Genomic DNA, 57,671 nt, shown 5'->3' with positions numbered 1-57,671 from the left:
GTCGGCGAGCGTATCCATCATGTCCGAAAAATCCTTTTTACCGAGCGCGGTGAGTCCAGAGTTGGAAAGAAGCCGGAGGGCCGGAAGGAGCAGGTATCCCACGGCGCAGCGGGGCTGGAGTCCGCCGGGTACGAGGACGACGGTGCCGGCCTGCGAGGCGATCGCACCGCCGGAGGTGATGGCGACGGTCGTCGCGCCGCGCGCTTTTACCTTTTCGAGCGCCGAAAGCGTCTCCTCGGTGTTCCCCGAGTAGCTCACCGCAAGCGTGAGCGTGTCGGCGCCGATGAAGCCGGGGACGTCGTAGTCCTTCGAGGTTAAAACGGGGACCGTGCCGTCGCGAAGGAGCGCCTGTATGATCGCGCCGCCGATGCCGGAGCCGCCCATGCCGAGGACGAGGATTTTCGAGAAGGTTCCTTGTGCCGATAGGGCTTCGGAAAGCGTGAGCGCTTCGGCGCACTGCTTTGGGAAATCGACGAGCACCTGGCGCATGTTGGACGTGTCGACGGTCATTGGTGTTCCTCCGCGTGTTCGGCCGCGCGGCCGTGATGTGGGTTATGTACGCGCAGGCGCGGCGTTTTTCAAGAGATTAATGCGGGCGGATAATGGCAATGACCGCGGGTAGTTCTAATCATGTTGACAGCGATGGATCGTTCGATACTATCGGCCGGGCGTACGGTCCGGATCGCAACGGACGTCCGCGCGAAAACGATATTCCGGAGGCAATGCAATCCTAAAGAAGTTTCGAAGCATACCACGACACGCGGTCATCCGCTACGCGCTACTGCAGATACCGTCGATCGTTATGGTGGTTGTGGTGCTCTATTATCTTGACCGGATAGTGCCGATACCGGCGCAGGTGAAAGCCGTCATCATCGCGCTTGTCGTTCTGTCGGACATCGCCATGCTGCCGCTTTTGTGGCGCGCCTACGACACGCGACCCGAGGCCGATTCGCTTTCGATGATCGGCGAGCGCGGCGTCGCGCTTCGCGAGCTCGCCCCGGAGGGGCTGGTCCTGGTGCGCGGGGAGATGTGGCGGGCGCGCGTTGGCGATGGCCATGCGCCTGTCGCGAAGGGAGAGGCGGTGACGGTCGCCGATCGCGAGGGGCTCGTTCTGAAGGTCGAGACCGATACGGTAAGCCGGCTGTAAACTGGCGTGGCATGCACCCGGTCGGCCGAAGAGTAAAAGGAGGTGTGGCGTGCGCATAATCATGAGGGCGCTCGGCGTATGGTTGATCATTATCGCGGCGGAGACGCTGCATGGGATTCTCCGGGCCTTTTTCCTGGTGCCCGTGCTGGGCGAGATGCGGTCGGCCCGGGTCGGCATGCCGGTGGGGGCGCTCATCATACTGCTCATCACCCTGCTCCTGGCAAAGTGGATGCGGGCCAGACGCGTGGGGGAACTCCTCGGCGTCGGTGCGCTGTGGACGGTGCTCACTTTCATCTTCGAGGCGGTCATCGGTCTGTACGGCAGGGGGTATTCGTGGGAGCGTATTCTCGCCGAGTACGACCCGTTCGACGGCGGCCTGATGTCGATAGGGCTCGCGTTCATGTTTGTCTGCCCGCTGATCGCGGCGCGGCTCAGGGGGATGGTAAAGGAATGACGATTCCCGGGCGGCAACGACCGTTCATTCCCCTCCGTCGGCGGAGGTCGTATGGACGGACACACGGGCCGCGATGATCTCCTCCATGTGCGGCGGTGAACGTGGAGCCTCACGTGGCGAACGAGCGCACCTGGTCGTTCAGACTGTCGGCCATTCCCTTCACCCGGTTTGAGTGCGAAAGCAGGTTGTCTGACTCGATCGAGTTCTTCTGGGTGATCTCGTTGACCGACGCGATGGAGCGCACGATCTCGAAGACCGCTGTCTTCTGCTCCCCGGTGGATACCCTGATCTCGTCGGAGCGCGCCCTCACGCGCCCGGCGTCGGCGTTGACCTCGCCGTTGATGCCTTCCTGCACCTCCATGAAGCGGGCGATATCATCGATCATGCCGTCAATATCGTTCACGCCACGAATGATTTCGCTGATCACCTTCACCGAGGTTCCCATGTTTTGCGTGCCCTTGCCGATCTCGTCGGTGTTCAGCTTGATCAGGGTGCCGATCTCCTTGAGGCTGGACGCGGTCTGGTCGGCGAGCTTGGATATCTCGTCGGCCACGACCGCGAATCCCCGGCCGGCTTCGCCGGCGCGCGCCGCTTCGATGGCCGCGTTGAGTGAGAGCAGGTTTATCTTGTCCGAGATGTCGTTGATGATTCCGATGATGTCGGTCATCTTGCCCGAGCTTTCGCCGATCTTGCCCATTCCCTCGCTCATCGAGTTGATCGTCGACTCGCCGGATTTCGCGAGGGAGGAGATGTTCTCGGCGGTTCCGCGGGTCTTTTTGACTTTTTCGCTCATCTCTCTCATTGTTCCCGAAAGCTTTCCGAGCTTGGCGACGAGCTCGTCCAGGTTCTGAACCTGCCTGTCGGCTCCATCGGCGATCGTGTCGCTGCTGGACGATACCTCCTCGATGGTCGCCATGATTTCCTCGGCGGCCGAGGCCTGGCTCTGGGAGTTTTCCGAAAAGCTCATCGAGGCCGATGAGAGTTCCCGCGAGGCGCCGACGAGCTCTCCGGCCGAATCGTTGACCGAGGCGAGAAGGCCGGATATCTGACGGTATTGCTCCTCTTTTTCGTTTTTCTCATCCTCGGATTTTTTCAGCGCTCCTTCGGTTAGGGAGAGAATGAGCTGGGACAGAATGATTATAAACACCAGCGAGAAGCTGCTGTTAATTACGCCCACATTCGCCGCCCCCAGGCTTATCGGATCGAGCCGGTCCCGGACCAGGAAGAAGAAGACGATATCCGCCGCGAGGAAGAGCAGGGACACCGTCCAGACGATCCTTCGCGTGCAGAATGCCGTTGCCATGACCATGGCGGCCGTCATGAAATAGATGTAGGACGTGTAGCCGTTCTGCGGGGAGTGTATCAGCTTCGACATGAGGCCGACGGTCAGGGTTATTGAGATGACAAAAATCAGGATATTGGCCGCGAAGTGATACCTGCCGCTTTTCAGGAACGCGAGTGCCACGAGCACCGAGGTGAATATAATGGTAATGACGATAAGGGCCTGGAGGTACTGCACCATCCCCAGGAATATCACAATCAGGAGAATCATCAACGGTAGCAGGAAAACCAGGGAGAGGAGCATGTACAGGAGCGTCTGGGACTTTCTCTGTATAAGGTATGAGGATGAAAAATACCGACGGAGAAAAAAGGAATTGATGGGGTGCAGTATGCTCATGGCGTCTCCCTTGGATAACGTATAATATCTTTCTCACATTTGAGTAAAAAAAGTCCTCGATCTGATAAATAAAGAGTTCCCACACACTTTAAAATCAGAGGGGGACTTTGTATTACTGGTAAGATAATAGAGATCAACGAGGAAAAGATCAAGGCTCATTTGGGGTAATATGTAAAAATACCATCGAAGAGACATTGAATTCGATGCTGGACGCGGAAGCGGACGAACTCTGCAACGCACAGAGGCATTCTTTATTGAAATAACGACACGCCGGCCGAGTTACAACCGGCGTCTTTTTTTGTATAATTCAACAGATCTTAAAATCAGCAGCTTTGTAAAAGCCTATTCCAGTCTTCATCAATCTTTTTCTGAAGCTGATCGATCAGATGAATATTATTCTCTTTAAATAAATGAGAAAATCTCCCCTGAGGCTTTAAAAAATCCCTAAGAGGTTTTTTCTCTTTTGGAATATGATTTACTGTGGTTTTCCCATTTTCAATCTCATAGAGGGGCCAATAACAGCTGTCAACGGCAATTTTTGAAAGTTCAATCGCGTCATTTGAATTTGATCTCCAGCCCCTGTTGCAGGGTGATAAGATATTTATGAATTTAGGCCCTTTTATCTCCAGAGCCTTTCTGATCTTTTTCATAAGATCATTATAATGAGATGGAGAGGCCTGTGCGGCATAGGGTATATTATGTTCTGCCATTATTCGTGTCATATTTTTCCTGTGCTGGGTTTTCCCGGGTATTACATCTCCCGCCGGCGATGTCGATGTATCAGCGCCAAGGGGTGACGCACTCGAACGCTGAGTCCCGGTATTCATATAAGCCTCATTGTCATAACATATATATAATATATCATGACCTCTTTCCATCGCGCCTGAGAGACTCTGAAAACCGATGTCGTATGTTCCGCCGTCGCCCGCGAATACAATAAATTTAATATCCTCACGGGCTTTTCCTTTCTTAACCAGTACCCTGTGCATTGTTTCAACGCCTGCTATTGTGGCAGCCGCATTTTCAAAGGCGGAGTGAATCCATGGTATTTTCCATGATGTGTAGTCTGATATGCAGGTTGTTACCTCAAGACATCCTGTTGGAGAACATGCTACTATCGGGTAATCACTGGCAAGCAGAACCATTTTTACAACTATGGCCGCCCCGCAACCCGAGCACATTCTATGGCCGGATGCCAGTAATATTTCTTTTTCCGATATATCTTTCAATTTAATCGATCCTCTCATCTCTTTCTCCTGATCATAGTAATTAATGAATCATTCATACATTTTATTCTCTTAAACCGATGTATTCTTTATAATGGTTTACAATCCCGGTTTCGGCTATTTCAGACAGCTCGTCGATAACCATTTCCGCGTGTACCGGCAGATAGTCCCTTCCGCCTAAACCATAAATTTTATTGATTAAAACCGGTTTATTTTTCATGTGAAACATGCTCGAGGCGATTTCTGTATATAATGGTCCAAAGGCGCCGAATGAGTCAGATCTGTCCATTACACAAATAACCTTTAATCCGCTTAGAGCTTCAGCTATTTCATTATAGAAAAACGGTCTGAAAAATCTCGGTTTGAGAAGGCCGGCTTTTATGCCTTTTTTGCGTGCCTCATCAATAACATCTTTGGTGGTACCGGCAGCCGAGTTAAGAATAACTATCCCGATTTCAGCATCATCAAGCCTGTAACTGTCGAATAAACTATACTTTCTTCCCGATACTTTTTCGAATTCATCTGCCACTTTAAGAACGATTTCACCTATTGAAGATATTACGTCATTCTGCACCTTTTTGTATTCATGGTATTGATCAGTCAGAACGAGGGGTCCATAACTTACAACTTTTTCAATATCAAGAAGTGAATTAGTAGGTGTAAAGTCACCGATGAATTTTTGTACGGTCTCATCCGATAGAAATTCAACTCTGCTTATTGAGTGACTGATAATAAAACCATCATAGCAAACCATTGCGGGAAGGCGTATATCCATATGTTCAGCGATTCTGAAAGCCTGGATCATGTTATCATAGGCCTCCTGGGCGTTTTCCGACCAGATCTGTATCCATCCTGAATCTCTCGCGCCCATCGCGTCTGAATGATCTCCATGAATATTTAAAGGAGCTGACAGGGCCCGATTAACAACAGGCATCACTATAGGCAGACGCATTCCTGAAGCGACAAAAAGCATCTCCCACATTAAAGCGAGCCCGGGGCCGCTTGTGGCAGTGACAACCCGGCCTCCGGCGCACGCGGCGCCTATGCATGCGCTCATAGCGCTATGCTCACTCTCTACCAGTACAACTTCTGTTGAAACGTAACCGTCAGCATGGAAGGAAGAGAATTTCTGCATCAGATCGGTTTGAGGCGTTATCGGATAAACAGCACTAAAGTCAGGATTTATCTGCCGCATTGCCTCGGCAATGGCTTCATTTCCCGTTACAGCCGAGATTGTTTTCATTATTTTCCCTCCTGCTCCATTACAATCGCTTTCTGCCGTTTTTTTCCAGGGCATTCGTTTGCGCATATCCCGCAGCCCTTGCAATAATCATAATTAAAACCCCGCATCTGTCCGTTTTCAACTACCACTGACATATCAGGACAGTACAGCCAGCAAAGGAGGCAGTCAGTGCAGTTTTCTTTCAGAAATACAGGTTTGAAGCTGCGCCATGATCCTGTTTTATAAAGAATTGAATTTCCGGGATTTTTAATCACCGGACCCTCGTTTAAATCTTTCCATCCCCGTATTTTCATACCTCTTTTACCTCCTCCCATCCTCTTTTCGCAGCACTAAGGTTACCGTCTATAACAGCTCTCGAAAATTTTTTACCAAAACTGCGTTCTACTCCGTCGACAGCTTTGTCTAGTGAAAGCATTGATGAAATTTTCGCAAGTGCGCCGACCATTGTTGAATTAGGCAGCGCCCTTCCGATTGAATCAATCGCGATCTGTGTTCCGTCAAGACAGAATAGTTTCTGATTGTCTTTCAAACCTATTTTCTGCTTTGTTTCATCGGCAGATTTATTGGTATTAACAAGGTAAACCGTATCGGCATGGGTTCCTTCCGCGACATTTATTCCATCGAGAAGTGTTGAATCAACAACGACTACAATATCAGGATTTAAAACAGGACAGTGTTTTCTGAGCGCCTCCGAGCTTATCCGGTTGTAGGCTTTAAGAGGGGCGCCTGATCTTTCAGGCCCGTATTCAGGAAACGCCTGAATATGACGTCCACCGCTCAAACACGCATCAGCAAAAACCTTTGCTGCCGTAACAGTGCCCTGTCCTCCTCTTCCATGCCACCTTATTTCAATTAAATTTTTCATATTTTCACCTGTCAGAATATTATAGTGAGTCAAACATTTTCGACAATGTGTGCCATCAAAAACTAGTATCATTCATTGTCAACAAAATATTAAGTGTGATCACAAAAGCCTCTAATTTTTAAGTCAATATTTTGCCATATTCTAAATTTTCCGATGCGAAAAACATCATAGAGTATCGTGATAGTATTTACGTAAGCGTCAATTTCCCCGCGAGAAACCCACCCTTGGCCATTTTCTCTAAAATTCGGAACATGTTTCAATTCGCCGCCGTTTTACGCGCCAATCTTTAAGCTTGATATCATCCGGAGAGACAAAAAACGGAAGGATCCCGGCAAGCTTATCCCTGTCGCCGCGGACGTAAGGAAATTTCTCGAATAAGAAACGCAGATATAAATACGGATCGAGCCTGTTCGCTTTCGCGCTTTCAATCAGCGAGTACATCCCGGCGCCGGCATGGGCCCCGCGTGGCGTGTTTGAAAACATCCAGTTTTTTCTGCCGATGACGAAAGACTTGATCGAACGCTCAATCTCATTGTTGTCCGGAGTCATACACGCAAGGTCGAGATACCGAATGAGCTTTTTCCATTCGTTCGGCGTGTAATTCACGGCCCCTCCGGCAAGGCTCGACGGGGTTGCGATTTCTTTTACCCGAACGAGAAACTCATGAAGTTCTTCCAACACCGGCGTTACGGCCGATCTTATTTTTTCAACGAAGACATCGTTGGATCATAGACTCTATGAAATTCCCTTCTCGCGTGCGCAAAGCATCCGACATGAACGATCCCGTATTTCGCCGCCGGTGAATTATACGCCGGGTATCCGTCGGTCTGCAGGTATCCCTTGAATCCTTCGAGAAATTTCATCGGAACATGTCCCGCCCGACTCGGATGATATTCGTATGGCGACGGGGGACGTCCCCTCGCCGGACACCCTGTCGCGACCCGCATATACGACTTAGACTCAGGCGTCCGGTTGTCTTCATGAATAACCTGATAAAAGCATCTCGAATGAGTGATTTTACTTAACGGTTTTAGGGGGTCACTCCAATATGTCCATTGCATCAGTTTCGGGATGGACGGACGCGTCGACGTTCAGACCATTCGCGACCAGTGCGCACAGTTCCCCCGGCTTCGCTACCAGCGCCTCTTTTTCCGCTCGACTCATGGCTTTTATAAACGCCTCCACCCGGAGCGCGTCGGAGCGGGTTCCTGAAAGTCTCCAGCACGCGGCCACGCGCACGGGCCTGAAGCCCGCCGTAAACTTTGCGCGGCGGCTGCCTCCGCGGTGTTCGCGAATGCGGCGATCGATGTCGGTGGTGTATCCGGTGTAGAGTGCGCCGTTTTCGCAATCGAGCATGTATACATAGTAGTCCTTTTCCATGGGCCTATGAGCGCAGCGCGCGGAATCCGGAAATTTCGATGGCTATCATACGGATATGAATGATTTCCGATAAATTCCCATATTCGCTAATGATACGTCCCGGAAAACGCTCCCGGGAGTAAAAAAATTACCATGATATTCAAATTTACGGTTTTCCCAATATTTTCAGCATTATGGGCAACTCAATTTTTGTACTGCATGATATCTTTTAACGCGTAAACGTAATATTGTAAATCCGGATCAGATTCAACGTGTGATCCGAAATTTTTTGCATATTCCCCATTATTCCGTAAAACAGCATGGACAGCCTTGTTTTGGATTCATTATTCTGGATGCGCTTGATCTGGTTTTTATCAAACTCCTTAAACAAGGCCTTTAACTTCCGCTGAATGTCGGAATACGCGTTTTCATCCGTATGATGCTTTTTTATGAGCATCTCCGAAACAGATTCCAGCAGATTGGATAATATATCCTTCAACTGATTCAGTTCCGCGATCTGTTCATCAAGCAAGGGTTTATGATGGTTTCTTACGTGGGTATAACTGCGCATTACGATGTCGCGGTGAGCCTCCGCGATGTCCTGAAGCATGGTTATAATCTGAGCGTAGTTGAGGGATTTCAGCGTTTCTTCCTTGTTAAGAAACCTGAGGGTCTTGAACACATTGGCCGTGATGACATTGGCCCAGAGTTGAAATTTTTTCTTGTCCCTTGTCAGCGAACGCAGTTTTGCAAGATCCTGTCTGCTCAGCGAGTCAATACATTCAGTGACACTGGCGCCAATCTGGCCGAGAAAAATGCCGTTGTGGTCAAATGTGCAGCCTATAGCGTAATTGCTGTCCGTTATTTTTTTCAGGTTGAATACATCAACGCCTTCCTTTTCTTTAACCCTTTCGGAATGTTTTTGATGGTTTTTCCAGATTATAAAAAGGGAAAGAAGGAGTATTATAATAAAACCTGGAATCAGCGAGTAAAACATAATGGCTGCGAAGACCATGGAAACGGTGAATGCGGCAAATGCGGTAAAAAACCAACCCGCGATTACCGTATAAACGCCGGTCACACGGAATACGGCGCTGTCGAGCCCCCACGCCCGATCTGACAGTGACGATCCCATCGCGACCATAAAAGTTACGTAGGTGGTTGAAAGGGGCAGCTTGTATGCGGTACCAAGAGAGATGAGTGCGCTTGCGACCATCAGATTAACCGAAGCCCGTATCAGGTCGAAGGGCGGTGCAACAGGATTTTTTTCGACAGTATCGGCTTCGATGGTTTCGAGCCGCGCGGAAATTTTTTTTCTAAAGGACGGCGGGATTGTCAATTTAACGATATCAATAAGACCTGAAAAGAAACGGACTGTTATGCGCGAAATCCCCGTAGACTCAAAGCGCTCAAAACCTTCGTCCTGACGGCTGAGGCTCACTTCGGTCTCGGTGACCGTTCTCGATTTGCGGGAAATCCAGAGGGTTGCCACCATGACGATGCCTGCGGCAAGAAGAATGAGGGTGTTTGTATTTATTGGAGCGAGGAGCGCTTCCATTGATGCGTTGAGCGGATCGGCGCTTTCGCTGGCGATCCGGTATGAGTAGAATCCCGCGAGAGGCACGCCGATGAAATTTACAAGGTCGTTTGCGGCAAAAGCCATAGCCAGGGCGAAAGTACCGGACAAAACGATGATTTTCAGTATATCAATTCGGGTAAAACTGATGATAATCTGCAATATCGCTGTTGTCGCGATTAAACATGAAAGCATAATCGTTGCCGTATGCGTTTGTATCCACGCCGCTGTTTCCGGATTTATGATTGAGGACCCCTTCGCCCCTTTTATCAGGACAAAATACAAAATCATTGTCAAAGCAAGCCCCCCCCAGACAGAACCGAAATATTTCATCCGTTTCTGGTATTTGAACGTGAAAAGGAGCCTGCTGAACAGCTGGATCACTGAACCGCATATAAACGCCACGGCGACCGACAGCAGGATGCCGGAAATAATGGCCAGCACCTTGCCGGTATTGATGTACTGCCCCAGGCCTGATATATCCTGGCCTGCCTGGGTCAATTTAAGAAAGGAAACAGCTACCGCGGCCCCCAGCAGTTCGAATATTATGGATACCGTTGTCGACGTGGGCATGCCGTATGTATTGAAATGATCAAGGAGCAGGATGTCGGTGATCATGACAGCAAGAAATATCACCATCAGTTCGGGCATTGTAAAAAAATTCGGATGAAAGATCCCTTTCCTTGCGACTTCCATCATCCCGCTTGAAAAGGTGACCCCGACAATTATACCCAGGCTGGCAATAGTCATGATCACAAAACGCGGTGCGACCCGCGATCCGATTGATGAATTTAGGAAATTTACGGCATCATTGCTAACCCCAACTACCAGGTCTGCCACGGCGAGGATAATAAGAACCACCACGGCGAAATAAAAGAAATCCATTATAACCTCTCGTAATATATCTAATAATATAATCGCCTTGCTGCTGAACTATTGTGACAATCCGAAACCCTGATTGCAGGGTGAAGAATCTTGATGAAAGAGAAATAATAATCTTTGCCCCGCCAAAGCGACGGCCCTCTCCGATTGCAACGGTATATCCTCCCATGATTTTTTTCATAATATTTTATTGCGGAGAATTTAAATTTTATGGCCCCCCGTGAGGAACGGAATTTCCCTGATATTCATGGAAATTCCCAGCCCGGGGAAGTGTATTGGATCACCGCACCTTCCCGCGTGCCAGCGACATGAAAATTCCCGCAAAGCACAGGGCCGAGAAAATGGTGAAGGCGATTCGTGCGCTCGCAAGGAATTGTCCGTAATGCTCCGGAGTAATGGGTACCCTGCCCATCACCAGGGCGAAGATGAGCATGGCGATACCCATGCTGAACATCTGTCCTGTAAGGCGCATGGTGCCAAGGGTGCCCGAGGCGACGCCGTAGTGGCGGCTTTCGACCGAACTCATGACGGCGTTGGTGTTGGGCGAGGAGAAGAGCGCGAAACCGAGGCCGAGTACGACAAGGCCAAAGACGACGAGGCCAAGCGGCGTGTCGGCGTCGAGGAAAATGAAGGATGAAATCCCAACGGTCGTCAGCGCCATGCCGATGGAGGCGACGATGCGCGGCTCGATGCGGTCGGAGAGGCTTCCGGCGAGCGGCGACAGGAGGGCCATGACGACCGGCTGGGCGACGAGGACGATCCCTGCGCTGTCGGGGGTCATGGCCTTGATGTATTGCAGATAGAGGCTGAGCAGAAAGCCCGAAGCGAAAGTGGCGCTGTAATTGATGAGCGCGGCGAAATTCGACAGCGCGAATACGACGTTGTCCCTGAAGAGCGCCATGTTCATGACGGGCGAGGCGACGGTGACCTCGATCCGGTAAAAGGCGAAGAGCGCCGCCGCGCCCGCGAGCGAAAGGACGATCCCCGGCGTCGACGGCAGGCGCGAAAAGCCGTATATGAGCGCGACAAGGCCCGCGCCGTAGACGAGGGACCCGGCCAGGTCGAAGCGCTCGCCCTTCGCTTCCGCCCATTCTCCTTCCAGGTAAACGGGCACGAGTACCAGGATTGCGATGCCCATCGGTACCGTGGCGAGAAAGATGAAGCGCCAGCCCAGGTGTTGTGTGATGAGCCCGCCGAGGAAGGGTCCCATCGAAAGCCCCAGATACACGGCCGCGACATTGATGCCGAGTACGCGGCCGCGCCGCTCGGGCGGGAAGACCGAGATGAGGATGGGAAGCCCCGTTCCGAAGGTCATGGCGCTGCCGATCCCCTGAGTTATGCGGCAGGCGATGAGCGCTGAGGCCGAGCCGGCGCACAAAGCCAGAATCGATGCAACGGTATAGATGCCCATGCCGGCCATGAAGACGCGCTTCCTGCCGCGCAGATCGGCCAACCGCCCCATGGGAACGAGAAACATCGCCGAGGCCAGGATGAACGCCGTAGAAACCCAGTTGAGGAGCACCGCATCGATCGCGAATTCGGCCCCTATGGCGGGAAGAGCGATGTTGACGGCCGAACCCATGAAGGGAGTGATAAAGGCGGCGAGGGTCGCGATGACGAGAGCGGCGCGCTGTTGTGCGGTGGATTTCATGCCGGTGTCTCCGGGGGGCGGGGGTGATGGCGCCGAGCAATGCTACCACGGCCGGGCGTTATGGCAAGGATTTTTCACCACGACATGCGCGCCTTATTCCCAGCGTTCCTCGAGCGCCGCGCGCACGTCGTGGAAATCGCTCCAGACGAAGTAGGGCTTATTGATGTGGTCGAGAAAGCGCGCAAGGCCGTCGCGAGCGAAGACGAGGTCCGCGGCCTGCGCCATGGTAAGGTCCGTGGGACCGTCGCCGATGCAGACGGATTCCACCGGGGCGTAGCGCGCGATGACGTCGGCCTTGGCCATGAGCTCGCCGCCCCGCTCGAAATCTGAAAAAACGCGTAGCCGCTCGCCGGATATATCCACGTCGGGGGCGTGGACGGCGTGGACACGAGCGGAGAGTTCACCAAGGCGCGACTCGACCATGCCGCGCAGTCCGCCTGAGATGATGACGAAGGGCACGCGCACTTTGTCGAGGTAGTCGAGCAGTTCCGTAAAGCCGGGACGGATGGGGATGGTGCGGACGTACTCGAGTATTTCCGCATAGAGCGCGGAGGGGATCGAATCGACAATGCGTCGTACGCCCTCGCGGATGGTCAAACGCAAGGCATGCATCTCCGGCCCCACTTCGCGGTACACCTCCGGAGCGAAGCGCCGGAACATGCCGAGAAAGCTTTCCTCGGAGGTTACGGTCCCGTCGAAATCGCAGAAGACGGCGCGGCTAAAAAGGGGCACTTCGTGCGGCGGCATCGTTACCTCCATGTGATCGTCGCAGGATTGCGCAGCGGCAGACGGTGGTAGCGATGGCGCGGGTGCCCCAGCATTACGGCGCCGAAGCCGGCGTGGCCTCCGGGAAGACCGATCGCCTCCGCGAGCGGCGGGTAAAAGCCGAGCGCCGCGTCGAAGAATCCCGCCCAGCAGGTGCCCAGTCCCATCGTCGGCGCGGCGAGCTCAAGGTAGGCGAGCGCGATCGCGCCGGCGGAGCGCGCCATCATATTGTCCTTCGGCGCGTGGCATACGACGAGGTGGGGCGCTCCTCGGAGCACCGCGTCCACGCCCATCTCCCAGCCGGCGATGATAAGGTCCATGTGGACGGCACGGGCCTGCTCGGGGAAATCGCGCAGGATGATCCGCATCCACTCGATGACGAGTCCGACAATCCGGTGCGTTTCGCCCCCGGTATGCACCACCAGCCACTCGAGCGGCTGCGAGTTATGGCCCGAGGGTGCGTGGCGGGCCATGTCGACGAGCCGCCCGATCGTCGCGCGGTCTACCGGCTGCTTTTTATACGCGCGGATGGAGCGTCGCGCGCGGAGGAACAGTTCGGCCTGATCCGGGTTGAAGGGGTCGGCTGTTATTACCGGGCAGTTTTCCACGGGCATGGCGGCCAGCGAAAGCGCCCCGTGCGGGCATACGGCGACGCAGTGTCCGCAGGTGATGCAGCGCTCCTCGCCGCCGGGGACTGTTTCGGGAAGCGAGCGCCGGTCGGCGAGCGTTATGATGCGGGCGGGGCATTCCTCGACGCAGGCCCCGCAGCGCGTGCATCGGACGTCATCAACGACGAATAGCTTCATTCTCAGTCTCCAGTATGAATTTCCACGCAGTGTTGACCCGGGGAAGGGGGGAATCAAGCAGAAAAACGCTGTTGGAAATCTCTTGACGCATACGCGCACACTGCTATCATGCAAGGTGTGCGTTCGCGGTAGTTATACGGGAGGGTCGGTTGATGGACGATGAATTGATGGACATCGGGGACGAGCCGGCCCTTGACGCTGGGGAGGTGATCGAGGCCGCCGACGCGGCGGTGCGCTCGATCGAGGAGCTGATCGGCAGGATATTCGAGTACAAACACCGCCTGATGGAGCGGCTGCTTGCGGACGGCATAGGGCACTCGCGGTTCAAGGAGGGCCCGGCGGGCCGCATTCCCGAATCGTGGCGGGTGGTGCCGCTTCAGGAAGTGCTTGCCGGGCGGAAGATCGTGGAAGGACCGGCCTCCCTTCCGGAACCGGTTGAGGGGGCGGCGACGGTTCCGGTCATCATCCCCGAGAGCATCGGGTCGCTTCGCCTGCATGAGAAGCGCTGCGGCGCGGTCGCGAAGGACAGGGCAAAAAAGCTTGGCGGGTATGCCGTCGCCGGGTCCGAAATCGTCATGGCGGTGAAGGGCGAATACGCGGGGGCGTGCGCCATCATGCCTGTTTTCTTTCCGGGCGGCATACTGGGGCCCGGATGCGTTCGGCTTTCAGCGGACCCGGCGCAGTGCGAACCGTTCTTTCTGAATACCGTGCTGCACTCCTACTTCCAGTCGGGTGTCCTCTACACGCTCAACGCGGGAAGCGGCGAGATGGCGATCGACCTCGACATGCTGCGGCGCCTCATCATAAAGCTTCCGCCCCTTCCGGAACAGAAGCGGATCGCAGATATTTTGCTCTCCCTCTCCGGCGAGATCGTGGCCGGCGAGGACGCGCTCACAAAGGTTCGGTCGGTCCGGGGCAACTTTATCAGCGCCGAAGACGAATAAATAATAGACATTTTTACGGTTATTTGCGTACACCCATTGCAGTATCGGTGGAGGAATTGTCATGCGCACCCTGGGCATTAATATAGGCTCGTCGAACGTCAAGGCGGTCATGTTTGACGGCGACACGCTCCTGTGGAGCGACGTCGTGCCGCACGAGGGAAATTTTGTTGAAACATTGAGGAAGATTATCGCTTCCAGAACGATACCGGAGGGCGTGCGCGCACTCGCGACCGGGACCGAGGGACGCTATCTACTGAACGTCGCCACCGTCATCGAGCCGCTCTGCGTGGAGGCGGCGCTTCGCGACATCGACGAAAACGTCGACGCGGTCGTCTCCCTCGGCGGGGAGGACCTGGTCGTCTACACCATCAACGACGAGAAGCGGATCATCACGAGCTTTTCCGGAAACAAGTGCGCATCCGGCACGGGTGAGTTCTTCAAGCAGCAGCTGGGGCGCATGGACCTGGGGCTCGACGCGGTCGACCGCGTCGGGCCCGACTGTAAGGTTTACAAGCTTTCTGCGCGCTGTTCGGTATTCATGAAGAGCGACTGCACCCATCGCCTCAACAAGGGCGAGGCCACCAAGGGTGACATCATCCTCTCCCTCAGCAACGTCATGGCGATCAAGGTGGCCGATTTCCTTAAAAGGGCCCGCATGGAGCGAGGCCGGGTGATGCTCACCGGCGGCGTAACGCGAAATCCCTACATACTGGCCTTCCTGTCCGAAAAGCTTCCCGACGTGGAATTCGTCGTCCCCGGAACGGCGCCCTTCTTCGAGGCGTACGGCGCGGCGCTCCTGGCGCGCGAGACCGGCAGCCTCCTTCCACCGTCCGACGGGCTCATCCGCGAGCACAGCGTGCAGTTCGCCCGTTTTACGAGCCTCAAATCCGCCGAGGGGAGGGTGACCCTCATTCCGTCGCGCAAGACGAAGGTGCGCGCCGGGCGCGAATACATACTCGGCGTCGACGGCGGCTCGACGACGACGAAGGCCTGCCTCATCGACATCGAGACCGATGAAATAACGGCATCGTATTACGGTCGCACTCACGGAGATCCCGTCAAGGCGCTCAAACAGTGTATCGAGGAGATCAAGAAACAGATCCGCGAGGACATCGGAGAAGCGCCGGTCCGGATAAGCCTCGCGGCGACCACCGGCTCCTCGCGCGAGATACTGGGCGTGTTTCTGGAGACGCCGGCGGTGTACAACGAGATCATCGCCCACGCAGTGGGGACCACCTACTACCAGCCGGACATCGACACCATCTTCGAGATCGGCGGCCAGGACGCCAAATACGTACTGCTGAAAAACAGGGTGCCCATCGACTATGCCATGAACGAGGCCTGCTCGGCGGGCACCGGCTCGTTCCTCGAGGAATCGTGCAGGGGGGACCTGAATATCGAGCACGCGCACGAGATCGCGCCGGTCGCGCTGACGGCCGAGCGGCCCCTCAAGTTCGGCGAGCACTGCTCGGCCTTCATCAACTCGGATATCCGAAAGGCGATACAGCAGGGGGCCTCGCGCGAGGACATAACGGCCGGGCTCGTGACCTCGATCGTATCGAATTATCTCAACCGGGTGGTGGGCAACCGCACCATCGGAAACAGCATCGTGCTGCAGGGCGGTGTGGCCAAGAACGAGGCTGTGCCGCTGGCCTTCGCGATGCTCCTGGGTAAAAACATCCTCGTGCCGCCGGACCCCGAGCTCATGGGGTGCTTCGGCGTGGGACTGCTCGCGGCGCAGAAGCTTTCAGATGGCTTCCTCGAAAAGGGGAGCTACGATCTGGACGCGATCCTCGCCACCGAGATCGTGAACGAGCGGGAATTCCAGTGCAAGGCGTGCGACAATTACTGTCCCATCAGGGTGCTCGTCGTCAACGGCCATCGACACATGTTCGGCGGGCGGTGCAACAAGTACGCAAACATCCGAAAGAAGAAGACCTTCGACGAATCCGCGGTGACCGACTACATCGAGCGCCGAAACGACCTCATGTTCGTGGAATGCGCGCCCGATCCGGCAACGCTTCGAAAGCGCAGCGAGTACACCGTTGGCATCCCGCGCTGCCTCTCTGTCTATACCCTGTGGCCGTTCTACTCGCACTTCTTCCACGAACTCGGCGCGCGCTCGGTGCTCTCGAGCGAGATCTCAGCGTGCGGAGTGGCGAGGGTTGAGAGCGGATACTGCTACCCGGCCGAAATCGCCCACGGCGCCGTGCAGGCCGCGTTCGACGCGCGGCCCGACTTCCTGTTCCTGCCGCACTTCCGGGACATGGAGAGCTACGAAAGCGACGTCCACGCCAACTTCTGCCCCATCACGCAGGGACTGCCGTATTATATCCGCCAGGCCTTTCCGGAGATTTCCGACGCGCGCGTCCTCTCCCCGGTGGTGAGTTTCAAATACGGAGAGGAGAAGGCGATCGAGCCGTTCATCCCGCTTGGAGAAGCGCTCGGTTTCGATGAAAAAGAGGTGCGCGCGGCGTTCGCAGCGGCGCTGGGGAAACAGCGTGAATACGCGGAGAAGGCGGCATCCCTCGGACGCGAGGCGCTTGACGAGGCGCGACGCTCGAAGCGGCCGGTCATCGCGCTTCTCGGCAGGCCTTACAACGCGTTCACCCCCGACGCGAACATGGGGATCCCGCGCAAGTTCACCTCGCGCGGCTGTACCATCATCCCCTTCGACATCCTGCCCTTCGAGAGCGAGGACATCTTCGCGAACATGTACTGGTATTACGGCCAGCAGAATATGAAGGCGAGCAAGCTCGTTAAAAACGAGGACAACATCTTCGTCACGTATATCACGAACTTTTCGTGCGCGCCCGATTCGTTCATGCTGCATTACCTCAGGTGGAACATGGGCACCAAGCCCTTCCTGGTGCTCGAGCTCGATTCGCACACGGCCGATGCGGGCGTCGATACGCGCGTCGAGGCTTTCCTCGATATCATCGAGGGCTATCGCAGCAAGTTTACTGAGATAGCCTCCGAGCGCTTCGACAACGGACTGCGCTTCATCGTGGAGAGGGACGGCCTCTACGTGAAGCGTCTTTCGACCGGTGAGAGGATGCCGCTGAGGGGCAACCCGCGCATAAGACTTCTCCTGGCCAACATGGGCCGTCTCTCCACGGAGCTCCTGGCCGCGTCGCTCCGCTCGACGGGAATAAGCGCCGAGGCCATGCCGCTCGCCGACACGCCGACGCTGCAGCTGGCGCGCAATCACGCCTCGGGCAAGGAGTGTCTGCCCTCCCACCTGGTGCTCGGCGAGGCGCTGCGCTTTTTCGGCTCGGAAAGCTACCGCAAGGACGAGATCTACCTGCTTTTCGTCCCGACGACCACGGGCCCCTGCCGTACCGGGCAGTATTTCGTCTTCTACGAGAACCTCTTCAAGGACCTTCGTCTGGACAACGTGGTGGTCATCACGCTCGATTCCGACAACTCGTACAACGATCTGGGTCCGGACTTCTCGAAGCACGCGTGGTGGGGGCTTGTCATCAGCGACTACATGAAGGACGTGGAGACCTCTCTACGGGCCTGCGCGGAGGATCCCGTGGAGGCGATGCGGAAATACGACGAGCTGTGGCACCGGCTCATCTCGGTCGCCGAGAATGACGTTGCCCGGGTGCTTCCCGCACTTGACGCGATCGCCGCGGAGATCGCGCGCATCCCGCTCAAACGCACGATCGACGAGTGCCCGCGGGTGTTGATCGTGGGCGAGATATTTGTTCGGCGCGACGACTTCGCGGTGGACGAGCTCATCCAGCATTTCAGCTCGCGCGGAATCATCGGCAAGGTTTCCGGGATTACGGAGTGGGTCTATTATTGCGACTACACGCGCCGCCACGAGATCAGGAAGCGATACGGGCTCCTGCCGTGGTACCGGCGGCCGTTCTCGAAGGAACTGCGCGAGCTCGTCGCCTGGAAGCTCGAGGAGATGTACAAGCACCGCGTGGAGCACAAGGTGGGGTCCGTGCTCAAAAAAACGGGCCTTGTGCCCGAGACGCCGCACGACATGGATCGAATAATGGAAAACGCCGAAAAATACTTCGTCAGCGACGAGCTCCATTCCGAGATAAGCGTCTCGAGCGGCGTGGCGGCGACGGCAATGATGGACGGGTACTCGGGGGTCGTGAACATAGCGCCCTTCGCCTGCCTGATCGGGCGCGTGATCGAGGGGATACTCACCCCGTGGGCCCGGGAGCGGCACTATCCCATGATGTCGGTCGAGATCGACGGAAACCTGTTGCCGCCTTCCATCGTCAACAAGCTCGACATCTTCATGCTGAACGTCCTTCGCCTCAGGGAAGACCCGGCGGTGTCGTCGCTCGTGGAGCCCGAATCCGGGAGGCGCTCGCTTCTGAGCAGGATGGAAAACGGGAGCTGAGGCGACACCGCACCGCCAATTTTTACTTGCCATTGAGGCTTTTCCCCTTTACGCTTTCACCCTTCCAGGCCTTAAAGTAACCGTTTTTCCGAGGGGCCTCCATGGCGTGGCATCGGCTGTGATCGGCATGATAAAAAAGAAAATAAACGCGAAGCGGCCCGCTGACGACGGACTAAATCCGATGGCGGGCGGGACAGCGAATAACGAGAGTCCTCCCCGCGCGCCTGCCGGCGGGACCGGCGCGGTAAAGACGGCGGCGAAAATAATTGTAATCTGGGTTCCCCTGGCGGTCGCGGGGCTGGTGGTCGTGATCATGGCGGCCCTTCCGCTGGTCCTCTCGCCGAAGCGCGTCGAAACCATCGCCGCCGAGGCGTTCCGCTTGGCCTCGTACGGCGAGCTATCCATGAAGGTTAAACGGTTTAACCCTTACCGTGGTTTTGAAATCGAGAACCTCGTCATCTACAACGGAGAGGAATTCGGCCGGTCGAAGTTCGTGGAGATCGAACGCCTTGTGTTCGATTACGGATTTTTCGGCATGCTTGTCGGCAGGGTGCGCTTCAACGAGATCGGCATCTACCGCCCCCGCATTCACCTTATCGAGAAAAACGGCGTCTGGAACGCCGAACGCCTGATGAAGGCTTCGGCCGAAAAACCGGGGAAAGAACAAAAAGAGGAGAAGAAAGAGGAAGGGGTCGGCCCCTCGAAGGAGATCGGCCTTCCGATTTCCCTCGACTTTCTCTTTAAATTCGTGATCGAGGATTTTCGGCTCTATGCCCGCGGCACCGGACTGAACGCCTCGGTCGAGGGGCTCGGCTTTACCGCCGATATCCTTGTGCCGCCGTTCAGAAAGGTGCCGAAATCCCCTGAGGCGGTCGCGCTCCTGGAGCGGATGTCGATTGCGCTCAATCCGAAAGGCGAGCTCGATGTTTCCGTGTATACGCCCGACGTCGAGGTGAATCCGCCGCTGGTGTTGTCTTGGAAGTTCGACTTTAACAAGGGGAAGGCAGGCAATAATTCGTTCGCGAGTGCATTCCGGTTCGGCACCAACAGGACCCCCGTGCGCTTCAAGCGCTCCCGGCTCGCGCCGCTCTCCCTGATGATCGGTTATGACATGGTATACGATCCGGCGGTCGACAATCTCAGGCTCGACCACTTCAGCGTCCGCTTTGCAGGCAGTACCTGGCTGAATCTTGCGGGGACTGTGCGCAACGTCACCACCCGGCAGGAGATCGACATCAGGATGACGCACAGCGCGATCGCTCTCGACGAGCTGTATCCGTACTATGCGGCGATAACCGGCGACCGGCTGACGCGCTTCGGCGGTGTCATTTCGCTCTATCCGCTGACGATAAAAGGGAATCCCTCGTCCATGGACGTAAACGGCGAACTCGCTCTGCGGGAAATTACGTATAAAATGCCGGGGATCGAGGCCGCGCTGCCCCACGCGCGGCTGGGTTTTACGGCCCTGCGGCGCGCCGACGATATAAAGCTGCTTGCCAGGCTCGCCGTCCCGCGCTTTTCCTACGCGCTCGAGAGGAGCAAATCGGGCGACAACGGCGTTGAGATGGCAATGGACGCGTCAGCGCCGGGTAACTTCGGCCGGGTGAAACTCCAGTCATTCTCTTTCAGGTTTTTCAATCCGGCCGACGGGCAGAACGCCCTGGAAGTCGGCGCGACGGCCGAGGCCTCGCTGGGCGCCGCACCGGCCGGGAAGCTCAATGTCGACAGGTTCCGATTCCGGAAGGCGCCGCTTATGGCTATGCTTCCGGCCTCTCTCAGGAAATCGCTCGACGGGCTTCCGCTTACAAAACCGCTCGACCTCTCGCTTGACGCGTCGTTCGGCATAAAGGGGGAGAAGACGAACGCGGCTGCCGTTATGAAGCTCATCGCGCCCGATTTTGATCTTACCGACCTGCGGCTCGATGTGGACCTCGCGCAGGACGGCACGCGAAAGCGCCTGACGCTCTCCAGGTTTCATCTCGGAAGCGAGGCGAAGGGTCTCGACATCGATGCGCGCGGAACCGTCGATATCGAGACGCCGCCGTTCTCGGATTCCGACCTGAGGCTGGGCATAAAACTGAAAGCACCGGAACTCGCGGCGGTGTATGGCCCATGGAAGATCAAAGGGCTGGTTGATATCGGCGCCGCCGTCAGAGGCGATTTAAAGAACGGCAGGGCCTTCGGGTCGATTAAGATTGGCCGGTTTTTTGTGCAAAACGACGAGGAGCGCATCGCTGTCGACGACCTGAACATGGACTTCCCCTTCGACTATTATTTTACGCCGCGCTACCGTGGCGAATCGCGCATAGCGACCGACAAAAGCCTTCTCATCTCCAACGAATATTTCAGGGAGAAGGCGAACTTCACGATAAAATCGATACGCGCAAAACATCCGGCCAGGGACGTTTCATTCGAGTATCTGAAGGATTTTTCCGCCACAATGGCCTTCCGGGAAAACACCTTCGAGATACCGGCGATGCGCGCATACGTGCTGGACGGTTCGCTGTACGGGCGTGACATCCTGTTCAACCTCGCCGATATGAAACCGCGGAACATGGAGTTCCGCGTGGCCCTCGACGTCACCAACGTGGACATCGGCAGGCTCGACGATCCCGATTCGCGGGAAAAAAGGCGCGACGCCGAGCTATCGCTTAACGCGAATTTCGTCGGCAGGGGCGTCGATATAGAGCGGGAACTTTCGGCGCAGGGCTACGTCAACATTCACAAGATCGGCGAGAAGTTCGCCAGGGGCCTGCTCAAGGGGCTGTCGACGGAAAAGGGCACTTCAAAGCTCGGGGGTGTCGCTCAGTTCGCGGTGGACAACTCGATGAACGTGAAGGGCTTCAATTTCAACCTCGACAGGGGGCTGGTATACGCCACGGTGACGTTCTCCCGCAGGGCGATCGGATATCTCTTCGGGGTGAAGGACGAGAAGGTGGAATTCGACCGGATGCCCATACAGGAATATCTTCGAAAGGTCGGGGAGGTGGAGCGATGAATACGCGCCTGTGTCTGCTCGCGGCGGTTGCGGTGCTTTTGACGGCGCTTTCGAGGTGCGCGAGCGGCAAAAGCTGTCTGGCGGACATGCCCAGCTGCCTGGAGATATCGCCCCCGGATATACACCTCACCGGGGAAAAGACCGTCATCGAGCGGCAGATCGTGGGCGATTACCGCGAGCTCGAACGCGACGCGTGGATCATATCGTCGGTGAAGACCGACGTGGCGCGCTCGCGCGGCCCGGCCGTGGTGATGGGGGGCGACGCGGCGCTTCTGGGGGCCGTGAAGATACGGGAGTTCAACGAGGAGAAGATCCGCACGTATAAGGACGATGGTGCCGTCGGGGAGGCGAACAGCGGGATGGCGGTTTATATGCCACAGAAAAAGTACGACTCGGACGCCGCGCTCAAAGCGGCCCTCGTGCGGGTGCTCGAGGACGAGAACGCTGCGAGGAGGGTGATCTTCGAGCGGAGCGTGGCGCGTACGGGGCCGGGAGGGCCTGCCACCGGCGATGTGGCGGCCTTCGGCGCCGCCTTCGCCGAAGAGCAGGCGGCGCTCGCGAAGAGGAACGACTGGGTCCAGGATAGAACGGGCAAATGGGTTCGTAAAAAATGAATGCCCTATTTCTGCGCCGAAGCATCCCCGCGGTCCTCGCCGCGGCCTCCCTGTCCCTTGCCGCCTGCGAGGACGCGTCCAGGAACGAGGTGCTGTTCAGTTACGGTAAAATCCTGAGAAAGGAATACCGCTATGACGTCGGCAGGGTGGTGCCGGTCACCATAGAACAGTCCGTTGAGATTGGAGGGGTGTTTACGCCCGACGGGCTTTTTTTCTTTTTCGCTTCCGACCGGGAGCGCGGCAACCTCGATATCTATCTGCGCTCGCTTGCCGACATCACCACCGTACGGATCACCGATCATCCATCGAGAGACTCGTCTCCGGCGATCTCACCGGATGGGAAGCATCTCGCCTTCGTTTCAGAGCGAGAGGATCCGGAAGGCGACATCTATCTCATGCGCGTGGACCCCGCCGCATTGATCAAAAGAGCCCGCTCGTCCACCTGGCGTGCCATCGGCCCCCCGGCGGAGGCCGTCAATCTCACCCAGTACCAGGAACCGTCGACGGGCACAATCCGCTCCCTGAAGGACGATTCGCCCTGCTGGTCGCCCGATGGAAAGCTCGTTGCCTTTTCCTCCGCGCGCGGCGGCGCCGAAAACATATGGGTGATGGATCGAAAGGGACGCGCCCTGCGGCAGATCACCCGCGACGGCGGCGCGCATCCCCGTTTTTCACGAGAGGGAAAGAGGATCATCTTCGTCTCGTACAGGGACGCGGGCTCGGGCGGCGACGTCTATACGATCGACCTCGCGTCCGGGGCCGAAAAGAAGCTTACCACGGGGCCGGGGATCGAGATGCACCCGACCTTTCTCCGCGGGACCGATGAGATCGTCTACACGCTCATCGACCGGGACACCAACGGCGATGGCAAGCTCGATCTGAAGGACAATTCGGTCATCCGGTATAAAAACCTCGCAAACGGTCTGGAATATCCACTTACGCTGTATTCACAGTCCTCGTTCTCTCCGCGCTGGTCGCCGGCCTTTGACGGTATTATCGTGTTTTCCGATCAGGTCGGAAGCAATATCAACATCAACATAATTCCCGATGACGGAATGATCCCGAAACGGGAGAACGCGCGCCGCCAGTACGAACTTGCCGAGAAATACCTCCAGGAGTTCGATGATACCGACCGCTACCTCCTCGCGCTGGAACGGGTGTATCATTTCTTCGGCGCGGCGAAGGACGCGGAATCGATCGCGTTCACCGCACGCGCAATCGCCGAGGCGGCGAGGCTAAACCACAGCATGGGCCGTACCGCCGAGGCGGCGCGTTTGCAGAAGCTCCTCGTTTCGTTCTCCGCCGACAGGAACGACTATCGGACGGTGCTCGGACGTTACATCGGCGAGCGTTTTTACGGCAGGCCGGGGGAGCGTATCATCGCCGAATCCCTCGCGGGAATGGCGGCCGAGCCGGGCAGGGCGGCCATCATCCCCTATCTGAAGGAGGACCTGGCCGATGAACACGTGCGTTCGGGAAACCGTTCGGCCGCGGCCGGGGTTTATCGAGATATTTTGAGAAACCATGCCGACTACGGCAGGGCTTTTTACGTTCGCTACAAACTCGCCGCGCTCGAGTCCACACGGCTTGCCGACGGGATTCACCCGTCATTTATCGCGGTGCTCGATTCGAGCTTCATCTATCTTCGTAACGACACGATGATTCGCATCCTCGAGCTCTTTGACGGGGAGGCGGACGCGGGGAAGCGCCTCGCCGCCGCCAGGAACATGATGGTCGGGTATCGGGATAACAAACTTCTTCCGGGACTGCTTTTATACGTCATCGGGAAGGCGCACTTCGACCTTGGCGATATGCCGGCGGCGAGGCGCCAGCTTCAGGAGTCGCTTAAGATCGTCAGGAAGAACGATATAGTCTATTACCTGAGCAATATCCTGCTGGGAGATATCGCCGGCGCGGAGCGAAACTTCAGGGAGCGCGAGGCGTTTTATTCCGCGGCGGCGAACAACTATCTTCTTCTATGGAAGCAGCGGGATTTTCCCGCGATCGTAATGAAGCTCATCGATTATTACGAGGAATACGGCGAACGCGCGGAGCTTGCGGGCGATTATACCGGGGCCGTCGCGCTCTATAAAAAATATGTGTGGCTTCTGACTTACCTGCACCTGAAGAAACGTTTCGAGGACATCTACAACGAGTACGGCGCGCGCGCCCACGTGCTGTATATTGACGCATTTTCGGACTGGAAGGGGGGCGACGCGCGGGCGCTTGACGGTCTCGAAGGGGAATACCTGGAGCGTCTGCCCATCGCGCGCATGGACTTTGACAAGGCGCATATCTATGGGCTCGGATACATCTACGCGAAGAAGGGCGTGGCGTTGGAACGGGCGGGAGACCGCGAGGCGCTGCTCGGAAGCTTCCGGAAATGCATCGACGAGCTCGACTGGGCGCTCTTCATCGACGACACCTTCGTCGATCCGTACATGCTGAAGGGATGGATTTCGCAGTATGTGGACCTGCGGCGCAGGGACGACCTCGAGGATACCGGTGGCAGGAATGAATCGATCTTTGCGCGCTTTTTCCCCCGTTATTTATGGGAGAGCAACATCCGGATGTACGAGAAGGCTCTGGAGATAAACGACGAGACAAAAAACCCGGGGAAGGAAGGCAACCTGCATCTTAACATCGCCAACACCTATTTTCTGTTGAACAATTACCCGCGCGCGCTCTGGCACTACGAGCACGCCGCGCGTTTCAAGCGGAGCTTCGGTTCTCGAATCGAGGAGGCGCTCTTCTACTACCACCTGGGCTACTGTTACTGGCAGGACGGCCGTTACGGCCGGGCCAGGGAGGAGATGAACAAGACCCTTAACGTATACCAGACCATGGCGTCGGGCAGGAACATTCGCCGGTACAAACAGCAGATACTTGACCTCTACCGCTTCTTCGGGCTGCTTTCCAGAATGGAGAATAGCCACGAGGACGCCATTGCCTGGTTCAACAAGGTGCTCGACTTTGCAGCGGCCAACCGTATTAAAATCGACAGGGCGCGCTACCTGCAGGAGATCGCCTACTGCCACCGGGAGCTGGGCGATACCGAAACGGCGCTTTCGTATCTCGGATTGGCCGATTCGCTGCTGAAACGATACACCGACGATGAGCGTAAATACTACCTTAAAGTCAAGATTCTGGGCCTCGGCCCGATACCGCTGTGGAACCTCGGCAGCGATGTCGCCGTCATCGGCGAAAACCGCATCTTCACCGAACTCGACACCATGAGCAAGCGCCTTCTCAACCTCTCCCTCCAGGAGGAGGCGTACTACGGGATGGGCGAATACCGGGCGTCGATACGCTTTCTGGAGCGGAAACTCGAATTGCTCGGCAAACGCTCGGGAAGGGTGGACAACGAGACGCGGATACGGACGGTCAATAACATAGGGTACTGCCGGTTTCTCCTTCATGAGTACGGCGCGGCGCGCGCTGCGTTCGCGCGCGCGTGGGACCTGGCGGCCGACCCGAAGGTAAACGACCTTGAGGGCGCGTTTATCGCGATCATCAACCTTTCCATCCTCTACGCCTATCTGGCCGAAAACGCACTGTATCTCAGGGAGCCCGTTTCCGATATTGACGTCCTCGTCGAACGTATCTCGGCGTTCAGGAATGGATACGAGAAGAGGCGCCTCGAGTCGGCGATGGCGCGGCTTGAGGCCGACGCGAAGGTACTGCGGCGCAAGCATACCGAGGAGGAAGTCCGGTCGCTGCGAATAAAGGTGGCGGGGGAAACCGCCGGGGTCCACTACGATGTCGACGTGGCCCTGTCCGTGCTCCGGTTTTACAAGGCGGAACTCCTGGCTGGCATTGAGGCCGGCCGCGGAGCCGACCGGCCCGGGACGGCCCGCCGTGAGTTCGACAGGGAGAGTGAAATTTATCGTTTATATTCGCAGGCGGAGGCCGGATTTACCACCGCGCTCGAGCGGGCCGCCAAAGAGCCTTCGCGCAGGCTCTCTGTCAGACTACTGCTCAACGCCGCTCGGTGCAGGGCGCGTCTGGGCATGATCGATGAGGCGTACGAGGCCTTCATGAACGCGGAGGCGGCCGCGCGTAAGTTCGAATACGATGATCTGTTGTGGGTGATTGACGGTACGATCGCGGGCTTTTTGCGTCAAAGCGGCGCGTCACTCGAGGGAGTCCGCGCCGCGGAATCCGCCATTGAGCGATATCGCCGTGCCCTGGATTCGCTCGAAGCCCGTCCGCTGCCGCACTCCGGTGAAATCGGGAGGGTGACGCGCCTGTACGATGATTTTGCGGGACTGCTCGCGCTTCGCGGTGATGCGCGAGGGGCGCTGTCAGTCCTCGAGAGGAAACGGGCGACGGAACGCATTCTAATTGTACGGGCCGCCTCGCCCGAGTTCTATGACAGGGACGATTCGCTGGCCTACCGGCGTGCCATGACCCTCTCGGCCTCGCGCGCCGCTCTGGCCGAAAAGCGCTCCGGCCTGCTCGAGGCCGCGGCACGCTCTCCCGAGGACATGGCGGCGGTCGGAAAATCGATTGCGGACAATGACCGGGAGTTCGCCAGACTCGTTGACGGACTGGAAAAACAGCGACCGGTTTTCGCTTCGTTCCTGCGCCACCAGAGAAAACCGCTTCCCGAAATAAAAGCCTCCACGGCGTTCAGGTTTTTATTCGCCGGTGGTTCGGTTTACGGCTGGCGCCTCAGAGGGAAGAATGTCGAATTCCGGATGATCGGAAATGCGGACAAAGACGGGCGTGAACGGCTTCGAACAGGACTGAAACACTTCCTTTCGGAAGCGGGCGAAGAGTCCGGGCCGCGCTTCGTGGTGTTCGACAATACTGCCGCGGAGCTGTTTCGGCTTCTCGGGCCTTCCGGTTTTCCGCCGTTCATGTTCGCAACTTCGCTCGATGATATTGCCCGCGGGGGCGAACGGCGCGGTTCCCCCTTCACGAGCCTGTACACCCCCGATCCGAAACTGCGGGAGAAATTACAGGAAATCCCGGCGCTCGCCCGGATGGTCATGCGCGACGGAGCCCCTCCGGGTGCGGAGCTCGCGCGCTTCTCGGTGCTGGTGGACCAGGGCGAAGAGGAAGGTCCGCTTTCTCCCGCGGCGCTGTTTGGCAACCGTCTGGGCGCCGAGGTTCTCGTGTTGAATATGGAACAATTTAATGAAGAGCGCATCGCGCTCGCGTTCGAAGCGGCACGGTATGCGGGGGCGCGATCGGTCGTTGTCAGCCACGGCCTCGGCATGGAGGATATGGCAAAGCTTGTAGGGCGTACTCTCGAGGCGCCGCGCGACCGGCTGAACGCCGATATCGGCGGCCCGTCGGGAATCGCGTTGGCGCTGGGGGAGGCCGGGAGTGCCATCGATATTTCGGAGACCGGCAAACGGTCGGATGACTCGCTGTATGCCATGTTCGTCGAGGAATTCCGGCGCGGCGATGCCGCCCATGCGCGGGCGCTCCTCGATCGCTGGAACGACAGCGTGCGCGGTGATGCAAACGCGCCCGCGCTGTACGCGCTTCATTCGGCCGAGCTCGCGCTCCTCGCCGACGATCATGGGACGGCGGCGACCATGATAAACCGGGCGCTTGCGGCAAAGAGCCCGACCGTGGACGAATTGATCGAAAGGGCCATGGCCTATAAGGCCTACCTGCTGCTCTACGGGGGGGCCGCCGGGGAGGCGGTCGAAATTATCGAGCGCCGCATGAAACAGGGCGCCACGCAAACCGCCGAATACCGGGCGCTCGCCCTCGCCGCTGATATTGCCAGAGGAGGCACGCCAACACATGATGCACTGCAGGCGTCGCTGACAGGGAGCGGTTCGCTTGTGCCTGTCGACCGGCTGCGACTGCTCCTTGCCGAATACCTGTATATGAGCGGTAGAGAGTCCGATGCGCGAAGCATCGTATCCGGCATGGGTGCCGGTACACCTTTCTCGCCGCGCGAGATGTGCAAGATCGCGTTTCTTGGAGGAGGAACGCGGGAAGCCAGGGGCCTCCCGCGCCGATTTTCCGGCATCATGGCACTCTTTGCCGAGAAGGATGGCGACCTCGTCAGGCCGAAGGCCGCCCCCCTGCTGGAAGAAAACGGGCGATTCGATGCGCTCTCCACTTTCCCGGTCGCTATTGTTATAGACCGCTTCATGAAAGCTGAAAGATTTTCGGGTATTCATGCCTTCACAAGTACGATAGACCTTGACGGCTTGGCGGCGGGGGGATTCTGGATGGACTCGGCGCCGCTCTTAATGAAGCTTTACGGATTAAGCAGGGCCGAGCGACGCCACGGAGACGCGCTCACGATCCTCGGCGCGGTGAACGAATCGACGAAAAGCAGGGAGGTCCCGGCGTTCAGGGCGGCGTACCAGTATGCTTATGGCATGGAGCTGCTCAGGGCCGGGCGCTATCACGCTTCGTATGAATCGGCGAAGACCGGAAGGGCGCTTCTGGAGGCCACACTCCCGCTCTTCTTTCCTCTCGAGCTGCTGCTCCTCGAGAACGAGATTTCGCTGGGACGGTTCGACGAGGCCTCGGCCCGCGCGTCATCATTGGGCGAGGCGCCGGCCGGATTCCGCTACGTTCTCGAGCTGCTCGGCGCGCGGCTGGAACTTGCGAGAATTTTGAAAAAAAAGGACGCGTCCGAGGAGGAATGGCTGAGGGTCGAGTCGCGCGTGGCAGTCGGGCTCCATGCGTTCGACGAGTCGGCGGATGTTCTTTCGGCATTCAACAGGATTGACCTGGTGGAGCAGAGCCTCGATTTTATGATTTCATACAGGATGAGCCGCCGCGATTATCTCTCCGCGCTCGTCTACGCGGAGACGAAGAAGCAGCTCCGGCTCCGCTCGCGTTTCCCCGGTATCGCTTCGGGTATTCAGCGCGAGGCGGCGGCCGAGTTTAGGGGTATACGGGACAGAATATCCGGACGGGATCGCTTTATCCAGCTTCTGAATGCCCGTCCGGCCCTGCAGGCGGGAGCGATCGCCGGCGTGGTCCCCATAGAGGCTTTCCAGCGCAGGATTCCCGATACGGCGGTCGTGATTTACCTGGTTAAAAACGGGAAAGATATACTCGGATGGACCATCGCGCGGCAGTTTATCGAGCCCGTACGCATTAAGGATGGTTACGATCGCGCGCTCCTCCTAACGGAGCGCTACCGTGAGGCGATCGGGGCCTTTGGAAGCGTTGCGCCCATTTCGCGCGACCTGGCGGCGCTCTTGAAGCCATTTGAGAATTATTACCGCGGGAGGGAGTCGGTCGTTTTCATCGTCGACAATGAACTCGAACAGGTGCCGTTCGAAATAACCGGAGAGAAGGAGCTGCTCGACGAGTCCCACCGGGTGGCGTATTGCTCCTCCATCATCTCCGCCCTGCGGGACTACGAAGCCATCCGGCCGAGGGTGAGCCTGGTGGGAGGGCCACGGGGCCCGTTGTATCATGAGATTGAACGCGTGGCGCTGCGCCAGTCCGGGATAGCCTGGGGCGCCGAGACGGCGCTCCGGTCGGGCGTGGGACATTTCATGGCGGAGCTTGCGTACAACCCGATGACAGGGGCGCTCTCACTCGGAGGGAACGCGTACCCAGACGTCGTAAAGGGGGGCTCTATCATTTATCTGCCGTCAGGCGACGCGTTCGGGGCCGTGGGACATTCGGAGTTTGCGCTGTACGCGTCAATGCGCGGTGCGCGGGCGCTGGTAATTAACGACGCCGCGGTGCACGATGTCAACAACGCGGTTTTCGTCGATATTTTTTATCGCGAGCTCGCAGCGGGGACCGAAGTCGTCGTGGCGTTCGAACGGGCCAAGCAGGGCGTTCGCTCGAGGAGACAGTTCAGCCATCCGGCCTACTGGGCCGGCATACGGCTGTACCTGAACGCGCTGGATGACGGGAGGATAAAGCCTTGAGCGACACAGCCAGCGTGAAAGCGAACGTGGTGGTCATCGACGATGACAAGCTCGTAAACGACCTCATCTACCGCATCCTCCGGAAGGAGTACAGTGCGAGAGGGTACGAGAGCGCGGAGGAGGCCCTTCGCTCGGAGAATCTCTCTATGGTTGATGTGATCATCGCCGACGTCAATCTACCGGGCATGGACGGGATCGAGTTCCTCAACAGGGTCCAGCTCGTCGACTCGGGGATTCCGGTTATTCTAATAACAGGTTACGGCGACATAGACATCGCCATATCGGCGCTCAAGAGCGGGGCGACGGACTTCATCCTCAAGCCGTTCAAGAACGAGCAGATAGGTATTTCGGTTAAAAGGGCCCTGGAGGCGCGGCGGCTCGTTCTCGAGAATCGCGCGCTTCTGGAAGAGCTCAGGCAGAAAAACAAGGAGCTCGAGGCGCTGAACGAGGAGATAAGGACGCGGAACATCGAAATCGAAAAGGAGCTCGATATCGCCGCCAACCTGCAGCGCTGTCTCTTCCCGGCGGCGTTGCCCCACCTCGACCGCGTCGATCTCGCGCTTAAATTCAGGCCGGTGGAAAAGGTAAGCGGTGATTTTTTCGATTTTATCCAGTACGATGAAGACCTTTTCGCCTTCGTGTTCGCCGACGTATCGGGCCACGGGGTGCCCGCCGCTCTGTATTCGGCCATGGTGAAAACCGCCATCAGCTCGGTGAAGACCTCGAGTCCCGTTCCTTCCGAGTTCATGGGCGAGGTCAACCGGTTTCTGATCGGGTCACAGAAGCGGATGAGCTACAATTATGTGACCATTTTCTACGGGCTCTTTGACCTTGCGGCCGATACGCTCACCTACTGTAACGCGGGTATCCCCTCACCCGCCGTTATGCGCGCGGACGGAAGCTATGCGTTTCTCGACCCTAACAGCCCGTTCGTCGGAATCTTCGAAAACTCGGTCTACAAGAACGAACGCATCAGCATCAGCGGCGGTGACCGGCTTGTCTTCTACACGGATGGCGTTTTTGAGCTGACGGGTCCCAGCGACAGGATAATGGGGCAGGGCGTTTTCCTGGAGCTTCTTAAAAAATATATGGATAAGAATATCCACGAGCTTATCGAGACGATATTTGAAAGGGTGATGGAATTCAGCGGCAGTCAGCGTCCCGGTGACGACATAACCCTTATCGGCATGAATTACAAAAACAAGGAGGACGACGAAGGATGATAAGGATAACGGTGGCGCGCGCGTGCGCCGCGATACTCATGGCGCTTATAACGGCGGCTGGATCGGAAAGGGCGCTTGCGCTCGAGTTTTCATTCCTTGTGGGCGATGTATCTCTTTTACGCCAGGGGAAATCATCGGCCGCGGGCCTGGGCCAGTCGCTCGCCGACGGCGACATGGTCATGACGGGCGCCGGGGGTATTGCGGTCATCGGATACGGGGACGGCAGCGAGATACGCGTTATGGAAAAGAGCAGGGTGAGGATCGGCAGTATTGCTGTGAAGGACTCGGGCTCCGTTTCGGTGATATCGGGGGCGATAAACGCCCGGTTCCAGAAGCTGGCGCGGGGCTCGGAGCGGAAGGTGGTCACTCCCACGACGGTCTGTTCGGTTCGAGGTACGGACTTTCTGGTCGGCGTCAGCGACGGCGCCGACTCGCGCGTCGAAATGAAGGAAGGCGCGCTCGAGGTGCGCAACCCCTACGGAAGGAAGAACCTCGGCCCGTCATCGAAGACGAAAATCGGTCTCGCCGAGTCTCCGGCCGACGATGAAGGAGAGGCCGACATGGCGGCCTGGAAGGCGGAACGCGACGGGGAGATGGAGCGCGACCCGGGAGAGCGGGGGAAGCGCTTTGAGGGCTATATCAACAACATGGGAGAGCGCAGTTCCAGGTCGTCTGGAAAGCTCGGCGATCTTAACTCGCGGCTGGGCGGCAGGGCGCCCGTCGGGAAGAAAGAGATCGAAAAGACCGGAGAAGAGCTTACGATATTGCAGCGCGACCTCGAAGACGACGCACTGCTCAATGAGAGTGCGGCGGCCTCCATCGAGGGGATCCTCGATCGCTTCGGGAAAGACAAGACGGAAATGTACGACACCTTTTATCGTATAAAGGAAGAATCGAACAAGGTTGCGCAGCAGCATCGCATAAACTTTGAGGCCCTGCAGGCTGTGCGGGAATCCTACCGCAAGGCCTATGAGGAGATCATGGGCAAACACAGGGAGAGCATGGAAAAGATAAAGGGCGGGATCGACAAAGAGGCGGCGAAGCCCCCGAAAAAATAAAGGCCGGGATCAGCCGCGCAGGTGCCGCAGGTAGTCCCTTCCGGCCACGGCGCCCTGCGCGAAGCCTTCCATTATTTTTTTACCGTCACGGCTGAGCCGGTCCACCCGGAAGTTGTCCGGGGGATAGATGACGTCGATTTCCGGGTGCCGCTGTTCGAGCTCGTCCAGCGCCTTGTTGTACAGCAGATACCTGCTGCTGATCGCCTCGACGAGAAAGCGGTAACGGTGGTCTTTGTAGTATGATTCGTAAAGGGACTTGACCCAGAACGACTCCTCCTTCTTGCGATAACCGCGCCGCCGCGTGACGACCACCAGTATCTCGTCCTCGTCGAACCCCATCTCCAGCGCCTTGGCGTATGGAATCGGATCGAGCAGGCCCCCGTCCAGAAGATGGTGTTTCGCGTATTCGACGAAGCCGCGGTAGAGAACGGGTATGGCGGCGGTCGCCTTGAGGGCCAGGGACATATCGTCGCGCCGCGAGCTTAAGTACAGCGTCTGCGGGGGATTGTCGGGGAGGCAGTCGGTGGCGGTGATGAGCACGGGGCACGCGCGGGACAGGGCGCGATCGTCGAGAGGCTCGGCGCCGTGTATGATGGTGTCGACCATCCAGTCCAGGTTCAGTATGTGCTTTTCGGGGCGAAGGATGTTGGAAAGTTTGATGAATTGTCCGGACAGAAGTTCGGTGAAAAAGGCGTCGCGGGCAAGATGGATCTGCCGCGCGGCGTAGGCCGCGCCCGTGAGCGCCCCGGCCGAGGAACCTATAATGATTTTCCAGGGGAAGTATCCACGGTCGGTGAAGCTCTGCAGCACGCCCGTGAGAAATATCCCGCGCATGCCCCCGCCTTCGAGCACGAGGGCCTTTTTCCTTTTCCGATAGAAGGGCGTGCCCCGCAGCCGGTGATAGAGCCTCTTTATTCCCATAGTCCCGCCGCTTTCCTTTGTCATCTGGTAGTTCCGCCTTCCCGTCATCACCGGGGGAGGACGGGCTCGCCTGTCATAATTTTATGGTGTCTGTTTCCTTTAATACCTGCCGACGGTCGGAAATAAATCAAACAGTTTTTCAGCCGGGATTTTCGTTTGCCTTAATCCGATATGATCGGTTATAATCGGTTAAAAAAAGGAAGGAAGGAGGTGCCACGATGAAGATTATCCTGGTGCAGCACGGTGACGCCGTCGCTTCGGAGAAGGACCCGGAGAGGCCGCTTTCCGACAAGGGGCGTTCGCAGGTTAAGCGCCTTTCAGAATTTTTACGAAAGCTCCCGTTTTACCCCGGCCTTGTACTGCACAGCGGAAAAACCAGGGCACGGGAGACCGCCGAAGCCGTTTCGTTCGCCCTCGGCGGGGTCCATGTCGAAGAGCGGTCCTTCCTCAACCCCGACGACCCGATACGGCCCATGGAGGACGAGCTTAAAGTGCTTGGCGTTAACGTGCTGATCGTCGGACACCTCCCGTACCTCGGAAAGCTCTCTTCATCGCTTCTGGCGGGCGATGAAAAACGCGATATCGTGGAGATCACCAACGTGTCCCCGGTGATCATCGGCCGTGAGAAGGGGATATTCAGGCTTGATGGTTATTTCAGGTGCGAGTACATGCGGTGAGGCATGCGACCTCCATCAGCTCTTTCTGGTCATGCCCGCGAAAAACAGAATGATGATGCCGATGAGCGACCACACCAGTGTGCGCAGGCGCTTGATGAGGCCGACCGTAAGGCCGATCGCCGGATCGTAGCCGAGAAATTGCAACGCCAGTGAAAACGACCCTTCGCTGGTGCCGAGGTTCGCCGGCATGAAAAAGATGACGCTGGTGAGGAACATGCTGAAGATATACAGGAACATGGAGTGTACGAAGGTGATCGAATTCCCCGAGAAGATGACAATAAGGTATATTTCGAGGCTGGAAAAAAAGAAACCCGACAGATAATGAATGGCGAGGGAGTAATAGAAGCATTTCATGGTCTTCCCGGTGCTGAAGATGAATGAGATATCCCCGTCGAGCGTATCAACCTTCTCCCACCGCTTTTCGTTCATGAAACGATCGAGCCAGCGTACGGGAATGCGGGTCAGGAGATAACGGACGAAGCCCTGCCGCTGTTTTTTTAAAATTACCATCATCATATACAGGAGCAGCATGAACGCGGTGAGCGTTAAGACGGAGATCCACAGGGGAATGTTGAGCACGAAAAAGCTGATAAAGATGCCGGTAAGCATCATTAGTACGTTCGAGATAATGTGTATGGTACGGTCGAGGACGACCGAGGCGAGGCCGGTCTGGATGGGGACCGCGTCCTTTATATAGATTGCCTTGAGCGCTTCGCCGGCGGCCGAGGCCATTGCGTTAACGGACGAGGTGGAGTCGCCCGCCACGCGTGCGAGGAAAAGCTGAAGATAATATGACGGCCTGACCGGGTGGTTGATGAGAACCTTCCAGGCGATGGTCATGAAAATGTTGTTGAAAAGGAATATCCCTGCGATGATCCAGAAACGCCATCCCATGGCAAAGATGTCGTCGATGGTTTTTTTCACGCCGAAACTGTAGATGAGCAGGGCGAGGATCAACACCCCCGCGCCGATAAAAATCGCCCGGTATTTTTTCACTTTGGTTCCTGGGGGTCAGAATTTCACCGAGAGAATGGTGAAATCGTCGATGAAATAATTGTCAACCGCATTATTGGAGATCAGCTCCCTGAAATAACCGATGATGGCCGAGGGGTCGTCTTCGAAGTAACGGAGCGCGATCTCGATGAGGCGCTCCTCGCCCCGGTCAATATCGCCCTCCCCGAGGTAGTCGAGCACGCCGTCGGTGAACAGGAGCAACAGGTCGCCGGTTTCGTATATGAAGACCCTTTCCTCGTACGCGGAATCCGCGGACAGGCCAAGGGCCCTTCCCGCTGCGTTAAGGCGCACGGCCTGACGGTCCCTGCTTTTTATAATGATCTGGTCGTTGTGGCCCGCGCTCCCGTAGGTGAGGAGCTTGTTGTGGCTGTCGATGAGCATATAAAAGGCCGTAACGAACATCCCGTACTCTGAATCGTCGTATACGTAGCGGTTGGAATGGACCAGCAGGGGTCCGGGCTGGGTGCTTATCCTGGCCTCAGCGCGGATTACGTTGCGCGCCGAACCCATGAAAAGAGCGGCGGGAATTCCCTTCCCCGAAACGTCCCCGACTACCAGTCCGTACTTGTTCGGGCCGAAATTGAAAAAATCGAAAAAATCGCCCCCCACCTCCTTAGCCGGGCGGTTGAAGGCCGCTATGCGGTGATTTCCGAAAACGGGCGGTATCGCCGGAAGGATCTTCCGCTGGATTTCCGCCGCGATGTCCAGCTCCTGGGCGAAGCGCCGCTGGGCCTCCTTGTTTTTCTGGTACTGGATGTTTCGCACCGCCTCGGTAACGTGGTTGGCGATAGTCGACATCACCCGAAGGTCGAAGGCGTTGAAAATGGAACAGTCGGTCTTGTCGGTGACGTTGATCACCCCGATCACTTCGTTTTCGCTGCGGACCGGAACGGAGATGAAGGACGGCGTCCGATAGCTTCTGCGGCGGTCCGTTTCAATGAACTGGATTTCGTTTTCCCTGTCGGCGACGATGAGCGGGTCGCCCGTCCGAAACACGTGGCCCGAGATCGAGTTGTCGATCGGCGTTTCCATCCCCGGGAGGACGTCTTCGGGGAGGCCGTGCGCGGCATGGAGCACCAGTGAGTTTTTCGCCCTGTCGTAGAGGAGGAGCGAGGCGCGTTCGACCCCCAGCGAGCGGGGCAGGGTGGCCATGACGGTATCGAGCAGGTCCCCTTCGATGCGGGAGAAGGAGACCGTCTGCGATATTTCGTACAGCGCGGTAAGCTCCTTGACGCGGCTGGTGAGCTCGTCGAGGAGGCGCCGGTTGGTGATGGCGATCGCCGCCTGTCCGGCGATATACGAAAGGAGCTCGACGTCGAGTTCGTCGAAAGCCTCCCTGTCGATCGAGTTGACGGCCTCAAGCACACCGATGTTCCGCTCCTGAACGGTCATCGGAACGCAGATGATGTTGCGGGTGGTGAAGCTCGACTTGCTGTCGATGCCCTTGAACACCCTGGGATCGTTCTGCGCGTTATTGACGATGAGTGGCTTTCCTGATTCCGCCACGATACCGACGATCCCCAGGCCGCGCGGCACCTTCTCGCCCTTGATCTCCTCCTTGTGCTCGCCCAGCACGATGTTGAAGATGAGGTCCCCGGTCAAAAGGTCCGAGAGCAGAAGCGAAGCGCCGGCCGTGTGAAGGATCTCGCGGGCGGTCTCGAGAATGACCGTCAGGAGCTCCGGCAGGTTCATGCTGGAGTTGATCTGGCGGTTGATGCTGCCGATCTTCGCCAGATTCAGCGTTTTTCTGTCGTCGATGATGTCCATTGCCAGATCTTATTGTTGCAAATAAGAGGGCCCCGTTGTATACGCCGTTATGGCGGGGCCGTTGACGGTTATGATCCTAAGATAGAGGATGCAACGCTCGTCTGTCCACACCTTTTTATCATGAAGATTATAATAGAAAACATCGAACTCTTCCCCGGCGAGCCCGAACTGCGGATAGGCTCCCTGCTCCGCGAGCGTCTGGGCCTTGATATCGATCCCGAATGGTCGATCGACCGTAAGTCTCTCGATGCGCGGGACAAGGGAAGGATCGTATATCGGTACCGTGTGATTGCGGATGTGCCGGAACGCTTCGCTTCCACGGTGCCGGCCATGACCGATGCTCGGCTGTGGGTGCCCGCAGAAGGGTACCCGGCGCCGCGAGCGCGTTTTGGACTTTCGGTGATCGTTGTCGGCGCCGGTCCGGCGGGCCTCTTCTGCGCGCTCAGGCTTATCGAAGCCGGCGCGCGCGTGCTGGTGCTGGAGCGCGGAAGGCCTGTCGAGGAGCGCATGCGCGATATACACGCGCTCAGGGCGGGCGGCATGCTCGATCCCGAGAGCAACGTGCTCTTCGGCGAGGGCGGCGCCGGGGCGTACTCCGACGGCAAGCTTACGACGAGGATACACCGCCCCGAGGTGGAATGGTTTTTTCAGACCATGGTCGACTGCGGTGCGCCAACGGCGATCCTCTACGATGCACGGCCGCACATCGGCACGGACGGCCTCATTCCGCTGCTCGGGAATATCAGAAGGCGAATTGAGGATGCGGGCTCGACCATCCGTTTCGGGGAGCGGGTGACCGGACTCATACGCGAGGGGGGCCGGGCCGCGGGTGTGACCACCGCGACCGGCGGGGAATACCGCGCTTCGGCGGTGGTGCTCGCGACCGGTCATTCGGCGCGCGACGTGTACGATATGCTGACCGGCGAGAAGGTTGCGCTTGAGAAAAAGGGCTTCGCCGTCGGCGTGAGGATCGAGCATCCCGCCCGGCTCATCGACCGGATACAGTACGGCAAAGCGGCCGAAAAGCGGCCGCTTCCGGCGGCCGATTACCGTCTGACATTCAACAACCGGCAAAGCGGCCGCGGCGTTTACTCGTTCTGCATGTGTCCGGGGGGGGAGGTCGTCAACGCGTCGTCAGAGGAGGGCCTGCTGTGCACCAACGGCATGAGCTATTCGGGCAGGGACGGAGAGTACTCCAACGCCGCGCTCGTCGTTACGGTCTCCCCGGATGATCTCGGACCGTCACCGCTTGCGGGGATCGGGTTCCAGCGGGAGATAGAGCGCAAGGCCTTCGAGGCCGGCGGAGGCGGCTGGGAGGCCCCGGTCGAACGAATTCGTTCTTTTCTGGGCGGCGGACCGGACACGAGCGTTCCGGCGACGAGTTACCGTCCGGGCGTGCGTGCGGCGCGGGTCAGGGAATACCTTCCAGGCTGGATAGCGGACGAGCTCGCTATCGCCCTAAAAAGTTTTGACAGGAAGATGAAGGGCTTTATAGGTGATGAGGGCGTCATCATCGGCGCAGAGACGCGCTCGTCTTCACCGGTGCGCGTCGTCCGCGAAGCCGATCTGCAGTCGGTATCGCTTCCTTCCCTGTATCCGGTCGGAGAGGGCGCGGGCCACGCCGGGGGTATCGTGAGCTCGGCGGTGGACGGCATGCGCGCGGCGGACGCGATCTGCACGGCGGCGGGCCTCTGACCGGAACAACACTACATGACCAGAATCGGAACGAGGATAGTCGCCGCGTTCACGCGCGGCGACATGGGGGAACGCGGGGCCGCGCTGTGGCGCTCCTTCGCCGTGGGCGCGGCCGTTTTCGCCTGCGCCTTTGTCTTTGGCCTGCTCTATTCCGCCTCGTTCTCGGTGATGGGCGTGCGGGTGCAGGCGCTGGAAGATTTCGTTTTCGCGGAATTCAAATGGCTCATCCTGCTCCACCAGGCGAAGGTGCTTGCAGCTTACGTCGCGATAGGCGGCGCCTCGGGCGCGGCGGCCGGTTATTGCATTTACTTGTGGTGTGCGGCGACGCTCCGGCGCGTTACGACCAGGAAGGCCGTTGTGACGGTCGCGCTGTACAGCACGGTCTTCATGCTCGCATTTCTCCTCGCGGACATACGGAACCATCCCGCCCTGTATAATGAGCACTTCCACGCGCGCGGCGCGGTACTTGCGGGTTTCCAGATGCTCGTTACGCACGGAGTGCCGGGCCTCCTGGTCGACGCATTCAGGCTTGTCGTCTGTGCCGGCTTTATCCCGATTACGATCGGCGTGATGGTGCAACTCGGCGGGGCGCTCTATGGAGCCTGTGCCCGTCTCCCGCGTCGCGCGCTTGTCGCCCTGACCACAGGCGCCGCCCTGGCGGCGTTAATCTGGCTGGTGCCGTTTAACCGCAACGACGGACCGAACCTGATAATCATCGCCGCGGACTCGTTCCGCTATGACCGCGTTTCGGCCTGGGGCTCGCGCAAGGGCCTCACTCCGAACATCGATGCCCTGGCCGCGGAAGGGACGAGCTTTCATGATTTCCACGTGCAGCTGCCGCGCACCTTCCCCTCGTGGTACAGTCTTCTGTCCGGAAGGTACCCGGCGCAGCACGGCATCCGTCACATGTTTCCCTCAAGGGATGAGCTCGCCGCGGCGCGGCTCGACCTGCCCGAGGCCCTGCGAAAAAACGGCTACGTTACGTCCGCCGTGGCGGATTACGCAGGTGACATTTTTTCCAGAATGAGCTGCTTCGACAGGGTCCGGGCTCCTTCGTTTAACTTCACCACGCTCATCCGCCAGCGCGGCCTCGAAATCCATTTTTTCCTGCTGCCGTTTATACAGAACGCCACCGGGCGGCGCCTGTTCCCGGAAGCGCGCGCCTTCGCCCAGAACTCGGACCCCGCGTTTCTCATCGGCGATATCAAGTCGGAACTCGACGCGCTCGCCCGCCGCAAGCGTTTTCTTTTGACCGTTTTTTTCTCGGCGACCCATTTTCCATACGCATCGCCGCATCCTTATTACAAAAAGTACACCGATCCCGCCTACCGCGGGCAATACCGATATCTTAAAATCAACAATCCGCTCAGCGAAACGCTCGTGGCCCGCGACGACCGGCGCCAGATCGAGGGACTGTTTGACGGAGCGTGCTCGGCGGTAGACGACGCCGTCGGCGAAGTCGTCGATTACCTTAAGCGGCGCGGGCTGTACGACAACAGCATCATCGTTTTCACCGCGGACCACGGAGAGAACCTCTATGACCACGGTCTGGACCTGGGCCACGGGGAACACGTCAGGGGCGAGTACGCGACGCATGTGCCGATGATCATTAAATTCCACCGGGATTACGCGTTAAAAGCGAGGACAAGGGGATACATGGGTGTTGTTCAGCAGATCGATTTCGCCCCCACGGTGCTCGACATCCTGGGGGTGAAGGACGCGAAGACAGACGCGGCGGGCATCTCGTACAGGAGCGTTATAGAGGGGAGGGTGACAAACATCCCGCGCATCGCGTACGCGGAGACCGGCATCTGGTTCGTGCCCGAGGGGGGGCAGTTTTTCCAGCGTCTGCGCATTCGCTATCCGGACGTCAGCGTGCTCTGCGAACTCGCCGAACCTGATATGGGCGTGGTGCTGAAAGACGAATACCGTGATCTGATCAACATCGCCAAGCACCGCACGGTGTTCGATGAAACCCACAAGCTCATCTACATGCCCACCCGCGACGGGGTGCGCTACGAGCTGCTGCGCCGCGGCGATACGGCGTTCGTCAATCGCGTCTCGACCGAAGGCCCCGCTTTCGCTCGTTTGCAAAAGGCGCTGCGCGAAACAGTTTTGCGCCATGAAAATGTCGCCATTGTAAACGGATTATTCATTCCAAAAAGGGAGAGATGACCATGGAGCTCGTACGACTGAGGCTGGGCAGCACGCTTAAAATCGGGGAGCGGGGCCATTTCCCCCGGCCGGACCTCGTCAGAAGTCCGAGCTACTCGCTGGACGGAGAATGGCTGCTGTGCCCCGATCGCAAGGCCACGGGTCGATTCAAGGGCTGGCAGAACAGGGATTTCGGCCTGCGGGCGCTGCGGGGACAATCGAGCGCTCTCGCCGAAGACGCGTCGATCCATCGTGTGCGCGTGCCGTTCCCTCTGGAGTCGGAGGTGAACCAGCGCGAGCTCGCGCGCCACGGGCTTACCCCCACGGCCATCGGCTCGCACCGGGCTTTCTGGTATTACCGGTATTTCAAACGTCCGGCCGATCTGACGGCGGGCGTCATCAAGTTCGGGGCGGTCGACTACCGGGCCTCGGTCTGGCTTAACGGCGCTTTCCTCGGCGAACACGAGGGCGGCTATACGCCGTTCGAGTTCGTGGTTGAAAAGTTCGAGGAGGAAAACGTCCTTACGGTGCTCATCGAGGATTCCCGCTCCATGAGACAGGTCCGCGGCAAGCAGACATTTTTAAAGAAGCCTTTCATGGTGTGGTATCCGGGATGCACCGGCATCTGGCAGAACGTCTGGATCGAGCCGCTGGGAAGGGTCTATTGCAGCGGCGTAAGCTGTCGCCGGGACGAACGGGGCGGTGCGGTATTTTCGTTCGACATACGCAGCGCGCGGGGACTACACCCGGGGAACATCGACGTATCGCTGCGCCTCTACGCGTCCCAGGTCCACGAGGGGGAGCGCGGCATTCTAAAGACCCCGTTGCGGGAATTTAAAGAGTTCGTCGCGCTCGACGCAATGGGCCACGGCCATGTCGACATAGCCGTGCCGGAGAAGCTTTTCGGTAAATGGAGCGTCGAGTGGCCGGGGATGCACCCGATAGAGATCGGCCTGAGACAGGGGAAGAGGGAAATCGACACGCTCTACCTGCTCTACGGCAGCAGGCAGATCGGCGTGGAGTCGGGCATCATCAAGATGAATAAAAAGAAGCTCTATCAGAAACTTCTTCTCAATCAGGGATACTACGGCGACGGACAATATTCGCCCGAATCACCGGACCGGTTCAGGACCGATATCGAGCTCATGAAGAAGGCGGGATTCAACGGCTGCAGGATCCACCAGAAGATCGAGCATCCGGCCTTCCTGTACTGGGCGGACCTGCTCGGCTTTCTGGTGTGGGAGGAGATGCCCTCGTATTATCGTCCTTCGGCGAGGAACATGATGAAGCTCGAGCGCGAGCTTTCGGAGGTGATGCGCCGCGACGGGCTCCATCCCTCGGTCATGACGCTCGTGCTTTATAACGAGAGCTGGGGAATCTACAACGCCTTCGTTTCGAAAAAGGCGCGGGATGGGGTCATCGAGCTCTTCGACCGGTGCAAGCGCGCGTATCCCGGCTATCTCATCATCGATAACAGCGGTTTTCATCACCTGAAGACCGACATCGCTGATATCCATCATTATATTCCGACACTGGAGGAGACGGAGGAATTCTACGCCCTTCTCGTCAGGGGAGTGCGGGAGGCGCCACTCTGGTATAATTTTATACGTATGATCCTTGGCAAGGAGAACGCCCAGACGCCTTTTCTGCGGGGCTATGGCGAGACCGCAAGCCCCCTGATCGTCAGCGAGTTCGGCGGGTACGGCTTCGGCATGTATAAAAACGAGGGAATGCCGCTCGACGACTTCTTAAAGAAGCATATCGAGTTACTCTCGCGGTTCCCGGCAATCCAGGGACTCTGCTATACCCAATTCGCCGACACGTTTCAGGAGAAGAACGGACTTTTCACCGAAGACCGCAGGCTCAAAAGCCTGAAGGTGCGTGAATACCTGGCAAAGCTCCTGCCCCGATAGGTTTTTCCCCCGATATTTTGATATTGCGTGGGAGAATCCAGGCCGATATTATAGGGAGAAATCTTTCGAGGAAGGATACCGCTGTGCGTGAGCTCCTGTATCGCCGTGCTCGTTGGGTGAGGGTCGTCGCGTTCGCGGCGCTGGCCGCTTTCGCCTTCGCGGGCCTCCATGGCGAAGCCTCCGGCCAGACCGCCGAGAGGGCCGAATCGCCGTTCGTCCTTATAATTCAGATGGACCGCTTCACCTTCGCGGAGGACGAGCCGGTGGTGTTCAACATGATCATTAAAAATACCTCCGATAAAAAGGAGTTCTTCGTGTCGTACGACACGTCGTACACAACCTATCAGCCGGTGGTCTACGATGCCCAGGGCCGGGAGGCGGCGATCACCGTGCCGTACCGGCTCATGAACAGGAGGATCGAGGAGGTGGTGCGCGACCTGTATCCCCGCGCGGTCGAGTTGCTTCCCAACGAAACGCTCACCCACACCATAAACCTGAAAAGCCTGTACGATCTGCGCACCGGTTCCGAATACCGGGTGCGCGGTTTCTTTCTGCCGGATATGCAGAGCCCGACGGCGCTTCCCAGTTCCAACATCCTTTCGTTTAAAATCGTACGCGCTCCGGGCCTTGTGAAGAAAAGCGGCGTGGTGCGCCAGGAGCGGGGGGTGTCCCCTTCCGAGGTGGTGCTGCTCGCCCTTACCGCCGAGAAGAGCGGTACCTGGGACAGGCTCTACAAGTATATCAAGGCCGACATCTTCATCAATGCCTTTCCCGAATACGTGCGTCTCTATAACGCCGCCGACGAGATTGAGAAATTGAAAATACTCGAGGATTTCGCTAAATTTCTGGCGCGGCGCAGGGACGATTATATCAAAGACTTTTCCATTGCCGACGAGATTTTTCTTCCGGGTAAGAACATTGCCCATGTGGACGTGGTCGTTAACCGGTACGGCCCCAGGCTGCCGTTCCGCTACAAGTACCGATATACGCTTGAAAAAACGAGGGATCACTGGCTTATAATTGACCTTGAAGCGACCGTATTAAAGGGTGAACGATAATGACCGAGATACTGTCCCAGGACGAAATTGACGCCCTATTGACCGCGATATCCACCGGCGAGGTGGACACCACGGACTACAGCGCGGCGAAGGAGCAGCGGAAGGTCAAGATTTACGATTTCCGGCGCCCGGACAAGTTTTCGAAAGACCAGATCCGCACGCTGCAGATGATGCACGAGACCTTCGCCCGTCTGACCACGACCGCCCTGTCGGCGCAGCTTCGCGCGCTGGTGAGCGTGCACGTGGCGTCCGTGGACCAGCTAACCTACGAGGAGTTCATACGCTCCATCCCGAACCCGACGACGCTCGCCGTCATCAACATGGACCCGCTCAAGGGATCGGCCGTGCTCGAGATCGACCCTTCCATCACCTTCACCATCATCGACAAGCTTTTCGGGGGCATGGGCGAATCGGCCAAGATAAGCCGCGAGCTCACCGACATCGAGCTTTCAGTGATGGAGGGCATCATCGTGCGTATCCTCGGAAACCTGCGCGAGGCATGGTCGAACGTCATCGACCTGCGGCCGCGCCTGGGCAACATCGAGACCAATCCGCAGTTCGCCCAGATCGTGCCCCCCAACGACATGGTGGTGCTCATTACGCTTGAGACCAAGGTGGGAGAGGTCGAGGGCATGACGAACCTCTGTATACCCTACATCACCATCGAGCCCGTCATCTCCAAGCTCTCGGCGCAGTACTGGTATTCGAGCATCCGCAAGGGGGCTACCGACGAGAACATGTCCATCATCCAGAGCCGTCTGGAGACCGTCGAACTTCCGGTAATAGCGGAGATCGGCGAGGTCGAGATTACCATGCAGGAAGTGCTGGACCTCAGGGTGGGCGACGTCGTCAAGCTCACCGACACCAAGATCAGCTCGGACATGGCGCTTCGTATCGGCGGCCGGAAGAAATTCAAATGCCGTCCGGGCGTGGTCGGAAGCCGGGTTGCGATTCAGATCGGGGAAAAGATCGAGGAGATCTCCGACGAGATGCTCATCAGCAAGCGAAGCGAGGACGACCTGTAGTATCGATTTTTTTACTGGACGATCTTGTTGAGGTAGGGGGCGGGATCGACAAAGTCCGTCCCTATTTTTATCTGGTAGAAGCATACGGGCCGCGTGGCCTTGCCGGTCCGTCCCACGTAGGCGATCACCTCTCCCTTGCCCACCTTCTGATCCAGCCCCGCCGAAACGCGCTGGCAGTGCGAATACACCGTTACAAAGCCGTACTTGTGCGATACCGCCACCGAAAGACCGAAAACCGGATCCCACCATATATTTTCAACCTTGCCGGGAGCGGTCGCGCGGATTTCAGCTCCGGGGAAAGAGGCGATATCGAGCCCCTGGTGATATTCCTTCTTGAAGGTGTATGGCGAGGTGCGATCGCCGAAACGCGAGACCACATAGCCGTCGACGGGCCAGATGGACGGGGTGTTTTCTATTATCTTTCGCCGCGCCTCAAGGAAGATCTTGATCTTCTCGAGTACCTCTTTGGTAGTCCGGAGTTCCCGCTCCATTTCCTCGATGTTGAGCACTTCCATGGTCGGCAAATCCTGACCGCCGGCCTCGTTCTGGGGCTCGGGATTGGGGTTTCCCCCCTTGGCCCAGAGTGAATCCACGTTGTTTCCCGGCGTAAGCGAGTAGAGATGGGTGATCTCCGGCTTGAACTTCTGAAAGATGCCGTACAGCCGGTTGATTTCCTCATTGTATCGGGTTATCTGAATTTTCGAGTAGGAGCCGTACATCTTGAGCTTCGATATCTCTTTGATCGTTGACGCGTGGTTTACGATGACGATCGAGGTGACGACGACGATGGCGACGATCGCTCCCACGATCGAGAAGACGGAGAAAAGCGTCAGGTGGAAGTTGGCGATCTTCTTGGCGGAGTGCGGGATGAACATGATCGTGACCCGCTCGCGTCCCTTTTTAACGAAGAGGCCCCATTCGGCCCTGGCCCTCTCGGCGAGCTCGCCGAAGCGGTCGCCGAAGAACCTGCGAATGTCCTCCTGAAGGTCGTTAAGATTGGAGTCCCTGAACGGGTTTAGGCCCATACATCTCCTGTGGAATTATAATACCGGTGGTCGCGAAGTTATCGATGCTACTATACGTATCGGAAGGATGGTGTCAAGTTTTTTCCAAAAATATACACGGAAACGGTTAATTCTCCACTATTTGTTGTAATATTACACCCAAAGCCGGACGTGCATGGGCTCCTGCCGTTCCAACCGGACCTTCGCCGGGCGGGCGAACCGGTTTTAGGATTCGGGGATAACGCGATATTCCGTAAAAAAATCGTTGATCCTGACGACGGTCTTGCGTATCCGCTGTTGGTGTTCTTTTGTTCGCACGCGTATGACGAAAAAATAAAAAAAGCTCTCATGAAAAAAAACAGTCTGCCGAAATAAAGATTAGGGGAAAATCCGTGAAAATAATCGAAATAGAGCCAAATGAGTATAATATTAGTCCATAATAAATTAAAATCGCCATTAATCGCCTGTAATCGTCTATAATCGGCTTCAATTAACCACTCATCGATTCCGAAGATAGTATCGTACGGGACTGCCACCCATACGAGACGGCAAGGAGGCCGGCTCGACGTACGATGATTCATGGAGGAATCGAATGATTATCAATCACAACCTGTCCGCTATTAATACTCACAGGGTCCTGAAATTCCAGCACTGGAATGTTGATAAGAACATGGAGTCGCTGTCATCCGGCATGCGGATCAACCGCGCCGGCGACGACGCGTCGGGCCTGGCCGTATCCGAGAAGATGAGGACCCAGGTGCAGGGGCTCCGTCAGGCCGAGCGCAACACCGAGGATGGCATGTCGCTCATCCAGACAACCGAAGGCTATCTCCAGCAGCTCTCCGATATCATCCAGCGCATGCGCGTGCTGGCCGTGCAGTCGTCAAACGGCATCTACACGCCCGACGACCGCCAGCTCATCCAGGTGGAGGTTTCGCAGCTTGTGGACGAGGTCGACCGCATTGCCTCGCAGGCGGAGTTCAACAAGATGAACCTGCTCCAGGGGGACTTCGCGCGCCTCAGCCGAAGCATGTCGATGTGGTTCCACATGGGGCCCAACATGCACCAGCGCGAGCGCATCTACATCCAGACCATGACGGCGCGCGCCCTGAACCTCAAGGACATGGTGGGCGAACCCGTTACGCTCTCGACGCCCGAGATGGCGAACAGGAACATCGGGGTCTTCGATCAGGCGCTGCACGTCATCTCCAAGCAGCGCGCCGATCTGGGCGCCTATTACAACCGCATGGAGCACGCGGCGAAGGGGCTCATGAGCGCGTATGAAAACATTCAGGCGTCCGAAAGCCGCATCCGCGACGCCGACATGGCCGAGGTAACGGTCGACTTCACCAAGAACCAGATTCTGGTTCAAAGCGGCACGGCGATGCTGGCCCAGGCCAACGCGAAGCCGCAGGGCGTATTGCAGCTGTTACGGTAGGATAAATGACGTCACTCCATCCGCCGGGAGGGCCCGGCGGGGAGGAGCGGTTCTTTGAAAACTGAAGGGATAATCACTGCAAGCATTCTTTCCTTTGCCGAGGGATGGATGGTTGCAGTGAATAATAGGTATTCCCTGATTATTTAGTGCAACCTGGCCTTACAAGCCCGATAGGGAGATCGGGTACATATCAAACAAAGGAGTGTGACGTATGATTATCAATCACAACATGAGCGCCATCAATGCGAACAGGGTGCTGAAGTTCAAGCATTGGGACGTAAACGCCTCCATGGAGAAGCTTTCCTCCGGCTTGCGCATCAACAAGTCCGGCGACGACGCGTCGGGACTGGCGGTTTCGGAAAAGATGAGGACCCAGATCATGGGACTTCGTCAGGCCACGCGCAACACCGAGGACGGAATGTCCTTCGTGCAGACCACGGAAGGCTACCTGGACCAGACCTCGGCAATTTTACAGAGGATCAGGGTGCTTGCGGTCCAGTCGTCCAACGGCATCTACACCCAGGAAGACCGGCAGCTGATCCAGGTCGAGGTTTCTGCGCTGATCGACGAGGTTGACCGCATCGCATCGCAGGCGGAGTTCAACAAATTTAAACTCCTCCTTGGCGAATTCTCGCGGACCAACCCGAAAGCGAGCATGTGGTTCCACATGGGGCCCAACATGCACCAGCGCGAGCGTGTCTACATCGGAACTATGACCTCTCAGGGGCTCAACCTCAAGGAAAAGACCGGAAAGTTCCTCGCGAACCTCAGCACCGCCGACAACTCGAACCGCACCATCGGGATCGTAGACGACGCGCTGCAGAAGATCGCGAAGCAGCGTGCGGACCTCGGCGCTTATTACAACAGAATGGAGTACGCCGCAAAGGGTCTCATGAATGCCTATGAGAACATCCAGGCGTCCGAAAGCCGCATACGCGACGCGGACATGGCGGAAACTCTTGTAAACTTCACGAAGGACCAGATACTGGTTCAGAGTGGTACTGCGATGCTGGCCCAGGCCAACATGAAGACGCGAACGGTCCTCCAGCTTCTCGGGGGCTGATACAGAAAATGGACGAACTCAGAGGGAATACCGCAACCGCAAAAACCCGCTCGAAAGAGCGGGTTTTTTATTTATTTGGGCATTTTTAAAAGCCAACCGGTATCATTGATACGGCTCCCTTCTATACAAAGGGGAGCTGCCAGCGGCTGAGAGGATTTGCCGTGAGCCTCAATGCCCTCACCCCGGCTCTGCCGCGCCCTCTCCCAAAGGGCGAGGGCTTCTAAACCTTAAGCCCATTGTGTGGACACCCCCTCTCCTTTCTTCCGAGCTTAATGGGAGAGGGGGCCGGGGGGTGAGGTCGTTGGATATTCGTTGGCCGACCCGCGGGCTCCGGGGGTCGCCGTAGGCTGAAGGGATTTAAAAACCCCCGCCATGGGCGGGGGCTGGACGTGGCAGATGAAGCGTGAGTCTTAATAATCGGACGCGGCCGCGCGGAAACCGACGCCGACGTAGAAGGCGATGTCGAAAGATGACTTATTGTCAGTATCTTCTTTGACTCCATTCTCCTTAATTTCTGAGAACTGATTGTTGGTCAGATTGTAGCCGAATCTTCCTTCAAGGTCGAGAAATACGCCTTCGCCTATCGGCGTGTAGTAGCCGAGTATTCCATTGGCCCACAGGTCTATCGCCTTTTCCCATTCATACGTGTTGGTACCGTCCTTTATCTTTTCCGTAGCTATCAGGTATTTTCCAGAAATGCCGCCGCCTACATAGAGCCCCCCCAATGCGGCATATTTCAGCGAAACCATCGGTTGGATAAACTGGTTGAAGTGCACAAAATTACCGTCAAATTCCGCTTTTAACCGTTGGTACTCAAGCCCGAAGCCAAGCCAGACACCGTCGAAATTAAGGTTGTATTCACCCTGTATGGCAAATCCTCGTGCTTCAAGATCATTATCAAAAAATGACGTATCTTTAAAACTTGTTGTCGATACCGGAATATAGCCACCCTTCAGGAAGACGATATCCGTCGTCATCGTCTGAGCCTGCGCGCCGTATGAAAAGGCGAACACGAAGGCGAGCACCGCAAATACCGCGAAAAGCTTTCTCATGGATGTTCCTCCATTAATTAATTTGATGATATGCGGAAATGTTTACAGGAACTGATTGTTTTATAACCGGGAAACCCGCCGGCTCCGGTTTGTCCGGTAGTCGCGGCGTATCCGGTCCCGAAACAACCCTGATGTTTATACGGGAGTTAATGTACACAAGAGTTGGGGCCGCGGCAAGCTTTTTATGATAGACTTTGCACAACAGGGGCCATGCCCCGATGAGCGCAATATCGGCAATGGGTTAATCGTTTTCAGGCGAGCGCGTCGAAGAAGGTGCCGGGCCGGTAAGAGAGGTAGCGGTTCTCATACACCCGTCCCTTCGAGGAATATTCGGTCGCGGGCGAATTGAAGAGGTCGCCGAGCAGGCGCTCCCGCTCCTCGGGGGAGGGCGTGATGTAGGTGGCGTTCGACTCGGTCTGGCGCATTAAGCCGTGGATCGAGGTCACCTTCCCGTCGTTATAGGCGGGCCACAGGAACGCCTTTTCCGAGACGACCCGGTTGCCCTGGTAGGTGGAGAGGTTTATCTCCGCGATGCCGGAAGAGATATTCATGCCGTACTTATCGGCATGCGGGGGCGCATTCTTGAATGCGGGCCGAAAGAGCCCTTCGCTTATTTCCCTTCGGGGGGCCTGCCGCCCAGGGCCCGGCGCACCATGTCGTATTCGCCCTTAGCGTTCCAGAAGGTGTAACCGCCGACGCCGCTTTCGAGGACGCCGCGCACCTGGCTCTGTATATAGCCTGTCCCCCAGGTGGGGGAGAGCATTTTAAACGCCTGGAGATACGGCCGCAGGGGCGCGCCGTCGCCGGAGATGACGCGGGCGCGGACGCCGCTGTCGAGCACGATCCGGTAGGGGTGCTCGTCGCCGGGGAAGCGCCGGTAGTACCTGCCGCCGAAGTGCGAGGGGTACACCATGGGGCAGACCACGTCGACGACCGCGGCGATCTCCTCCAGGTCCTGGCCTATCCAGTTGCCGAAACGGTACATGGCGTTGAAACCGTAGATGTCCACCGAAAGGGGGACGGGAATGACGCGCTTGGCGCGTTCCAGGAAGTCGCCGATCGCCTCGGATTTGAAACCGTCTTCGAAGCGTCGGTGCCGGTAGCGGCACAGGTGCGTGGGCCCGTCCGAGGGGAAGCGGATGTAGTCGAACTGTATCTCGTCGAAACCGAGCGCGGCGAGTTCCCTCGAGAGCGCGATGTTGTATTCCTGCGCCAGCGTCGAATGGGGATCGACCCAGTATTCGCCCTCGCTGCCGCGCCAGGGCGCGTTGGTCCGGGCGTTCCAGATCGCGTACCGGTTGCCGTCGTAGCGGAACAGGTTCGGGTCCTTGAATACCACCACCCGGGCGATTGAATGGACGCCCTCCCGCCGAAGCGTGCCGAGGATCGCCCGGACATCGACCGGTTTTCGGGCCGCGCCCGATCGCAGCGCGGTCTCGTTATTCGTCGGGAAATGGAGGCTACCCTGGTCGTCCTTCATGTCGATGACCATGGCGTTCATCTTGCAGGCGTGAATGGTGGAGATAAGCCCGGCAAGATTGCGGCGCACGGCGGGAATGCTCGCGTAGAGAGCTTTTTTATCCGCGGCCCGTGCGCGGAGGTCGTTGGCGCGCGGACTTCCGGGCGTGCCGATTCGATAAAAGAGCGGTGGATAGGCGCCGGTGCCGTCGAGCGCGAGGAGGGCGAGCGGTTTTGCGCCTGACGGAAGACGGCGCATGATGCCGTCCACCTTGAGCTCTCTCCAGACCCCTGTTTCCGTGTTGAGACGCCAGGCCGCGCCGCCCATGGATACGAAAAGCGAATTACCCTTTTTTAAAAGCCCACCTAAAACGAGTGAGCCCGTGTCGCCGGGCACGGCTCCCAGGCTCCTCCACGAGCGGCCGCCGTCCCTCGATGCATACAGGCCGCCGCCGAAATTGAGCCCCGCGTACAATACATCCGGGTTCGTCCCGTCGGCGGCGATCGCGCCCACCTCCTCATAAAAGAACGCGTCCGCGGAGTAGGGCTCACGGGGTAGGCCCGACGACGAGGAAACGAGCCCGCGGTCGGTGACCCGGTAGATGCCGTGAAACGAGGTCCCCGCGTAGAGAACGCCCGATGGTCCGAAAGCGAGCGCGGTGATGTAGTGATTGTGTTCCAGCACCTTCATGGGGACGCTTGCCCAACTTCGGCCATTGTCGTACGAGCGGTACAGGGCGTGCTTGGTGGCGAGGGCGAGCGAGCCCGCACGCGCGTCGTCGGCGGCAAAGGCGGTGATTTTTCGATAACGGTCCGGATGCAGCTCGGAGCGCAAACGGAAACGATCGCTGTTGAGGGAGCGCCAGGCGGAAGCTCCCATGGGCCGGCCGAAAATGCCGGAATGCCTGGTGAGGAGATACAGGCCGTCGGCCGCGTCCACGGTTATCGAAAGCGGGACAAACTCCCCGGGGAGGCCATCGTTGAAGCGGTGCCAGCTATTACCATTGTCATTGGAAACGAACAGACCGTTTTTTTCGGAAAGGAGTACGGCCCGCGTCCCGGCGGAGAATGCCGGAGCGACGGCGAACAGGTGAATGGCGAGCGCGGCGGCAAGCGTTCTAAAAACGCTCATTGAACATCCCCCGGTTGAGGATCACGTAGGTGTAACCCTGTTCGGTGAGAAAGAGCTGGCGGTTGTGGGCGAACCTCTCCTCCACGCTGTTGGAGGTAATGATGGTGTAGAAATACGCGCGGTTCTCGCCCTTCTTGGGGCGAAGTATCCGTCCCAGGCGCTGCGCCTCCTCCTGGCGCGAGCCGAAAGTGCCTGAAACCTGTATGGCAACGTTGGCGTCGGGTAGATCTATCGAGAAGTTTGCGACCTTTGAGACGATAAGGATTTTAATGTTCCCTTTCTTGAAATCGGCATAGAGAGCCTCGCGCTCGGAGACAGGCGTGGCGCCGGTGATCAGGGGGTATTTGAAGCGCCGCTCCAGCTCCTCGAGCTGTGAGATGTACTGGCCGATTATGAGGACGCTCGCCCCCGGGTGATGGTCGAGTATGGTTCGCGCGACATCGATCTTGTCCTCGTTCTCGGATGAGATGCGGAATTTTTCTCGGTCCCTCGCGATAGAATACTGGTAGCGAAGGTATTCGGGAAGCTCGATGCGTATTTCCGTGCAGATGGCCTCGGCGATCCAGTTGGACCTTTCGAGGATCTTCCAGGGCATGTCGTATTTTTTGGGGCCGATGAGGCTGAAGACATCGGCTTCCATCGCGTCCTCGCGGATGAGCGTGGCGGTGAGGCCCAGCCTCCGCTTGGACTGGATCTCGGAGGTCATGCGGAACACCGGCGCAGGAAGGAGGTGCACCTCGTCGTAGATAATGAGGCCCCAGTTTTTGGAGCGGAAGAGGTCGAAGTGGAGAAAGCTTTCGTTCTTTTTTTTCCGGTAGGTAAGGATATTGTAGGTGGCCACCGTTACCGGCCTCACCTCCTTTTTCTCACCCGAAAACTCGCCGATCAACTCGGGCGCGATGTCGGTCTTGTCGAGCAGTTCCTCGCGCCACTGGCGGATCGCGACCGTGTTCGTCACCAGTATGAGCGTCTCGGTCTGGAGGAGGGCCATCGCGCCTATGCCGACCATTGTCTTGCCCGCCCCGCAGGGCAGCACCACCACCCCGCTCCCGCCGTCCGGCCCCCCGCCGCGATAGAAGGCGTTGACGGCGCTCTGCTGATAATCCCGGATGACGAACGGATTGCCCGATAATGCGGTGGCGCGAAGGCCGAACACCAGCGGATCGCCTTCCTCGTAGCCGGCCGTATCCTCCACCGGGAAACCCATCTTGATGAGGGCCTGCTTGATGTGACCCCTCAGGTCCGCCTTCACCTCCACGGTGAATTCGTCGACAGGGCCGGCGATATAGGGTTGTATTTTCCGGTCCCGGACAATTTCGTTAAGGAGCAGTGAATCGGACGAAACAAGGAGCATCCTGTCGTCCTTTTTCACCAGCCGTATAAGGCCGTAGCGGCGCATCTGCTCGGAGATCGTGGTGAGCACAATCTCGGGGATGTCGTAGCGGGAATAGCGCCTGAGCGCGTCGACGATGGCGCCGGTCGTAAGGCCCGCGGAGGCCGCGTTCCACAGCGACAGAGGAGTGACGCGGTAGGTGTGGATGTGCTCCGGGCTCTTCTCGAGTTCCGCGAAGGGGGAGATCGCGTCCCGCGCGTTCTCGAAATCGGGATTGTCAACCTCGAGGAGGACGGTGTTGTCGCTCTGAACGATGATGGGTCTGTTCTTGGTCATTATCGGGGTGCCGTAAGCTTCTCCAGTGTTGTAAGTTCGCGGCGCATCTTTCTCTTAATGAAGGGGCCGATGACGAGTCCCAGTATAAAACCCATGGGCCCCAGCGGCAGCCTGATCGCCACTTCGACGTCGACCCGGGTGTTCCCGCCGATTCCACTGAATGAAAACGCCCAGCGGTATTCTGAGAGCGGGCCCTTTATCTGCTTTAGTTCGGCATATGTTTCGGGGACGGTGGTGTACTTGAGCCGTGCGGCCGCGTGCTTGAAGAAGGGAAACCGCAGATGCGCGTCCGCTATCTCGAGGCCCGGCTCGCGACGGGCTATCCGCGCTCCCAGGAGCTCTTTTTTAAGGGCTCCGAGCGAGGCGATGCTCTCGAAGTGCCTGAACGCTTCCTTCGGGGAGCAGGACAGCGTTGTTCGAAGTCGTGCCTTTATCATCATCCGTCCTTTGAAGGAGGAATTGTCGTCGTATGAGCCGGTTTTGTCAAATGATTTAACTCCGCCGTCACCGCGGCAGGATCGATTTATTAATTGCACGAAACATGTATATTTATAGCAATATATCCGCAATGGCGACATGATGTTCATTACGGCGAGGTGCTCTCGCGGGGGTTGCCATGATGAAGACAGCCTTTCTGTACGACGATGTTCTTCTCGAGGGCGGGTATAATGTCGACGTGCGCGCCGAAGGCGCCGGGCGGGCTAATAGGGCGCTTCTCGGGGATTGAGGGACCGGTGGTTCTATCGTTGCTTGGGATCGGCATGGAACCGATAGAGCAGTGAGGAGTCGACCATGACCGCCTTTTTCGGAAAGTCCGACCCGAGCGGGAGGGATATCTCCAGCACGTGGCTTAATACGCCCTCCGCGTCCCTTCCGGAAAGCCGTGCCGGCTGAAAGGGGTGCGAGGCGGTGTTCCCGCTGATGGGGTACACCCGCATAGATGACAGTCCTTCCTTCCTGAAATCAAGTGCCACGACGATGTTATCGCGAATGTCCTCGTTTATCGACCCGAAGAGAAAGTTGCCGAGCGAGTAGACGATCGGCCTGCCGCGATACACCTCCATCCCCTGGTAGACGTGAGAGTGATGTCCGATAACGGCGTCGGCCCCGGAGTCGATTAGCGCGCGGGCCATCTCGACCTGGTCATTGGAGGGGTAATTGGTGTATTCATCCCCCCAGTGAAGGTTGACGACGATAAAATCGGTGAAGCGTCGAAACTGCTCAATAGCCTTCCGCATCGGCTCCAGGGCCGCGCGTGCAACGCCCGGCGAGGATGCCGTCGCGTAGGCGTCCCTGTGGGCGAGGTTGGTGAATGAGAAAACGGCTACGGAAATTCCCCCCCGCGAGATGAGTATGGGAAGCGAGGCCGTTTCGGCGTCGATTCCGGCGCCCGCGGTGCGTATACCCTCCGCGGAAAGGTTCGAGATGGTGTCGAGGAGGGCGATGTTGCCGAAATCCGACATGTGATTGTTGGCCAGCATCGCTCCGTCGAGCCGGCCTTCGGTAAGCACGCGCACCATGCCCGGGGGGGCATTAAAGATATATTTCTTGTCGCCGTGAGGCTCCCCTTTGTCCGAAATCGGGCCTTCCAGATTGAAGAATCGGTAATCGAAACCGGAAAGAAAGCCTCGGATTCGCCTGAGCGGGAAGCCGTATCCCTCCTTTGCGACGGCCTCGCGGATGCCCCAGTCGAGCATCACGTCTCCGCAGAAGAGAAGCGAAATCTCCCGGGGCGCTTCACCGCCTTGCAGTGGCGAACACACGGAGAGAAGCAGAATGAGCAGGGCGACGGCCGTTCGAGATGGTTTTGTCATTTATGCAAGACCCTCCCTGTGACAGTGGGCAACACGCGAACCGCAACGATAGGGGCGGCGGACCAGGCTCGTCAAGCAAATTCGTTCCGGGATTTTCGGGACCATCAAATCGCTTGACCGGGCCGGTTTTCTGGTGTCTGCTTCGGGTATGCGAATACCCCTTATAATAATTATCACGGCAGTCGCCGTGCTCTCCTGCGCGCGGGAGCGGAGCGGCTCGCTTCGTGTATCGCCGGTAAAGGACGGGCCGGGGGAGACCCTGGTGCATATAATAGACATGGCAAATCAGAACAGGATAGAGGAGGTTTCGTCGTCCATCACGTATACGCTGGTGGCGGATTTCGACGAGAATCTGCGGGTACGGGGAACGGACGACTGGAGCCAGAGCGGCAAGCGGGCGTTCTGGAACCGGCTTACGCGCGACTGCAGCATCAGGGACGTGCTTCTCCGCGACGAAAGGATCAGCGGCGAGTTCGCGTTCGTGCGCTGCAGACTCGTTTATCGCGACGGCGGCGCGGAAGATATCCAGGCTGAGATGAAGATGACCGGTTCAGGGAACTGGGTCCTCTTCGTCTATCCGGCGATGCTGCGCCGGTAAGCCGGATGCCGCAACCCGCCGTCTTTAAAATGTCCCCGAGGCGGCGAATTCAAGCCGTCGTTGCGCGGTTTCTCCGCGCGCCCACTGGTGGAGATAACGGCCGGCGAGATTGAACCTTTCGCCGCGGACTGTCACCTTTGCGGCTATGATGTCGGATGTCGTCGTTATAAACATACCGGGAATGCTCGAGTTCGCCAGGGGAGAGATGACGCCGTAGAGCCGTTCGCCTCCGGAGATGTGCGCGCGCGCGTAATGAAGCGAGAGCGCGCTCCTCCGGGCGAGTTCGATGACAAGCCCCCCCTTCGCCATAATGGCCCTGCCCCCCTGTTCGCTTCGCTGCCCCAGAACAGACGTCTCGGAGTCAAGGAATTCAAGCAGGCGTACCTTGACCGACCCGGCGGCCTGCTGTGAACAAAGCGCCGCGCCGCGGCTGGTCTTTTCATACCGGCGGGCTGAAAGCTCCGCGGATCTGATCCTGGAGCCTGAATACCTGATATAATATTTTTCCCTCGAGGTGTAGGGCAACTCCGGGTCGGCGACCGCGGGCACGAGTTTTTTCTGGGCGGCAAACGACGTCCCGGCGGCGAGCCCCCGGACCGGCCGCGCCTCCGCCTCGAGGAAACAGCCTCTTTCCGGATACCTTTCGCCGACGGTGGACTGGTAGGGCGCGTTGAATTCCGGCGATGTCCGTTTGATCGCGAATGAAAACGAGAGAAGCGGGTGAGAGAACCTGGTTCCGCAGACGACTCCGTTCCCGTTTACGCGGTATCTGCCCCGTTCATCATCGCTTCTGCCGGCCGCGCTGAGGGCTGAGTCAAGGAATAAGCTAAGGCGCTCGTCGCGGTAGCGGAGCATCACGCCAGCGCCGTGGACGTTTCGTATTGCGGTATATATGCCGTCGCGCTGTTCCCTGTCCCACTCGATGCTGCCGCCCTGAGGAGCGGTGAGGTCGGTATAGACGTAATAGGGTTCGATTAAAAAGAGTCCGGCGGCGACAAGCGACAACATCAGACCGCCCGTGCGAATGGTCACCGGTTCGCTCTGTCCGCAGTCCCGCTCGAGCGAGGTCTGGATGGTGCCGAGGGAATTGCCGGTGCCCGCCGAAAAGTATCCGTCCTCGGAGATGTTGCGCGGGGCGATCGAGTAAAACGAGTGAATGCCAAGCGCGACACTATCGCCCCTGGTGCGGTATGAGGCGGCGATGCCGTTGAAGGCATAGGACGGATTGCCGCTTTTAACGGGAGAAAAGACGTTCCTCTCCTCATTCATGGAGCGCCATGAAAAGAGATCGGGAGCGTATGCCTGCGGCCTGCCGAGGAGCAGGCCTCCGCCGAAGGCCGCCGTGTAGTTGCCCGCGAGCAGAAAGAGCCGGGCGGACGCGTCGGCGAGAACGAGGCTCCATGTATGGCTTTCACTTCCGTCGCCGTTGCGTACCAGAGTGAGATTGAGGGAACTCCGCTCGCTTAAAACGAGGCTCGACGCAA

Annotated in this window: 41 protein-coding genes (1 of these 41 running past the window's edge); 18 read left to right on the top strand and 23 right to left on the bottom strand. The window is 57.7% G+C overall.

Annotated elements, in window-relative coordinates; all coding sequences use genetic code 11:
* On the bottom strand, positions 1–510 hold the 5' portion of the coding sequence (locus VLM75_07445; protein HSV96753.1) for a bifunctional phosphoglucose/phosphomannose isomerase. The gene continues 462 nt to the left of window position 1, outside the view; only the first 510 of its 972 coding nucleotides appear in the window; its start codon is at positions 508–510; the stop codon falls past the left edge of the window.
* Between the two features lie 304 nt (positions 511–814).
* Between VLM75_07445 and VLM75_07440 the strand changes: the two genes are divergently transcribed.
* Together VLM75_07440 and VLM75_07435 are read left to right on the top strand one after the other, a co-directional pair.
* On the top strand, positions 815–1,147 hold the full coding sequence (locus VLM75_07440) for an NfeD family protein (protein ID HSV96752.1): 333 nt from the start codon (positions 815–817) through the stop codon (positions 1,145–1,147).
* A 49-nt stretch (positions 1,148–1,196) separates the two neighbouring features.
* On the top strand, positions 1,197–1,601 hold the full coding sequence (locus VLM75_07435) for a hypothetical protein (GenBank protein ID HSV96751.1): 405 nt from the start codon (positions 1,197–1,199) through the stop codon (positions 1,599–1,601).
* A 109-nt stretch (positions 1,602–1,710) separates the two neighbouring features.
* On the opposite strand, the gene VLM75_07430 is transcribed toward VLM75_07435, so the two are convergent.
* From VLM75_07430 to VLM75_07380, 11 genes are all read right to left on the bottom strand, one after another.
* Complete coding sequence (locus tag VLM75_07430; protein HSV96750.1) at positions 1,711–3,279, bottom strand: methyl-accepting chemotaxis protein; 1,569 nt, start codon at positions 3,277–3,279, stop codon at positions 1,711–1,713.
* 323 nt (positions 3,280–3,602) lie between these two features.
* Entirely contained in the window at positions 3,603–4,526 is a 924-nt protein-coding gene (locus tag VLM75_07425; protein ID HSV96749.1) for a thiamine pyrophosphate-dependent enzyme, read from the bottom strand.
* A gap of 43 nt (positions 4,527–4,569) precedes the next feature.
* Positions 4,570–5,748, bottom strand: coding sequence for a pyruvate ferredoxin oxidoreductase (gene porA, locus VLM75_07420; protein HSV96748.1), 1,179 nt, complete (start codon positions 5,746–5,748; stop codon positions 4,570–4,572).
* Entirely contained in the window at positions 5,748–6,041 is a 294-nt protein-coding gene (gene porD, locus VLM75_07415) for a pyruvate synthase subunit PorD (GenBank protein ID HSV96747.1), read from the bottom strand. The genes porA and porD overlap by 1 nt, the downstream gene beginning before the upstream one ends.
* Positions 6,038–6,613 (bottom strand): 2-oxoacid:acceptor oxidoreductase family protein, encoded by a 576-nt coding sequence (locus tag VLM75_07410; GenBank protein ID HSV96746.1) that lies wholly within the window; start codon positions 6,611–6,613, stop codon positions 6,038–6,040. The genes porD and VLM75_07410 overlap by 4 nt, the downstream gene beginning before the upstream one ends.
* Positions 6,614–6,850: 237 nt before the next feature.
* Positions 6,851–7,315, bottom strand: a complete 465-nt coding sequence (locus tag VLM75_07405; GenBank protein ID HSV96745.1) for a transposase — start codon at positions 7,313–7,315, stop codon at positions 6,851–6,853.
* Positions 7,316–7,651: 336 nt separating this feature from the next.
* Complete coding sequence (locus tag VLM75_07400; protein ID HSV96744.1) at positions 7,652–7,993, bottom strand: GIY-YIG nuclease family protein; 342 nt, start codon at positions 7,991–7,993, stop codon at positions 7,652–7,654.
* A gap of 208 nt (positions 7,994–8,201) precedes the next feature.
* A complete protein-coding gene (locus tag VLM75_07395; protein HSV96743.1) occupies positions 8,202–10,433 on the bottom strand; it encodes an inorganic phosphate transporter in 2,232 nt (743 codons plus the stop codon).
* 277 nt (positions 10,434–10,710) lie between these two features.
* Positions 10,711–12,081 carry an MFS transporter gene (locus tag VLM75_07390; protein ID HSV96742.1) on the bottom strand — a complete coding sequence of 457 codons (1,371 nt, stop codon included), beginning with the start codon at positions 12,079–12,081 and terminating at the stop codon, positions 10,711–10,713.
* A gap of 93 nt (positions 12,082–12,174) precedes the next feature.
* A complete protein-coding gene (locus VLM75_07385; protein ID HSV96741.1) occupies positions 12,175–12,828 on the bottom strand; it encodes a haloacid dehalogenase-like hydrolase in 654 nt (217 codons plus the stop codon).
* A gap of 2 nt (positions 12,829–12,830) precedes the next feature.
* Positions 12,831–13,652 carry a nitroreductase family protein gene (locus VLM75_07380; GenBank protein HSV96740.1) on the bottom strand — a complete coding sequence of 274 codons (822 nt, stop codon included), beginning with the start codon at positions 13,650–13,652 and terminating at the stop codon, positions 12,831–12,833.
* Positions 13,653–13,804: 152 nt separating this feature from the next.
* On the opposite strand from VLM75_07380, the gene VLM75_07375 reads away from it, so the two are divergent.
* The 7 genes from VLM75_07375 (at position 13,805) to VLM75_07345 (ending at position 32,735) form a co-directional block, all read left to right on the top strand.
* The gene (locus VLM75_07375; GenBank protein HSV96739.1) at positions 13,805–14,596 is read left to right on the top strand and encodes a restriction endonuclease subunit S; all 792 of its coding nucleotides are present in this window, start codon (positions 13,805–13,807) and stop codon (positions 14,594–14,596) included.
* 61 nt (positions 14,597–14,657) lie between these two features.
* Positions 14,658–18,968, top strand: a complete 4,311-nt coding sequence (locus VLM75_07370; protein ID HSV96738.1) for an acyl-CoA dehydratase activase — start codon at positions 14,658–14,660, stop codon at positions 18,966–18,968.
* A 127-nt stretch (positions 18,969–19,095) separates the two neighbouring features.
* Positions 19,096–21,966 (top strand): hypothetical protein, encoded by a 2,871-nt coding sequence (locus VLM75_07365; GenBank protein HSV96737.1) that lies wholly within the window; start codon positions 19,096–19,098, stop codon positions 21,964–21,966.
* Positions 21,963–22,580 carry a DUF1318 domain-containing protein gene (locus tag VLM75_07360; protein HSV96736.1) on the top strand — a complete coding sequence of 206 codons (618 nt, stop codon included), beginning with the start codon at positions 21,963–21,965 and terminating at the stop codon, positions 22,578–22,580. The genes VLM75_07365 and VLM75_07360 overlap by 4 nt, the downstream gene beginning before the upstream one ends.
* Positions 22,577–30,454 carry a hypothetical protein gene (locus VLM75_07355; GenBank protein HSV96735.1) on the top strand — a complete coding sequence of 2,626 codons (7,878 nt, stop codon included), beginning with the start codon at positions 22,577–22,579 and terminating at the stop codon, positions 30,452–30,454. The genes VLM75_07360 and VLM75_07355 overlap by 4 nt, the downstream gene beginning before the upstream one ends.
* Positions 30,451–31,677 (top strand): SpoIIE family protein phosphatase, encoded by a 1,227-nt coding sequence (locus VLM75_07350; GenBank protein ID HSV96734.1) that lies wholly within the window; start codon positions 30,451–30,453, stop codon positions 31,675–31,677. Before VLM75_07355 ends, VLM75_07350 begins: the two co-directional genes overlap by 4 nt.
* Positions 31,674–32,735, top strand: a complete 1,062-nt coding sequence (locus VLM75_07345; protein ID HSV96733.1) for a FecR family protein — start codon at positions 31,674–31,676, stop codon at positions 32,733–32,735. The genes VLM75_07350 and VLM75_07345 overlap by 4 nt, the downstream gene beginning before the upstream one ends.
* A 9-nt stretch (positions 32,736–32,744) precedes the next feature.
* On the opposite strand, the gene VLM75_07340 is transcribed toward VLM75_07345, so the two are convergent.
* Positions 32,745–33,680: a patatin family protein gene (locus VLM75_07340; GenBank protein HSV96732.1), complete on the bottom strand. Its 936-nt coding sequence runs from the start codon at positions 33,678–33,680 to the stop codon at positions 32,745–32,747.
* A gap of 194 nt (positions 33,681–33,874) precedes the next feature.
* Here VLM75_07340 and sixA point away from each other — a divergent pair, with 194 nt between their 5' ends.
* Positions 33,875–34,333: a phosphohistidine phosphatase SixA gene (gene sixA, locus VLM75_07335; protein HSV96731.1), complete on the top strand. Its 459-nt coding sequence runs from the start codon at positions 33,875–33,877 to the stop codon at positions 34,331–34,333.
* Positions 34,334–34,348: 15 nt separating this feature from the next.
* Here the strand turns inward: sixA and VLM75_07330 are convergent, their stop codons facing one another.
* Together VLM75_07330 and VLM75_07325 are read right to left on the bottom strand one after the other, a co-directional pair.
* Positions 34,349–35,329: a lysylphosphatidylglycerol synthase transmembrane domain-containing protein gene (locus VLM75_07330; protein ID HSV96730.1), complete on the bottom strand. Its 981-nt coding sequence runs from the start codon at positions 35,327–35,329 to the stop codon at positions 34,349–34,351.
* Positions 35,330–35,344: 15 nt separating this feature from the next.
* The gene (locus VLM75_07325; GenBank protein HSV96729.1) at positions 35,345–37,114 is read right to left on the bottom strand and encodes a GAF domain-containing SpoIIE family protein phosphatase; all 1,770 of its coding nucleotides are present in this window, start codon (positions 37,112–37,114) and stop codon (positions 35,345–35,347) included.
* Positions 37,115–37,234: 120 nt separating this feature from the next.
* On the opposite strand from VLM75_07325, the gene VLM75_07320 reads away from it, so the two are divergent.
* The 5 genes from VLM75_07320 to fliM all read left to right on the top strand — a co-directional run bounded on the left by VLM75_07320 (position 37,235) and on the right by fliM (position 44,959).
* Positions 37,235–38,809 carry an FAD-dependent oxidoreductase gene (locus VLM75_07320; GenBank protein ID HSV96728.1) on the top strand — a complete coding sequence of 525 codons (1,575 nt, stop codon included), beginning with the start codon at positions 37,235–37,237 and terminating at the stop codon, positions 38,807–38,809.
* 15 nt (positions 38,810–38,824) lie between these two features.
* On the top strand, positions 38,825–40,984 hold the full coding sequence (locus VLM75_07315) for a sulfatase (protein ID HSV96727.1): 2,160 nt from the start codon (positions 38,825–38,827) through the stop codon (positions 40,982–40,984).
* Positions 40,985–40,986: 2 nt separating this feature from the next.
* A complete protein-coding gene (locus VLM75_07310) occupies positions 40,987–42,876 on the top strand; it encodes a beta galactosidase jelly roll domain-containing protein (protein ID HSV96726.1) in 1,890 nt (629 codons plus the stop codon).
* A gap of 83 nt (positions 42,877–42,959) precedes the next feature.
* Positions 42,960–43,934: a hypothetical protein gene (locus tag VLM75_07305; protein HSV96725.1), complete on the top strand. Its 975-nt coding sequence runs from the start codon at positions 42,960–42,962 to the stop codon at positions 43,932–43,934.
* Positions 43,934–44,959, top strand: coding sequence for a flagellar motor switch protein FliM (gene fliM, locus VLM75_07300; protein HSV96724.1), 1,026 nt, complete (start codon positions 43,934–43,936; stop codon positions 44,957–44,959). Before VLM75_07305 ends, fliM begins: the two co-directional genes overlap by 1 nt.
* A gap of 11 nt (positions 44,960–44,970) precedes the next feature.
* Here the strand turns inward: fliM and VLM75_07295 are convergent, their stop codons facing one another.
* Entirely contained in the window at positions 44,971–45,984 is a 1,014-nt protein-coding gene (locus VLM75_07295; GenBank protein ID HSV96723.1) for a M23 family metallopeptidase, read from the bottom strand.
* Between the two features lie 571 nt (positions 45,985–46,555).
* Here VLM75_07295 and VLM75_07290 point away from each other — a divergent pair.
* Both VLM75_07290 and VLM75_07285 read left to right on the top strand, forming a co-directional pair.
* Positions 46,556–47,401 (top strand): flagellin, encoded by an 846-nt coding sequence (locus VLM75_07290; GenBank protein ID HSV96722.1) that lies wholly within the window; start codon positions 46,556–46,558, stop codon positions 47,399–47,401.
* A 211-nt stretch (positions 47,402–47,612) separates the two neighbouring features.
* On the top strand, positions 47,613–48,464 hold the full coding sequence (locus VLM75_07285; GenBank protein ID HSV96721.1) for a flagellin: 852 nt from the start codon (positions 47,613–47,615) through the stop codon (positions 48,462–48,464).
* Positions 48,465–48,874: 410 nt separating this feature from the next.
* Here the strand turns inward: VLM75_07285 and VLM75_07280 are convergent, their stop codons facing one another.
* The 6 genes from VLM75_07280 to VLM75_07255 all read right to left on the bottom strand — a co-directional run bounded on the left by VLM75_07280 (position 48,875) and on the right by VLM75_07255 (position 55,589).
* On the bottom strand, positions 48,875–49,516 hold the full coding sequence (locus tag VLM75_07280; protein ID HSV96720.1) for a hypothetical protein: 642 nt from the start codon (positions 49,514–49,516) through the stop codon (positions 48,875–48,877).
* Positions 49,517–49,767: 251 nt separating this feature from the next.
* Positions 49,768–50,067 carry a hypothetical protein gene (locus tag VLM75_07275; protein ID HSV96719.1) on the bottom strand — a complete coding sequence of 100 codons (300 nt, stop codon included), beginning with the start codon at positions 50,065–50,067 and terminating at the stop codon, positions 49,768–49,770.
* A 59-nt stretch (positions 50,068–50,126) separates the two neighbouring features.
* Complete coding sequence (locus VLM75_07270) at positions 50,127–52,106, bottom strand: putative glycoside hydrolase (protein HSV96718.1); 1,980 nt, start codon at positions 52,104–52,106, stop codon at positions 50,127–50,129.
* On the bottom strand, positions 52,093–53,775 hold the full coding sequence (locus VLM75_07265; GenBank protein ID HSV96717.1) for a DNA repair helicase XPB: 1,683 nt from the start codon (positions 53,773–53,775) through the stop codon (positions 52,093–52,095). Before VLM75_07265 ends, VLM75_07270 begins: the two co-directional genes overlap by 14 nt.
* The gene (locus tag VLM75_07260; GenBank protein ID HSV96716.1) at positions 53,775–54,212 is read right to left on the bottom strand and encodes an SRPBCC family protein; all 438 of its coding nucleotides are present in this window, start codon (positions 54,210–54,212) and stop codon (positions 53,775–53,777) included. Before VLM75_07260 ends, VLM75_07265 begins: the two co-directional genes overlap by 1 nt.
* 303 nt (positions 54,213–54,515) lie before the next feature.
* The gene (locus VLM75_07255) at positions 54,516–55,589 is read right to left on the bottom strand and encodes a CapA family protein (GenBank protein ID HSV96715.1); all 1,074 of its coding nucleotides are present in this window, start codon (positions 55,587–55,589) and stop codon (positions 54,516–54,518) included.
* 148 nt (positions 55,590–55,737) lie between these two features.
* Between VLM75_07255 and VLM75_07250 the strand changes: the two genes are divergently transcribed.
* On the top strand, positions 55,738–56,187 hold the full coding sequence (locus VLM75_07250; GenBank protein HSV96714.1) for a hypothetical protein: 450 nt from the start codon (positions 55,738–55,740) through the stop codon (positions 56,185–56,187).
* A gap of 24 nt (positions 56,188–56,211) precedes the next feature.
* Here VLM75_07250 and VLM75_07245 read toward each other — a convergent pair.
* The coding region (locus VLM75_07245; protein ID HSV96713.1) for a hypothetical protein at positions 56,212–57,671 on the bottom strand (1,460 nt) is incomplete at its 5' end.

The sequence above is a fragment of the Spirochaetota bacterium genome (genome assembly GCA_035477215.1).
Classification (GTDB): Bacteria; Spirochaetota; UBA4802; order UBA4802; family UBA5368; genus MVZN01.
This window is presented reverse-complemented; position numbering and strand designations above follow the sequence as displayed.

Coding starts and splice junctions, on each gene's coding strand:
- VLM75_07430 (HSV96750.1), bottom strand. CDS start 3,279: ATGAGCATACTGCACCCCATCAATTCCTTTTTTCTCCGTCGGTATTTT.
- VLM75_07425 (HSV96749.1), bottom strand. CDS start 4,526: ATGAGAGGATCGATTAAATTGAAAGATATATCGGAAAAAGAAATATTA.
- porA (HSV96748.1), bottom strand. CDS start 5,748: ATGAAAACAATCTCGGCTGTAACGGGAAATGAAGCCATTGCCGAGGCA.
- porD (HSV96747.1), bottom strand. CDS start 6,041: ATGAAAATACGGGGATGGAAAGATTTAAACGAGGGTCCGGTGATTAAA.
- VLM75_07410 (HSV96746.1), bottom strand. CDS start 6,613: ATGAAAAATTTAATTGAAATAAGGTGGCATGGAAGAGGAGGACAGGGC.
- VLM75_07400 (HSV96744.1), bottom strand. CDS start 7,993: ATGGAAAAGGACTACTATGTATACATGCTCGATTGCGAAAACGGCGCA.
- VLM75_07395 (HSV96743.1), bottom strand. CDS start 10,433: ATGGATTTCTTTTATTTCGCCGTGGTGGTTCTTATTATCCTCGCCGTG.
- VLM75_07390 (HSV96742.1), bottom strand. CDS start 12,081: ATGAAATCCACCGCACAACAGCGCGCCGCTCTCGTCATCGCGACCCTC.
- VLM75_07385 (HSV96741.1), bottom strand. CDS start 12,828: ATGCCGCCGCACGAAGTGCCCCTTTTTAGCCGCGCCGTCTTCTGCGAT.
- VLM75_07380 (HSV96740.1), bottom strand. CDS start 13,652: ATGAAGCTATTCGTCGTTGATGACGTCCGATGCACGCGCTGCGGGGCC.
- VLM75_07375 (HSV96739.1), top strand. CDS start 13,805: ATGGACGATGAATTGATGGACATCGGGGACGAGCCGGCCCTTGACGCT.
- VLM75_07370 (HSV96738.1), top strand. CDS start 14,658: ATGCGCACCCTGGGCATTAATATAGGCTCGTCGAACGTCAAGGCGGTC.
- VLM75_07365 (HSV96737.1), top strand. CDS start 19,096: ATGATAAAAAAGAAAATAAACGCGAAGCGGCCCGCTGACGACGGACTA.
- VLM75_07360 (HSV96736.1), top strand. CDS start 21,963: ATGAATACGCGCCTGTGTCTGCTCGCGGCGGTTGCGGTGCTTTTGACG.
- VLM75_07355 (HSV96735.1), top strand. CDS start 22,577: ATGAATGCCCTATTTCTGCGCCGAAGCATCCCCGCGGTCCTCGCCGCG.
- VLM75_07345 (HSV96733.1), top strand. CDS start 31,674: ATGATAAGGATAACGGTGGCGCGCGCGTGCGCCGCGATACTCATGGCG.
- VLM75_07340 (HSV96732.1), bottom strand. CDS start 33,680: ATGACAAAGGAAAGCGGCGGGACTATGGGAATAAAGAGGCTCTATCAC.
- sixA (HSV96731.1), top strand. CDS start 33,875: ATGAAGATTATCCTGGTGCAGCACGGTGACGCCGTCGCTTCGGAGAAG.
- VLM75_07325 (HSV96729.1), bottom strand. CDS start 37,114: ATGGACATCATCGACGACAGAAAAACGCTGAATCTGGCGAAGATCGGC.
- VLM75_07320 (HSV96728.1), top strand. CDS start 37,235: ATGAAGATTATAATAGAAAACATCGAACTCTTCCCCGGCGAGCCCGAA.
- VLM75_07315 (HSV96727.1), top strand. CDS start 38,825: ATGACCAGAATCGGAACGAGGATAGTCGCCGCGTTCACGCGCGGCGAC.
- VLM75_07310 (HSV96726.1), top strand. CDS start 40,987: ATGGAGCTCGTACGACTGAGGCTGGGCAGCACGCTTAAAATCGGGGAG.
- fliM (HSV96724.1), top strand. CDS start 43,934: ATGACCGAGATACTGTCCCAGGACGAAATTGACGCCCTATTGACCGCG.
- VLM75_07295 (HSV96723.1), bottom strand. CDS start 45,984: ATGGGCCTAAACCCGTTCAGGGACTCCAATCTTAACGACCTTCAGGAG.
- VLM75_07290 (HSV96722.1), top strand. CDS start 46,556: ATGATTATCAATCACAACCTGTCCGCTATTAATACTCACAGGGTCCTG.
- VLM75_07285 (HSV96721.1), top strand. CDS start 47,613: ATGATTATCAATCACAACATGAGCGCCATCAATGCGAACAGGGTGCTG.
- VLM75_07280 (HSV96720.1), bottom strand. CDS start 49,516: ATGAGAAAGCTTTTCGCGGTATTTGCGGTGCTCGCCTTCGTGTTCGCC.
- VLM75_07275 (HSV96719.1), bottom strand. CDS start 50,067: ATGAATATCTCTTCCGGCATCGCGGAGATAAACCTCTCCACCTACCAG.
- VLM75_07270 (HSV96718.1), bottom strand. CDS start 52,106: ATGAGCGTTTTTAGAACGCTTGCCGCCGCGCTCGCCATTCACCTGTTC.
- VLM75_07265 (HSV96717.1), bottom strand. CDS start 53,775: ATGACCAAGAACAGACCCATCATCGTTCAGAGCGACAACACCGTCCTC.
- VLM75_07260 (HSV96716.1), bottom strand. CDS start 54,212: ATGATAAAGGCACGACTTCGAACAACGCTGTCCTGCTCCCCGAAGGAA.
- VLM75_07255 (HSV96715.1), bottom strand. CDS start 55,589: ATGACAAAACCATCTCGAACGGCCGTCGCCCTGCTCATTCTGCTTCTC.
- VLM75_07250 (HSV96714.1), top strand. CDS start 55,738: ATGCGAATACCCCTTATAATAATTATCACGGCAGTCGCCGTGCTCTCC.